This is a genomic window from Leifsonia sp. CL147 (assembly GCF_900114565.1).
Lineage (GTDB): Bacteria > Actinomycetota > Actinomycetes > Actinomycetales > Microbacteriaceae > Leifsonia.
The window spans coordinates 276,872-334,542 of sequence record NZ_FOTM01000001.1; the positions used below are offsets into that span (position 1 = coordinate 276,872).

Annotated in this window: 42 protein-coding genes and 3 tRNA genes (2 of these 45 running past the window's edge); 19 read left to right on the top strand and 26 right to left on the bottom strand. The window is 68.3% G+C overall.

Annotation, left to right across the window (positions count from 1 at the left end):
• Positions 1 to 55, top strand: partial view of an isochorismate synthase gene (locus tag BM287_RS01415; protein ID WP_244527810.1) — the 3' portion only. 1,208 nt of this gene lie to the left of the window's left edge; 55 of the gene's 1,263 nt are visible here — the last part of the coding sequence; its start codon lies beyond the left edge, outside the window; the stop codon is at positions 53 to 55.
• Positions 56 to 62: 7 nt separating this feature from the next.
• Here the strand turns inward: BM287_RS01415 and BM287_RS01420 are convergent, their stop codons facing one another.
• Positions 63 to 917, bottom strand: coding sequence for a PPK2 family polyphosphate kinase (locus BM287_RS01420; protein WP_244527811.1), 855 nt, complete (start codon positions 915 to 917; stop codon positions 63 to 65).
• 157 nt (positions 918 to 1,074) lie between these two features.
• Between BM287_RS01420 and BM287_RS01425 the strand changes: the two genes are divergently transcribed.
• Genes BM287_RS01425 through BM287_RS01440 form a run of 4 tightly spaced genes read left to right on the top strand, consistent with a single transcriptional unit; the run spans position 1,075 to position 5,450 of the window.
• A complete protein-coding gene (locus BM287_RS01425) occupies positions 1,075 to 1,911 on the top strand; it encodes a class I SAM-dependent methyltransferase (RefSeq protein WP_170857379.1) in 837 nt (278 codons plus the stop codon).
• Positions 1,912 to 1,931: 20 nt separating this feature from the next.
• Positions 1,932 to 2,987, top strand: a complete 1,056-nt coding sequence (locus BM287_RS01430) for a polyprenyl synthetase family protein (protein WP_090035038.1) — start codon at positions 1,932 to 1,934, stop codon at positions 2,985 to 2,987.
• A 30-nt stretch (positions 2,988 to 3,017) separates the two neighbouring features.
• Positions 3,018 to 4,436: an FAD-dependent oxidoreductase gene (locus BM287_RS01435; protein WP_244527812.1), complete on the top strand. Its 1,419-nt coding sequence runs from the start codon at positions 3,018 to 3,020 to the stop codon at positions 4,434 to 4,436.
• A gap of 18 nt (positions 4,437 to 4,454) precedes the next feature.
• The gene (locus BM287_RS01440) at positions 4,455 to 5,450 is read left to right on the top strand and encodes an alpha/beta hydrolase (RefSeq protein WP_090035035.1); all 996 of its coding nucleotides are present in this window, start codon (positions 4,455 to 4,457) and stop codon (positions 5,448 to 5,450) included.
• Here the strand turns inward: BM287_RS01440 and BM287_RS01445 are convergent.
• Entirely contained in the window at positions 5,437 to 5,925 is a 489-nt protein-coding gene (locus tag BM287_RS01445; protein ID WP_090035033.1) for a YajQ family cyclic di-GMP-binding protein, read from the bottom strand. The two genes, BM287_RS01440 and BM287_RS01445, sit on opposite strands and share 14 nt — an antisense overlap.
• Before the next feature lie 305 nt (positions 5,926 to 6,230).
• Here BM287_RS01445 and BM287_RS01450 point away from each other — a divergent pair, with 305 nt between their 5' ends.
• Positions 6,231 to 7,262: a virulence RhuM family protein/type II toxin-antitoxin system death-on-curing family toxin gene (locus BM287_RS01450; protein WP_170857380.1), complete on the top strand. Its 1,032-nt coding sequence runs from the start codon at positions 6,231 to 6,233 to the stop codon at positions 7,260 to 7,262.
• A gap of 114 nt (positions 7,263 to 7,376) precedes the next feature.
• Here BM287_RS01450 and BM287_RS01455 read toward each other — a convergent pair whose 3' ends face one another.
• On the bottom strand, positions 7,377 to 7,820 hold the full coding sequence (locus BM287_RS01455; protein ID WP_090035026.1) for a nucleotidyltransferase domain-containing protein: 444 nt from the start codon (positions 7,818 to 7,820) through the stop codon (positions 7,377 to 7,379).
• Between the two features lie 18 nt (positions 7,821 to 7,838).
• A complete protein-coding gene (locus BM287_RS01460) occupies positions 7,839 to 7,982 on the bottom strand; it encodes a hypothetical protein (protein ID WP_170857364.1) in 144 nt (47 codons plus the stop codon).
• A gap of 164 nt (positions 7,983 to 8,146) precedes the next feature.
• Between BM287_RS01460 and BM287_RS01465 the strand changes: the two genes are divergently transcribed.
• Complete coding sequence (locus BM287_RS01465) at positions 8,147 to 8,497, top strand: helix-turn-helix domain-containing protein (protein WP_090035021.1); 351 nt, start codon at positions 8,147 to 8,149, stop codon at positions 8,495 to 8,497.
• A 124-nt stretch (positions 8,498 to 8,621) separates the two neighbouring features.
• Positions 8,622 to 8,703: transfer RNA gene (locus tag BM287_RS01470), tRNA-Tyr, on the top strand.
• Positions 8,704 to 8,811: 108 nt separating this feature from the next.
• Here BM287_RS01470 and BM287_RS01475 read toward each other — a convergent pair.
• Both BM287_RS01475 and BM287_RS01480 read right to left on the bottom strand, forming a co-directional pair.
• The gene (locus BM287_RS01475; RefSeq protein ID WP_139230583.1) at positions 8,812 to 9,045 is read right to left on the bottom strand and encodes a hypothetical protein; all 234 of its coding nucleotides are present in this window, start codon (positions 9,043 to 9,045) and stop codon (positions 8,812 to 8,814) included.
• A gap of 21 nt (positions 9,046 to 9,066) precedes the next feature.
• A complete protein-coding gene (locus BM287_RS01480; protein WP_090035015.1) occupies positions 9,067 to 9,360 on the bottom strand; it encodes a hypothetical protein in 294 nt (97 codons plus the stop codon).
• A gap of 249 nt (positions 9,361 to 9,609) precedes the next feature.
• Between BM287_RS01480 and BM287_RS01485 the strand changes: the two genes are divergently transcribed.
• On the top strand, positions 9,610 to 10,044 hold the full coding sequence (locus BM287_RS01485) for a hypothetical protein (RefSeq protein ID WP_139230584.1): 435 nt from the start codon (positions 9,610 to 9,612) through the stop codon (positions 10,042 to 10,044).
• A gap of 351 nt (positions 10,045 to 10,395) precedes the next feature.
• Positions 10,396 to 11,208 carry an inositol monophosphatase family protein gene (locus BM287_RS01490; protein WP_090035010.1) on the top strand — a complete coding sequence of 271 codons (813 nt, stop codon included), beginning with the start codon at positions 10,396 to 10,398 and terminating at the stop codon, positions 11,206 to 11,208.
• Between the two features lie 22 nt (positions 11,209 to 11,230).
• Here the strand turns inward: BM287_RS01490 and BM287_RS01495 are convergent, their stop codons facing one another.
• The 3 genes from BM287_RS01495 to BM287_RS01505 all read right to left on the bottom strand — a co-directional run bounded on the left by BM287_RS01495 (position 11,231) and on the right by BM287_RS01505 (position 15,026).
• Positions 11,231 to 12,997, bottom strand: a complete 1,767-nt coding sequence (locus BM287_RS01495; protein ID WP_090035007.1) for a glycoside hydrolase family 13 protein — start codon at positions 12,995 to 12,997, stop codon at positions 11,231 to 11,233.
• Between the two features lie 29 nt (positions 12,998 to 13,026).
• Positions 13,027 to 14,049, bottom strand: coding sequence for a LacI family DNA-binding transcriptional regulator (locus BM287_RS01500; RefSeq protein ID WP_090035003.1), 1,023 nt, complete (start codon positions 14,047 to 14,049; stop codon positions 13,027 to 13,029).
• A 134-nt stretch (positions 14,050 to 14,183) separates the two neighbouring features.
• Positions 14,184 to 15,026 (bottom strand): pentapeptide repeat-containing protein, encoded by an 843-nt coding sequence (locus tag BM287_RS01505; RefSeq protein WP_090035000.1) that lies wholly within the window; start codon positions 15,024 to 15,026, stop codon positions 14,184 to 14,186.
• 111 nt (positions 15,027 to 15,137) lie between these two features.
• Here BM287_RS01505 and BM287_RS01510 point away from each other — a divergent pair, with 111 nt between their 5' ends.
• From BM287_RS01510 to BM287_RS01530, 5 genes are all read left to right on the top strand, one after another.
• Positions 15,138 to 16,094, top strand: a complete 957-nt coding sequence (locus tag BM287_RS01510) for an aldo/keto reductase (protein WP_090034997.1) — start codon at positions 15,138 to 15,140, stop codon at positions 16,092 to 16,094.
• A gap of 175 nt (positions 16,095 to 16,269) precedes the next feature.
• Positions 16,270 to 16,341: transfer RNA gene (locus BM287_RS01515), tRNA-Thr, on the top strand.
• A 34-nt stretch (positions 16,342 to 16,375) separates the two neighbouring features.
• A tRNA-Met gene (locus tag BM287_RS01520) sits at positions 16,376 to 16,449 on the top strand.
• A gap of 1,110 nt (positions 16,450 to 17,559) precedes the next feature.
• Positions 17,560 to 19,905: an arylsulfatase gene (locus BM287_RS01525; RefSeq protein ID WP_090034995.1), complete on the top strand. Its 2,346-nt coding sequence runs from the start codon at positions 17,560 to 17,562 to the stop codon at positions 19,903 to 19,905.
• 223 nt (positions 19,906 to 20,128) lie between these two features.
• Entirely contained in the window at positions 20,129 to 26,692 is a 6,564-nt protein-coding gene (locus BM287_RS01530; RefSeq protein WP_090034992.1) for a DUF7507 domain-containing protein, read from the top strand.
• A 365-nt stretch (positions 26,693 to 27,057) separates the two neighbouring features.
• Here the strand turns inward: BM287_RS01530 and BM287_RS01540 are convergent, their stop codons facing one another.
• The gene (locus BM287_RS01540) at positions 27,058 to 27,702 is read right to left on the bottom strand and encodes a methyltransferase family protein (RefSeq protein ID WP_170857381.1); all 645 of its coding nucleotides are present in this window, start codon (positions 27,700 to 27,702) and stop codon (positions 27,058 to 27,060) included.
• A 56-nt stretch (positions 27,703 to 27,758) separates the two neighbouring features.
• Positions 27,759 to 28,229 (bottom strand): MarR family winged helix-turn-helix transcriptional regulator, encoded by a 471-nt coding sequence (locus BM287_RS01545; protein ID WP_090034984.1) that lies wholly within the window; start codon positions 28,227 to 28,229, stop codon positions 27,759 to 27,761.
• 183 nt (positions 28,230 to 28,412) lie between these two features.
• Between BM287_RS01545 and BM287_RS01550 the strand changes: the two genes are divergently transcribed.
• From BM287_RS01550 to BM287_RS01560, 3 genes are read left to right on the top strand one after another with little or no spacing between them, the layout of a single operon-like run.
• Positions 28,413 to 28,676: a hypothetical protein gene (locus BM287_RS01550; protein WP_090034981.1), complete on the top strand. Its 264-nt coding sequence runs from the start codon at positions 28,413 to 28,415 to the stop codon at positions 28,674 to 28,676.
• Entirely contained in the window at positions 28,676 to 29,035 is a 360-nt protein-coding gene (locus BM287_RS01555; protein WP_090034978.1) for a hypothetical protein, read from the top strand. Before BM287_RS01550 ends, BM287_RS01555 begins: the two co-directional genes overlap by 1 nt.
• Before the next feature lie 4 nt (positions 29,036 to 29,039).
• Positions 29,040 to 29,417: a hypothetical protein gene (locus tag BM287_RS01560; RefSeq protein WP_090034975.1), complete on the top strand. Its 378-nt coding sequence runs from the start codon at positions 29,040 to 29,042 to the stop codon at positions 29,415 to 29,417.
• A gap of 69 nt (positions 29,418 to 29,486) precedes the next feature.
• Here BM287_RS01560 and BM287_RS01565 read toward each other — a convergent pair whose 3' ends face one another.
• From BM287_RS01565 to BM287_RS01610, 10 genes are all read right to left on the bottom strand, one after another.
• The gene (locus BM287_RS01565; protein WP_090034974.1) at positions 29,487 to 29,930 is read right to left on the bottom strand and encodes a hypothetical protein; all 444 of its coding nucleotides are present in this window, start codon (positions 29,928 to 29,930) and stop codon (positions 29,487 to 29,489) included.
• Between the two features lie 42 nt (positions 29,931 to 29,972).
• Entirely contained in the window at positions 29,973 to 40,553 is a 10,581-nt protein-coding gene (locus BM287_RS01570; RefSeq protein ID WP_139230585.1) for a DUF7507 domain-containing protein, read from the bottom strand.
• Between the two features lie 113 nt (positions 40,554 to 40,666).
• Entirely contained in the window at positions 40,667 to 41,599 is a 933-nt protein-coding gene (locus BM287_RS01575; RefSeq protein WP_244527813.1) for a carbohydrate kinase family protein, read from the bottom strand.
• Between the two features lie 182 nt (positions 41,600 to 41,781).
• Positions 41,782 to 46,008 carry a discoidin domain-containing protein gene (locus BM287_RS01580; protein WP_090034968.1) on the bottom strand — a complete coding sequence of 1,409 codons (4,227 nt, stop codon included), beginning with the start codon at positions 46,006 to 46,008 and terminating at the stop codon, positions 41,782 to 41,784.
• 189 nt (positions 46,009 to 46,197) lie between these two features.
• The gene (locus BM287_RS01585) at positions 46,198 to 47,187 is read right to left on the bottom strand and encodes a LacI family DNA-binding transcriptional regulator (protein WP_170857382.1); all 990 of its coding nucleotides are present in this window, start codon (positions 47,185 to 47,187) and stop codon (positions 46,198 to 46,200) included.
• Between the two features lie 100 nt (positions 47,188 to 47,287).
• On the bottom strand, positions 47,288 to 48,349 hold the full coding sequence (locus tag BM287_RS01590; protein WP_090034964.1) for a LacI family DNA-binding transcriptional regulator: 1,062 nt from the start codon (positions 48,347 to 48,349) through the stop codon (positions 47,288 to 47,290).
• 84 nt (positions 48,350 to 48,433) lie between these two features.
• The gene (locus BM287_RS01595; RefSeq protein WP_090034961.1) at positions 48,434 to 49,420 is read right to left on the bottom strand and encodes a glycoside hydrolase family protein; all 987 of its coding nucleotides are present in this window, start codon (positions 49,418 to 49,420) and stop codon (positions 48,434 to 48,436) included.
• A gap of 3 nt (positions 49,421 to 49,423) precedes the next feature.
• On the bottom strand, positions 49,424 to 50,347 hold the full coding sequence (locus BM287_RS01600; protein WP_090034959.1) for a carbohydrate ABC transporter permease: 924 nt from the start codon (positions 50,345 to 50,347) through the stop codon (positions 49,424 to 49,426).
• Positions 50,344 to 51,303 (bottom strand): carbohydrate ABC transporter permease, encoded by a 960-nt coding sequence (locus BM287_RS01605; RefSeq protein WP_090034956.1) that lies wholly within the window; start codon positions 51,301 to 51,303, stop codon positions 50,344 to 50,346. Before BM287_RS01605 ends, BM287_RS01600 begins: the two co-directional genes overlap by 4 nt.
• A gap of 69 nt (positions 51,304 to 51,372) precedes the next feature.
• Positions 51,373 to 52,665 carry an ABC transporter substrate-binding protein gene (locus tag BM287_RS01610; RefSeq protein ID WP_244527814.1) on the bottom strand — a complete coding sequence of 431 codons (1,293 nt, stop codon included), beginning with the start codon at positions 52,663 to 52,665 and terminating at the stop codon, positions 51,373 to 51,375.
• A 182-nt stretch (positions 52,666 to 52,847) separates the two neighbouring features.
• Between BM287_RS01610 and BM287_RS01615 the strand changes: the two genes are divergently transcribed.
• The gene (locus BM287_RS01615) at positions 52,848 to 53,864 is read left to right on the top strand and encodes a LacI family DNA-binding transcriptional regulator (RefSeq protein WP_090034951.1); all 1,017 of its coding nucleotides are present in this window, start codon (positions 52,848 to 52,850) and stop codon (positions 53,862 to 53,864) included.
• A gap of 11 nt (positions 53,865 to 53,875) precedes the next feature.
• Here BM287_RS01615 and BM287_RS01620 read toward each other — a convergent pair whose 3' ends face one another.
• The 5 genes from BM287_RS01620 to BM287_RS01640 all read right to left on the bottom strand — a co-directional run.
• Positions 53,876 to 54,946 (bottom strand): phenylacetaldoxime dehydratase family protein, encoded by a 1,071-nt coding sequence (locus tag BM287_RS01620; RefSeq protein ID WP_090034948.1) that lies wholly within the window; start codon positions 54,944 to 54,946, stop codon positions 53,876 to 53,878.
• 184 nt (positions 54,947 to 55,130) lie between these two features.
• On the bottom strand, positions 55,131 to 55,685 hold the full coding sequence (locus BM287_RS01625; protein WP_090107261.1) for an RNA polymerase sigma factor: 555 nt from the start codon (positions 55,683 to 55,685) through the stop codon (positions 55,131 to 55,133).
• Positions 55,686 to 55,797: 112 nt separating this feature from the next.
• The gene (locus BM287_RS01630; RefSeq protein WP_090034943.1) at positions 55,798 to 56,004 is read right to left on the bottom strand and encodes a hypothetical protein; all 207 of its coding nucleotides are present in this window, start codon (positions 56,002 to 56,004) and stop codon (positions 55,798 to 55,800) included.
• Positions 56,001 to 56,462, bottom strand: a complete 462-nt coding sequence (locus BM287_RS01635) for a hypothetical protein (RefSeq protein ID WP_090034941.1) — start codon at positions 56,460 to 56,462, stop codon at positions 56,001 to 56,003. The genes BM287_RS01630 and BM287_RS01635 overlap by 4 nt, the downstream gene beginning before the upstream one ends.
• 89 nt (positions 56,463 to 56,551) lie before the next feature.
• On the bottom strand, positions 56,552 to 57,671 hold the 3' portion of the coding sequence (locus BM287_RS01640) for an FAD/NAD(P)-binding protein (RefSeq protein WP_244527830.1). The gene runs 197 nt beyond the window's last position; 1,120 of the gene's 1,317 nt are visible here — the last part of the coding sequence; its start codon lies beyond the right edge, outside the window; it ends in the stop codon at positions 56,552 to 56,554.

The following is a 57,671-nucleotide window of genomic DNA, read 5'->3' on the forward strand; positions in this document are numbered from 1 at the left end:
CGAGCTGGCCGAGACCACGATGAAGTTCCGCCCGATCGTCGAGGCCTTCGGCTGACGAACGGTCAGGATCGCGCCAGGCGGCGCTTCTGCTCCTCCACGTCGTATTCGGGGACCGGCCAGTCCAGGTCGAGTCGCTGCAGGGCGTCGATCAGGATCTGCTGGACGGCGACGCGCGCGTACCACTTGTGGTCCGCCGGCACGACGAACCAGGGTGCGTCCTTGGTGCTCGTGCGGTCGAGGATGATCTGATACGCCTCCGCGTAGTCGTCCCAGAGGAGCCGGTCGTCGACGTCGCCGGGGTTGAATTTCCACAGCTTGTCGCGGTTCTCCAGCCGGGACGCCAGCCGCTTCCGCTGCTCGTCCCGGCCCAGATGCAGCATGACCTTCACCACGGTGGTCCCCGACCGGGAGAGCTCCCCCTCGAACGAGTCGATGGCCCCGTACCTCCGCTCGATTTCGTCGGGCGGCGCGAGGTGACGGACGCGGCCGACCAGCACATCCTCGTAGTGGGATCGGTCGAACACGCCCACCTGGCCGGCCGCGGGCAGCTGCCGCCAGATCCGCCAGAGGAAGTCGTGCGCGAGCTCCTTGGGTGTGGGCTTCTCGAATGCGGCGTAGTGCACGCCACCCGGGCCCATGGACCCGATCACGTGGCTGACGATGCCCCCTTTGCCCGCCGTGTCCATCGCCTGGAGTACGAGCAGCACGGATCTCGGGTCTCCCTGCCGGCCGCCGGCGTACAGCTGTTCCTGCAGGTCGGCGAGGAGCTTGGCGCCGTCGGAGAGCGCCGAGCGCCCTTCGCGCTTGCCCCCACGGAACCCCGGCGTGCCGTCGGTCGGCTGCTCGGCGAGGCTGAAGCCCGGACCGACGCGCAGCAGATCGCCGGGATCCGCTTCCCAGTACGTGTCGTGGGCCACAGCCGCCTCCTCGTCCCGTCGGCCGCCGCCGCTGGCGAGTCCCGGGGCGCCCATCGTAGTCCTGCCCGGGCGACGGCACCCTGCCTGGGCGGAGGACACAGGAACAGCGGTTCCGGCTCTGAATGCACCGGGGGACGCCGCAGCCTAAGCTGGTGGGGTGAGTAAGGCCGACCTCAGCAAGCAGCCCGACCAGGTCGCCGCCATGTTCGATCAGGTGTCGACACGCTACGACCGGACCAATGCCGTCCTGTCCGTCGGCAACGCGGCCCTCTGGCGCATTGCGACGACGCGGGCCGTGAGGCCCCGGGCGGGCGAGACGATCCTCGACGTCGCCGCCGGGACGGGCACCTCGAGCGCATCGCTGGCACGCAATGGCGCGTCCGTCGTCGCTGCCGACTTCTCGGAGGGGATGATCGACGTCGGCCGCCGCCGCCAAGCCGGTAATCCCTTCATCCGGTTCGTGCAGGCGGATGCGATGGCCCTGCCGTTCGAGGACGACCGGTTCGACGCGGTGACCATCTCCTTCGGGCTGCGGAACATCATCGACCCGAAGAAGGCCCTCGCCGAGTTCTTCCGGGTGGTCAAGCCGGGCGGCCGGGTGGTCGTGTGCGAGTTCTCGCAACCTCCTCTCGCTGCGATCCGCGCCGGTTACGCCGCTTACCTCAGGTTCGGGATGCCCGTGCTCGCGCGGCTCGCGAGCTCGAACCCCGCCGCCTACGAGTACCTCATGGAGTCCATCCAGGCGTGGCCGAACCAGCCTGCTCTGGCCCAGTGGATGCGCGAGGGAGGGTTCGAGCAGGTCGCCTTCCGGAACCTGACCGCCGGGATCGTGGCCCTGCATCGTGGCTTCAAACCCGAGCGTCCCGCGGTGACTCCCGCGCCGGCCGCGAAGCGCAGATCCACGGCACCGAAGCGCAAGCCGGCGGCCGCGGACACCGAACCCGCGGACACCGAACCCGCGGACACCGAACCCGCCCGACCCGAGGGGGAGTAGTGCCACGAAGCGTCCCTGCTGTGCGCCGTCCCTCGCTGACCGGCCAACTGGGCTTCACGGAGCGGATCCTCCTTCGGGGGGACGATCGCGAGCTCGCCAACGCAGTGGATGCGGGGCTCGCCAAGGTCGAGGAGGGCCTGCACCGCGAGATGCGGTTCGCGGACAACTTGGCCGACGTCACCGCTCGCTACCTGTTGGAGGCCGGTGGCAAGCGTGTCCGCCCGATGCTCACCCTGCTGACGGCGCAGCTGGGCGGCGGCACCAACTCCGATGTGCTCCAGGCCGCCGAGGCGGTCGAGATCACCCACCTGGCATCGCTGTACCACGATGACGTCATGGACGACTCGCAGATGCGCCGGGGGGTCCCGAGTGCGCAGTTCGTCTGGGGCAATTCGGTGGCCGTCCTCACCGGCGACCTGCTGTTCGCCCGGGCGAGCAAGCTGGTCTCCGCGCTCGGCGAGCGCGCCATCCAGATGCAGGCCGACACCTTCGAGCGGCTCTGCCTCGGCCAGCTGCACGAGACCATCGGCCCGCAGGAGGGCGACGATCCGGTCGAGCACTACATCCGGGTGCTCGAGGACAAGACCGGATCCCTGATCGCCGTCGCGGCTCAGATGGGCGTCGTCTTCTCGGGTGCGCCGAAGGAGTACGAGGAGCCGGTCGTCGTGTTCGGCGAGAAGATCGGGGTCGCCTTCCAGCTCATCGACGACGTCATCGACCTGTCGTCGGAGGGCGTGGCCGAGACCGGCAAGACACCCGGCAACGATTTGCGGGCGGGCGTCGCGACGCTGCCTGTCCTGCGCCTGCGCGAGCGCGCGGCGACCGACCCGGAGGCCGCCGCCTTGCTCGAGCGCCTCGAAGCGGATGTCATGGGCTCGGCCGAGGATGGAGAGGTGACGCCGGCCGCCATGGAGGCGATCGCCGCGCTCCGGGACCACGATGTGACCCGTCAGACGCTGGAAGAGGCGCACCGCTGGGCGCGCGAGGCGGTGGAGGCGCTCGCGCCATTGCCCGACGGTCCGGTGAAGAAGGCTCTGATCCGCTTCGCGGACACGATCGTCGACCGCTCCAGCTGAGCGGAACGGAATCCCAGAAGGAATCAACGAATGACCAAACTGCGACTGGCCATCGTCGGCGCCGGGCCGGCGGGGATCTACGCCGCCGACATCCTGCTGAAGGCGGAGCGCGGCTTCGACGTCTCGATCGACCTGTTCGAGCAGCTGCCGGCTCCGTACGGGCTCGTGCGCTACGGAGTCGCCCCCGACCATCCGCGGATCAAGGGTATCGTGACGGCCCTCCGTGAGGTTCTCGACCGCGGTGACATCCGCATCTTCGGGAATGTCGAGTACGGCCGCGACATCACCCTCGACGATCTCAAGCGCCACTACAACGCCGTCATCTTCGCAACGGGAGCCGTCCGCGACGCCGACCTCGAGATCCCCGGTGTCGAGCTCAGGGGCTCGCACGGCGCCGCCGAGTTCGTGAGCTGGTTCGACGGGCATCCGGATGTCCCGCGGACGTGGCCGCTCGAAGCGAAGTCGGTCGCCGTGATCGGCAACGGCAACGTCGCGCTCGACATCTCGCGCATGCTCGCCAAGCACGCCGACGACCTCCTTCCGACCGAGATCCCCGACAACGTCTACGACGGCCTGAAGAGCTCGCCGGTCACCGACGTGCACGTCTTCGGCCGGCGCGGACCTGCGCAGGTGAAGTTCACACCGCTGGAGCTGCGCGAGCTGGGCGAACTGCGTGACGTCGACATGATCCTCCACGACGAGGACTTCGACTACGACGAGCAGTCGAAGGCCGCCGTCGCCAGCAACAAGCAGGTGATGGTGATCGACAGGGTGCTGCAGCAGTGGCGTCAGCGCGAGGTCGGGAAGGCCTCCCGCCGGCTGCACTTCCACTTCTTCGCCAAGCCGCTGGAGGTGGTCGGCGACGAGAACGGGAACGTCCGCGCCTTCCGCTACGAACGGACGGCGTCCGATGGCGCCGGCGGCGTCCGCGGAACCGGCGAGATCCGCGAGCTGGAGATCGACGCGATCTATCGCGCGGTCGGCTATTTCGGCTCCCCGCTGCCGGGCATACCGTTCGACCGCAAGCACGGCGTGATTCCGAATCACGAGGGCCAGGTGCTGCGCAAGGGCGACAACGAGCGCATGTACGGCGTGTACGCGACCGGGTGGATCAAGCGGGGCCCGGTCGGACTCATCGGTCACACCAAGTCGGATGCCATGGAAACGATCAAACATGTCATCAACGATCAAGGAAACTGGTGGGCTCCTGCAGACCCCGACGAGGAATCTGTGGAGAACCTGCTCCGCGAGCGCGGTGTGGAGTACACGACGTTGGACGGCTGGCACAACCTCGACACCCACGAGCAGGCGCTCGGAGCCGAACGCGGCCGGGCCCGCGTCAAGGTCGTCCCCCGGGACGAGATGGTGCGGGTGTCGAACGCGTCCGTCACGGGAGCATCCGCGGGCGCATCCGCAGGAGCGCCCGCAGCAGGCAACGCGGCCGAGTAGCCGGCCGGGCAGGGGGACATGGCGACGACGCAGGCATGGCGACCGGACATCCTGGGTGAGCCGTTCGAACAGCTGACCCTGCCTCTGCGCCCGGACGCCGAGGGCGAGGCCGTCGCCACGCTGGTGCGCTACTCGCCGCATCCCCGGCTGCGGCTCCACCACGGGCCGGCTGCCGATGCCGACGTCCTCTACGTGCACGGCTGGTCGGACTACTTCTTCCAGACGGAGCTGGCGGCCTTCTGGCATGACCAGGGCGCGCGCTTCCACGCGCTCGACCTCCGCAAGTACGGACGCAGCCTCCGTGACGGGCAGACGCCGGGCTTCGTGAACGATCTCACGACCTACGACGAGGACATCCAAGCGGCACTGGAGGCGATGGGCCACGGTGGGCAGGACGCGCCCAAGCGCCGGCTGATCCTGCTCGGCCATTCGACGGGCGGGCTGACGTTGAGCCTGTGGGCCGACCGGAATCCCGGCCGGGCCGACGCGCTCATCCTGAACAGCCCGTGGCTGGAATTCCAGGCGCACTCCGCCGTCCGCGCGGCTCTCACCCCGCTCATCGACCTGCGCGCTCGGCTGGGCCCGAAGGCGACCATGCCGAGTGTCGACCTCGGCTTCTACTCGCGCACCGTCTCCCGCACGATGGACGGCGAGTGGGACTACGACCTGGCCTGGCGTCCGGTGCGCGGGTTCCCCATCCACCCGGCCTGGCTCACGGCCGTCCTCGCCGGCCACGCCCGTGTCGCCGCCGGCCTGCACATCGACGCACCGGTGCTCACGCTGCTTTCGGCACGATCCACTCTGCTGCCGTACTGGACGCCGGAGATGCTGTCGTCCGACGTCGTGCTCGTCGTCCGGGACGTCGCGCAGCGCGCGCTCGCTCTGGCGCCGACCGTCACCGTCTCGTCGGTGAAGGGCGCCGTCCACGACGTGTTCCTCTCGCGCCGGCCCGTGCGAGAGTCCGCATACGGCGCGGTCACGCAGTGGATGCGCGGTTACCTCACCGCAGGTTGACGAACTGCAGCGCGACGTCCAGGTCGGCACCCTTGAGTAGTGCCATGGTCGCCTGAAGGTCGTCGCGGCTCTTCGAGCTCACGCGCAGCTCGTCGCCCTGGATCTGCGCCTTGACGCTCTTGGGCGCCTCGTCGCGGATCAGCTTCGAGATCTTCTTGGCCGCATCCTGCTCGATGCCGTTCTTCAGACCGACCTCGATGCGGAACTCTTTGCCGGATGCGTACGGCTTGCCCTCGTCGAGCGACTTCAGGGTGATGCCGCGCTTGACGAACTTCGACTCGAGCACCTCGAGCACGGCCTTCACGCGCTCCTCGGTGCTGGCCTTGAGCAGGATCTTCTCGCCGCTCCACTTGATGGACGCGCCCACGTTCTTGAAGTCGTAGCGCTGGTCCACCTCTTTGCGGGCCTGATTGACGGCGTTGTCCGCCTCCATCTTGTCGACTTTGCTGACGACGTCGAACGAGGAGTCTGCCATGGAAAATACCCCAATCTACCAGTAAACGCTGATCAGCTGTCAATTCCGCAGGGCTCGTGCTGAACCCGCACTCTGGCAAATCGAGTCTACGGCGATGGGGGTCACGTTTGCTGCGCTTCCGACTGCCCCGGATCCGCTGCCGGGAGTGGCTGGGGCGGGGCCGCCACATTCGCGATGAACCGCGTTGGCATAGCCGGAAGCCCGGGCGTCCGGCGGCCTTCGGGTTCGCCTGGAGTCGTCGTAGGAACGCCGTTTACCACCAGAGAGAATAGATCTGAGCCATTCACAGATCAGAGGCAATGCGCATGAGTAGTCGGCAGCCACGTCGAAAGACGACCGCCAAGTCGAACGGTCAGTCCTTCGGGCCAATGGAGCGTTCTGACCCGCAGATAGAGCCAGCACCGGGCGCCTCTGAGACCGGCATGGAGATCTACTCATCGCCTGATGGTGTGGTGAGTCTTCCGGTGCGTTTCGATGGCGAGACCGTGTGGGCGACACAGTCGCAGATGGCCGAGTTGTTCGGGACAACCCAGCAGAATGTCAGCCTGCATCTGCAGAACGCGATCGACGAGGGTGAGCTCGACCACGAGGCAACTCACAAGGATTTCTTGTCAGTTCGGCGCGAAGGTACCCGGAACGTCCGACGGACCCTAACCCATTACGATCTCGATGCCATCGTCTCCGTTGGCTACAGGGTCCATTCGCCCAGAGGCGTTCACTTTCGCAGATGGGCTACCGGGATCCTCCGAAAACAGATCCTGGACCAGAATGCCGCTCAGCTTTACCGCGCACATCAGGTAGCAGAGTTGCTCGCCACCTCTCACGATGAGCAACTGGCAAGCATAGGCCGGATCATGCAGCGGTACACCGGAGACCTCGACCGCCTTGCCGACTATGACCGAGGGAACCTGGCTATCCCCGCCGAGGAGGTCGTTGCCACCGCACGCATCGACATCCACGACGTCGAACGCATAGTCGGAGAGCTCCGCAGTCGTTACCCGGAAGACGAACGACTCGGCGTAGCGAAAGACGATTCGATTCGCGGAGTCATCGGGCAGATCGACCAGACCTTCATGGGTCAGGACCTTTATGCGAGCGCGCAAGAAAAAGCCGCGAACCTTCTGTACATCCTTGTTAAGGATCACCCTTTCGGCGATGGCAATAAACGCACCGGCGCGGCGTTGTTTGCCTACTTCCTCGACCGAAACGGGATTGAGATCGACAAGGCGATCCCCCGCAACATGCTGACTGCGCTTACTCTCATCGCCGCCGCAAGCGACCCCAGCAAGAAGGACGAGACGGTGGCCCTGATTCGAAGCCTCATCTCGGACGAGTAAGGAAATACGCGCGAGAAGCTGACCCGCATACGGTCAATGGAGTTCATAAGCTCGGCTTCTCAGAGGCTGAGCGTCCATCACAGCAAGCGGACGCATCCTCAGCGCGTGAAGTCCTCATCCACGCGGCCGCCCAGCTGGTCGTAACTCCAGGTCGTGTGCGGACGGCTGTGGACCCCGCAGGAGTCGCGCCTCCGACCACTCCCGGAGCCGCTCGAACTCGGTGCCCGCGCGGAGCACCGTGCCTTCGGTCAGGAGGTAGGGGAGCACGGGATGCACCGATGCGAAGTCCCGTTCCGCCCAACCGCGGTAGCCCTCTTCGGTGTACGCGAAGACGTCGATGCGCTCTCCGTCGCGGTGAGCCACGCGCGCCTCTGCCTGCGTGGAGCCGCTGTCTGCGCGCCGGAGGGTCGGGGCGATCAGAAGGATGTCGATGTCGCTCGTGCTCGTCCGCCGGCCGGTGGACGCGCTACCGCCCAGGACGATCGTCGTGGCGCCCGGGTACTCCCGGTCGCAGAAGCGGGCCGCGAGGAGCGCGGCGTGGGGGTCAGGCGCCGCCATTCGATCCGGGCCCGGAGGTCAGGCCGTCTGCGCCAGCTCGGCGTAGTAGGTGACGTGGCAGCCGTCACCATTGCACTCGACGCAGAGGGTGATGTCCTCACTGTGCTGAGCGGGGTCGGCACCCGTCCCGTCGCACCGTTCGCAAATCTCCAAGGTTCTCATGCCCACGATTGTGCGCCACACCACCGACATCGGCGGAAGGCCGACCGGGGTGTCGCGATCGTGCCGCATCCATTCGGGGCCGCATCCATTCGGGGATTCTGCTCACAGCAGAACCGCCGCAATCGGTAGGCGCGGACGCGCGGCTTCCGACATAGGCTGGCCGCATGCTTCTCAGGCATGCGATCGGCTCGGTGCTCCGCCGGATCAGGACGGAGCGCGGTACGACGCTGCGCCAGCTCTCCGAGTCCTCGCGCGTCTCCGTGCCGTACCTCTCCGAGATCGAGCGCGGTCGCAAGGAGGCCTCTTCCGAGATCCTCGCGGCACTCTGCCGGGTGCTCGGGATGACGGAAGGCGAACTCCTGACACGGGTCGCCGCCGAGTTCGGCAGCGGCCAAGTGCTCAGTCTCGTGCCCGGGCCGGCGGAGGCGCCGGAGGTCCGCACAGCGGTCGAACTGCAGTCCGTCGGCGTGAGCGCGGGCCGCAAGACCTCGGATGTGGTGGCGCTCGCCGCCTGAGCCGACTCGGTTCTGCGAGCAGGGTGGCGCCTGGGCGCCCGCTGATTTCGTCTGCGGACGTGCGCCGAGTATTCTTGTGTGGCGCCTTCGGTCACGAGAACAACCCGTGGTCGGGAGCGCCAATGGCGAGTTACCCAAGCGGCCAAAGGGATCTGACTGTAAATCAGCTGTCATCGACTTCGGGGGTTCGAATCCCTCACTCGCCACCCAGTAAAGCAAAGGGAACTCGAGCCATCGCCGAGTTCCCTTCGCTGTTCCCCTGCCGATTGTGTAAGCGGCGCGCGAATGAGTACCTGTCATGTCGCGCGGTGGTCCTACCTGGACGCCTTGCGCTCGATCAAGTCGGCGGCTCTGTACAGGTCACTCAGTCGCTTCTCGATAATCTCGATCTGCTCCCGCACGTCGAGAGCCATCGTCATACCCCACGCTCTGTAATCGGCGGGGTTCGCTTTGGCTGCGAAGTCTGCGATCTTCCTAAACTTCCGCGCAGCGTGCTCCATCGTTGCCACTGCGTCTAGGAGCCGACGGGTATCCGCGCGAATTGCCATGCACCGCACTCTAACGGTGCGTTAGTGCAAGGCGAGCAAGATGTCACCCGCAAAGCTGAGAACGATCCCGACAGCAATGCGGCGTAGGTCAAGCTTCACCGCTGTAGGTGCATCTCGCATGTCGTTGATAAGGGTTGGAACGAGAACGTCCATATATCCCATGCGCAATGATGCTGGATCATCCATTGGTAGTTCGATCCGCCTGAGCACGTCGCTACGTGCCTTCGCCCGGCGGTAGAGCCCTTGCAGTCCCCACAGCGGGAGCAACGTGCCTGCGACGCGGAGTAGCCACCCAAAGATCATGAATGCGATCATGGTCCGCACTCTATCGGCGGTGGGCGGGGCCATCCCCTTACTTGACTGAGGCGTTGACTACGTCGACGCATGTGTCGCTCGCGTGTAGCCGCCTGCTGCGAAAGCGGCCATATCTTGCGGCAATTCGGCGTTATGCGCCGCAGATTGACCGTCCGTTCGTTGCGGCGGTGCCTGGTAGGCCTCGAATACCTCAATACCGCCCGTCCTGGGGTGTTCCACGGGAGGAGGCAGCACGCTACCATCCGGGGCATGGCACAGGATCCGGGAATGATCTTCGATGATGAAGCGCACACGGTCAGGAGCGGCGTGCCAGACCGTGCCCCTATGAGCAATCCCGCTGGTCTCGCGCTCATTGTGCTTGGCGCGGTCGCTGTCGTCCTCGGCGGCATCCTGTGGGGTGTCGGCGGGAACCAGCTCAAGCATGACCAAGACGTCACCGACCTTACGCATGCCATTGGCCTCGACAACGGAATCAACCTACCCGCGACCAGCTCGGCCGTCGACGCTGACAACGCCATGATCTGGTGGGGAATTGCCCTCGTAATCCTCGGCGTCCTCTTGCTCGTGGCGCGCCTGGTGATCGCAGCGGCGCAACCGAGGACCCAGACTGGACCTGCACATAGGCCTTCCTTGCCCGAACGGAACAGAGAGCGCGGGCACGGCGGCCAGGCTGGGGAAAGGTAGTCATCGGCCGACGCTGCGTCGACGCAGGCGCAAGGAAGACAGGTGTCAGAACTCACTAGCCGCCATAATCCCCTCGCGCTAGCACGACTGCGCACCGAGCGAGAGCCCCGGGCCACCGATTTGGAAGCCCCGCACTCCTCGTATCCCACGGAGTCGGGGCTTTCGTTTTTCCGGAAATTCGCTATCGCTTTGACGGTCGATTTGCCGAGCGGATCGAGCAGGTTTCGAGGCGACGGTTGAGTGCTGTTCCATAAAACGGGGTGTTCCACGACCTGTGGAACACCCGCCAACATGGAACGCTGCTCGACTCCCGCCGCTCTGGTCCCTGGCCGCATCTGCGAGGCTGGGGGCATGACCTCTCACGCTGAACTGCTCGAGATCGCCGCCACTGTCGCCCGCCGCGCCGCAGCCTTCGCCCTGCAGCGCCGGCGCGACGGGGTCGAGATCGCGGCATCGAAGTCGTCGCTCAGCGACATCGTCACCCGAGCCGACCGTGAGACCGAGCAGCTGATCCGGGATGCGCTTTCCGCCGCGCGGCCGCGCGACGGATTCCTGGGCGAGGAGTCCGGCGGCGGGAGCAGCCAGAGCGGACTCACCTGGGTGGTCGATCCCATCGACGGGACGGTCAACTACTTCTACGGCATCCCGACGTGGGCGGTCAGCATCGCCGTGGTCGAGGGCGATGCCGACCCGATGACCTGGCGGACCCTCGCGGGGGCCGTGGTGAACCCCGTCGCCGGGGAGGCGTACACGGCGTACCTCGGGGGAGGGGCGCGCCTCAACGGAGCGCCGCTCCACGTGAACGAAGGAGTGGAGCTGCCACTCGCGCTCGTCGGGACGGGTTTCGGCTACGACGCCGAGGTGCGCCGTCGGCAGGCGTCCTTCCTCGGCGACCTCATCGCGGATGTGCGCGACGTCCGCCGCATCGGCGCGGCGTCGCTCGACCTGTGCAGCGTCGCCGCCGGGCGGCTCGACGCGTACTTCGAGCGCGGCCTCAATCCGTGGGATCACGCGGCCGGCGCGCTCATCGCTTCCGAAGCCGGCGCCCGGGTCGCCGGGATCGGAGGAGGCCCGGCCGGCCGCCGCCTTCTGGTGGCGGCCGCGCCGGACCTCTTCGAACAGCTGCATCCCCGGGTGGAGCGCTTCTACAGCGCCTGGGAGTGACTTCCGCCACCCGGGCCCGGCGTCAGACCAGCCAGACCGTCGTGTCCGTGGGCAGCGTGCGCCCGTCGACCACACCGCTCGCGAGCACGATCTCGCCCTCGGGAAGCGCCACCGGAGCCGTGCCGAAGTTGACCACGACGGTCACCGCTCCGGAGCGGAAGGCGAGGGTGCCGGCGCCCAGATCGATCCACTGCGGGTTCTCGAAGGCCAGGTCGTAGCGGCGGCGCAGCTCGAGCGCATCCTGATACATCGTCAGCGTCGAGCCGGCCACACCCTCCTGCGAGGAGCGGGTGTAGGTGGCCCAGGTCGCGGGCTGGGGCAGCCAGCTCGCCGAGCCGGGGCCGAAGCCGTACGAGGGCTGGGCGCCGTCCCACGGGATCGGGACGCGACAGCCGTCACGCCCGTACCGCTCGCCGTTGGTGCGGAACCACGTCGGGTCCTGCCGGGCGTCGTCCGGGAGGTCGATCGCCTCCGGAAGTCCCAGCTCCTCACCCTGATACAGGTAGGCGGAACCGGGGAGTGCCAGCATGAGGGCGGTCGCCGCGCGGGCGCGGTGGAGGGCGAAGACGGGATCGGGCAGTCCCTTCGTCTTCGGGCCGATGCCGTGGCCCTGGAGGTTCTCGCCGTGCAGGGCCAGACGGGTCGCGTGGCGGACGACGTCGTGGTTGGACAGCACCCAGGTGCTGGGTGCGCCGACGCTGCTGAACGCGGCGATGGAGTCGTCGATCACGCTGCGCAGGGCCGCCGCGTTCCAGGGCGTCTCCAGGTAGGCGAAGTTGAAGGTCTGCTGCATCTCGTCCGGGCGGACCCAGCGGGCCAGCTTGTCCAGCGGCTCCACCCAGGCCTCGCCGCAGAGCACGCGGTCACCCGGGTACTCCTCCAGCACCCGGTGCCAATCGCGGTAGATCTCGTGGACGCCGTCCTGCGCGAAATACGGCGGCGTCGGCGGCTCGGAGGAGGCGTGCGCTGCGATCTCCGGCTCGAGCGGGATGCCGCCGGTCTCGAGAGTCGGCGTGGCGGTCCCGCCCATGCTGCCCGCATGGGCCGGAGGCGTGTAGTCGGGAAGCCCGGCCTCCTTGATCATGCCGTGCGCCACATCCACCCGGAAGCCGTCGACCCCGCGGTCGAGCCAGAAGCGAAGGATGCCGCGGAACTGCTCGCGCACCCACGGGTTCTCCCAGTCGAAGTCCGGCTGCGACTTGTCGAAGAGGTGCAGATACCACTGGCCGGGGCGGCCGTCGGCCTCGGTGACACGCTCCCAGGCGGGGCCTCCGAAGATCGACTCCCAGTTGTTCGGCGGAAGCTCGCCGTTCGCGCCCGTACCATCACGGAAGAGGTAGCGCGCGCGCTCGGCACTGCCGGGACCGGCGGCCAGCGCCTCCTGGAACCAGACGTGGTCGCTGGAGGAGTGGTTGGGGACGATGTCGATGATCACGCGGAGCCCGAGGCCGTGCGCGGTCTCCAGCATCGCGTCGAAGTCGTCCAGCGTCCCGAAGAGCGGGTCGATGTCGCAGTAATCCGAGACGTCGTAGCCCGCATCGCGCTGGGGCGACCGCTGGAACGGTGACAGCCACACCGCATCCACGCCGAGTGCGCGGAGGGCGGGGAGGCGGTGGGTGATGCCGGGCAGGTCGCCGATGCCGTCGCCGTCCGCGTCGGCGAAGGAGCGGGGATAGACCTGGTAGATGACGGCCGAGCGCCACCATTCGCGGCCGGGGCCGGAGGGAGCGACGTCGGACCGGATGGGCGAGGAGCTGGGGACGGGGGATGTTGCGGCGATGGGGGTCACCTCGTATTCGTAACGGTTTCGGACGGGGGTCAGGGGGAGGGAGCAGTGCTAAAGCGCACGATCAGGTCGGCGCGGGCCGTGTGACCGACCGGCTCGGGAGGGGCGACGACGCCGTTCCGGCGCGGCTCCAGCGCGGCGAGCAAGAGGGTGGCCGCCTGCTCACCCTGCCGGCCGGGATGCTGCGCCACGGTGCTGAGGCCGAAGAACTCGGCGAGCGGGTGGTCGTCGATGCCGATCACGGAGAGGTCCTCCGGCACGCGCAGACCGAGGTCCCGGGCGGCCAGGATGGCGCCGATCGCCATCTCGTCGGAGGCGGCGAAGACGGCCGTCGGGCGATCGGGCGCGTCCAGCAGCTGCTTCGCCGCATCGTAGCCACCCGGGATGGTGAAGTCGGACGCCCGGTGCAGAGCCTCGTCGACCGGCAGGCCGGCGTCGCGGACAGCCTGTTCGTAGCCGAGCCGGCGATTCGTCGGGATGTGGAATTCCAGGTCGAACTCGTGCGAGCCGCCGATGTGGGCGATCCGCCGGTGGCCGAGGGAGATGAGGTGCTCCGTGGCCAGGCGGGCGACCGCGACATCGTCGAGCCTGAGCGTGCTGACGCCGGGCAACGGCCCGCCCACGCCGACGAGGGGCTTGCCGATCCCGAGGAGGCTGCCCACCTCGGCTTCGGAGAGCTTCAGGCAGATGGCGAACACCGCATCCACTCGGTTGCGGAGCAGGTGGTGCTCGAACACCCGCCGCCGTTCCTCGCCGTCACCGTTGAGGTTGTAGAGGGTGAGGTCGTATCCCCGGCGGAGCAGGACCCGCTGGGCGCCCTCGATCACCGAGGTGAAGAACCAGCGGTCGAGCCGCGGGACGACCGCTCCGATGTTGCGCGTGCGACCGGACGCGAGGCCGGAGGCGTTGGAGGACACGACGTACCCGAGCTCGGAGGCCGACTGGATGACGCGGGCCCTGGTCGTCTCGGACACCGGCCCGTTGCCGCTGAGCGCACGGGAGACGGTCGCGGTGGAGACGCCGGCATGGCGCGCGACATCGTCGATGCCCGGCATCCCACCTCCTGAGCTGCAGTGCGCTGGCGGCGCACGTTCCGCCGATGCCCGGGATGTTACCGTGCACAGTTGGGGAGTATAGCGAGTCCGGTGGAAGCGTTTGCAGAGTGTGACTCCCCGCGACGGCCGGGCGATCAGCCCCAGTGCGACGGACGGCTGAGCGTCAGCGGGAGCCGGGTGGCAGCATCCCCGGTCGCGGAATTCACCTGGACCTGGGTGAGGTAGATCGCGTCGCGGAGGTCTGCGCCGTCGAGGCGGGCGCCGCGGAGATCGGCGCCGATCAGCTCGGCGCGGGAGAGGTCGGCGTCGCGCAGGTCGGCTCCGAGGAGGAGCGCGCCGCGCAGCTCAGCGCCGCGCAGGTCCGCACCCCGGAGGTCTGCGCCGACGAGGTCCGCGCCCGGGCGCAGCCGCGAACGGGCGGCGTGCCGGGGGCCCGCGCCGATCGGACCGGACTCACGCGCCAGTCGTGCGGCGTCGCGCAGGAGCAGGGCGGCCGCCCCCCGGAGCTCCTCGAGGCCGGTCTCGCCGATCGTGACAGCGGCCGCTTCCGTGACGGACCGGACCTCCGAGCGCGCCCGGCGGAGGGCGGGATGGAGGGACGCGGCCGCGGGCAGCGCCAGCGCATCCTCGAGGTACCAGAGCAGTTCGTGCAGCTGACGCATCACCGGGAAGACGGCGAACATCGAGGCGCGGATCTCCGCCCCATCCCGCCAGCTCGCTCCCGCGAACGTGTGCTGGGTCACCTGCTGACCGGCGCCGAAGCAGTCGAAGACCGTGCAGCCGGCGAACCCGCTGTCGCGGAGCCGGGGGTGGATGCTGCAGCGGTCGTCGCCGTCGAGGTTCACGCACGGATCGCCGGCCGGCTTGTCGAACGCGAAGTCGGCGGAGCGGGCGAATGCCAAGGCCACGCAGCACAGGCCGACGCACTGGGAGCAGTCCGCCCGCAGGTCGTGACGGGAGTCGTCGACGGAGATCACCCGTCCACAGTACGTGCTCGACGTCGTCTCTCCACAGCTTCGAGGACCGCAGGAATAGGGCTCGGTCGACCGCGTTAGCGTGAAGCAGGAACAACAACGAAGGAGACCAGAATGACCGCACCGCGTCGCACCATCGGCTCGTCCGAGCTCGAGGTCTATCCGCTCTCGCTCGGGGGCAACGTGTTCGGCTGGACGGCCGACCGCGAGACCTCGTTCGACGTCCTCGACGGGTACACCGCTGCCGGAGGAGACTTCGTCGACACGGCCGACGGCTATTCGGCCTGGGTGCCCGGAAACACGGGTGGCGACTCGGAGCGGATCCTGGGCGAGTGGTTCGAGGCGCGCGGCAACCGCGACCAGGTCGTCCTCGCCACGAAGGTGAGCCAGCACCCCGAGTTCCGGGGGCTCGCGGCCGACAACATCCGCCGCGCCGCCGACGCCTCGCTCGAGCGTCTGCGGTCGGACTACATCGACCTGTACTACGCGCACTTCGACGACGAGACGGTTCCCTTGGAAGAGACCGTCGGTGCCTTGTCGGCCTTGGTGGATGCGGGCAAGGTCCGGTACATCGCCATCTCGAACTATTCTCCGGAGCGGATCGACGAGTGGTTCCGCATCACCGAGCGCGAGGGCTTTCACCGCGCGGTCGCGCTGCAGCCCCACTACAACCTCGTCGAGCGCGCCTACGAGACGACGTATCGACCCATCGCCGAGCGCGAAGGCCTCGGAGTCATGCCCTACTTCGCACTGGCTGCGGGCTTCCTGACCGGCAAGTACCGCGACGGCGTGACCGTGGACAGCCCCCGTGCCGGCGGCGCCGCGAAGTACCTGGACGAGACCGGCCGCACGGTCTTGGCGACGCTCGACGACGTCGCCGCGGCGCACAGCGCATCCGTCGCCTCCGTCGCGCTCGCCTGGCTGGCCGCTCAGCCGACGATCACCGCTCCGATCGCCAGTGCTCGCACGCGCGAGCAGCTCTCCGACCTCCTCGCGTCGGTCGAGCTGGAGCTGTCGGATGCCGATCTCGACACCCTTGCGGACGCTTCGGAGGCCGCCGCGGCGGCCTGAGGCCGGGCGGGGCCGGGCCAGGCCGGGCCGGCGGGGCCGGGCGGGGCCGGGCCGGGTATCGTCGATCGTCGGCTCCCGTCCGCGGCCGCTCCGAGATGGTTCGGGGCGGCCCGTCGTGGATGGTATCCTCATACGGTTGCCGAAATCGTCCTGCCCTCGTGCAGGCGTCGGCTGCGCCCCCTTAGCTCATTGGTAGAGCACTTCCTTGGTAAGGAAGAGGTAGTGGGTCCGATTCCCACAGGGGGCTCCGTCTCCCCGCCGCTACGGCGACGGGAGGCCGCGGCGGGGTAGCTCAGGTGGTTAGAGCACACGGCTCATAATCGTGGTGTCGCGGGTTCGAGTCCCGCCCTCGCTACATTGGTTGAAAGCACGGGAACGGCGGCTGATGATCAGCCGCCGTTTCGTCGTCTCGGGTTAGGCGCCGCTTCGGCTTATAGGCCAAAAAGAGTGGATGGTGTGGGCGTGTCGGCTGTGGCCGGCCCAGCCTGATCGTGTCCAGAAGCCTTCTTCGGGGTTGAGGCCGGTGTCGTAGAGGGCTGGGCCGATGGGTTCGTCGTTGGCGCTGGTTGGTGGTGCTGGTTGTGGGATGTGGGCGTGCTTGTGGGCGTGGTCGGTAGTGATCTCGTGGAGGAGCGGGAACCATGTAGACGGCGTTCTCGGCGACCATGAGCCGCGTTCGGAACGTGTCGAGCTGACCGCGCCGGCAGGAGTGTGTGCGGCGGTTGGGAACGTATGCGGTTGCGCGCGCGACCGCAAACGTTCCGAAAGGGTGCATACGCCGTTCGCCCCCGGGCATGGTTGCGCGCGCGACCGCATACGTTCCGAAAGGGCGCATTCGCCGTTCGCGCCGGGCGCCGCCGTCCGCCCAGGGGCGCCGGTCGGTGCGTCGGTCGGCTGACGCGAGAGCCGCGATGATCGCGTTCGTCGCGGATCAGCTCGAGTAAGCCTCCTCCTATGACGGGGCCAAGGTGCCGCCGATGCCCAGGATGGCGCCCCAGATATGAAGAGCCGGCGGGAATCCTCTTCTCGGCGAGAGCACGCCGATCATAGCGATCCGCGACGATCGCCACGCAGAGGTTCGACGGGCGGCGCAGACGTTCATCCACGGCGCCGTCGACGAATGACGTCGACGGAACCTCGCATTTGCAATGCCACGGGCTTCCGCCTGGTCACGGTCGACCAGGCGGCCGGCTTCAACATGACCCCAAAAACTGCGCACTTCCGGCAAATCGCGCGTGGTTCCCCGGCGTTCCCAAGGCACGACTAGAGCATACGGCTCACAATCGTGGTGTCGCGGGCTCGAGTCCCGCCCTCGCTACATGGCTTGAAATCGCGAACCGTGGCTTCCTCGCGGACGAGGTCATTCACGCTACGTGAAGGGTGCGCAGTCCTGATACTTGCTAGCCAAGCGACTACGTCGTGGGGGATCATGCGGACGTTCCGTCGCATCTGAAGGGGGTTGCACATGACCGAGCGCACGCAGGGGTCCGTGATCGGGGAGCCGCTTCCGCCGGCCCGGACGCTGCCGTTCCCGCCGAAACGGTCCGGCAGCGTTGCCGGGCGCACCATGCAGGAGTCGACGTACTCGCCGCTCCCGCCGGAGAAGCACCTGAGACCGGACGCCCCGAACATCCTGCTGGTGCTCATCGATGATGCCGGTCCGGCGCTGCCCGCGCCCCTCGGGGGGAAGGTGGCGACGCCGACGCTCGAGCGCATCTGGCAGAACGGCATCGGCTACAACCGGTTCCACACGACCGCGATGTGCTCGCCGACGCGCGCCTCCCTGCTCACCGGCCGCAACCACCACCGCGTCGGCGCAGGCCAGATCGCGGAGTTGGCGAACGACTGGGACGGGTACTCCGGCCACATCCCCAAGAGCAGCGCGACCATCGCCGCGGTGCTCGCGCAGTACGGCTATGCCACCGCGGCCTGGGGGAAGTGGCACAACACCCCCGCAGAGGAGACGACCAAGGCCGGGCCGTACGACAACTGGCCGACCGGTGTCGGCTTCGACTACTTCTACGGCTTCCTCGCGGGCGAGGCGTCTCACTACGAGCCCAATCTCGTGCGCAACACCACCAGCGTGCTGCCGCCGAAGACCCCCGAGGAGGGCTACCACCTCAGCGAGGACATCGCGGACGACGCGATCGCGTGGCTGCGGGACCACAAGGCGCTCGCGCCCGACCAGCCGTTCTTCCTGTACTGGGCGACCGGCGCCATCCACGGGCCGCACCACATCATGAAGGAGTGGGCGGACAAGTACACCGGTGTGTTCGACGACGGCTGGGACGTCTACCGGGAGGAGGCGCTCGCCGGGGCGAAGGCCGCGGGCTGGGTCCCCGAGGACGCCGAGCTGACACCACGCCCCGAGTCGCTGCAGGGGTGGGACGAGATCCCCGAGCACCAGCGGCCGTTCCAGCGCCGGCTGATGGAGGTGTGCGCGGGGTTCGGCGAGCACGCCGACGTGCAGGCCGGACGGGTGGTCGACGAGGTCGAGCGACTCGGCTACCTCGACAACACGATCGTGATCTACATCTGGGGCGACAACGGTTCGTCGGGTGAGGGGCAGAATGGCACGATCAGCGAGCTGCTCGCGCAGAACCAGATCCCGACGACGATCGACCAGCACATCGCCGTGCTCGAGGAGCTCGGCGGCCTGGATGTGCTCGGCACTGCTCAGGTCGACAACCAGTACCACGCGGCCTGGGCGTGGGCGGGGTCCGCGCCGTACCAGGGGATGAAGCTGCTCGCGTCGCATCTCGGCGGCACCCGCAACCCGATGTTCATCCAGTGGCCGGAGCGCATCGAGCACGACCCCGTGCCCCGCACGCAGTTCCACCACGTCATCGACATCGTGCCGACGCTGTACGAGATCCTCGGCATCTCCCATCCGGAGATGGTGGCCGGCATCCCGCAGGACCCCATCGACGGCATCAGCCTCGCCTACTCCATTGACGACAAGGAGGCCTCCGGTCGCCGGCGCACCCAGTACTTCGAGATCATGGGCAGCCGCTCCATCTATTCCGACGGCTGGATCGCCTCGGCGCCCGGCCCGCGGATGCCGTGGGTTCCCGGGTCGCCTCCCGGCATCCGGACCTGGACGCCGGACCAGGACACCTGGGAGCTCTACGACTTGGAGCACGACTGGAGCCAAGCGCACGACCTGGCCGCCGAGCACCCCGAGAAGCTCGCCGGGCTGCAGGAGCTGTTCGCGATCGAGGCGGCGCGCAACGAGGCCCTCCCGATCGGCGGCGCCCTGTGGGTGCTGTCGATGCACCCCGAGGACAGGATCGCGCCGCCGTACACCGCGTGGGAGTTCTCGGGCGACACCGTGCGCGTCCCCGAGTTCTGCGCGCCCGCGCTCGGAACCCGGGCGAACCTCGTCGCGATCGAGGCGACGCTGGGAGAGCGGGCGAACGGTGTGCTGTACAAGCTCGGCGGCGCCGGAGGCGGCCTGACCGCGTTCCTCCTGGACGGGGTGCTCACCTACGAGTACAACCTCTTCCTCATCCAGCGGACGATCATCCGGTCGGCGGAACCCGTGAGCGCAGGAGACCACACGATCGAGATCGAGACGACCGTGCTCGAGCAGCGGCCGGCGTCGCCGCTGCGCGTCGAACTGCGCGTCGACGGCACCATCGTCGGCTCTGATACGGCCCCGGTGAGCATCCCGCTGCTGTTCTCGGCGAACGACTGCCTCGACATCGGCCGGGCCTACGGCGGACCGCCGTCGCGCGCCTACGCCGACCGGATGCCGTTCGCCTTCGACGGCGACATCAGCCGTGTGCACATCGCATACACAGGATCGTGATACGCCCGTACCCTCTCGCTCAGACCCTCACGAGGCACCGTCGGAACGCGCCCGCGGAATTCAGCACGTACTGGCCGGCGGGCCGGGTGGAGGCCGCCCGGAACCTGGTCCGGCCGGCGGCCAGGGTGAACTCGGGGTGAAAACCGGCCGGCGACCCTTTCCGTTCCAGTAGCTTGAGCCCGGGTCCGATCATTCTCGGCCCGCATTCGGCAGAGGGACTGGGATGAGTCGTCACAGCGAGAGGTCGCGCCCGCTCGGCCGCCACCGGGCACCCATCGGAGCATTGGCCGCACTTCGGGCGCCGTTCTGGCATTCCGGGGAGCCGACGGTCCTGTTCCGCGCGATGGCCGCCACGGCCGCCGTCCTCATCGCTGCGGCGTCGCTGTCCGCGCTTCCGCAGCCCGTCGCCGGAGCGGCGCAGCCGCCTGCGGCCAGCCAGTCGTCCAACGCCCTGTCGACCGTGTCGAAGTCCGGCACGGACACCTCCACGAACTCCACCGCCGTCTCGGGAGGTGCCGCAGGCACCGCCAACCCGGGCGACACCATCAACTGGGTCACCGACTACACGAACACGACGACGTCGTCGGCGCAAGTTCAGTGGAAAGACCCGATCACGGCCGGGCAGTCGTACGTTCCCGGGTCCCTTCAGCTGCCGCCGGGCATGGCACCGCAGTCCTCCACGAACGGCGGAGCGACGTACACCGCCGGCGCACCGGCAGCGGGTGCGACGGGCGTCGGCGCGACCGGGACCACCGATCCCGCCGCCTCGAAGACCTCGACGACGTTCTCGAACTCCGTCGCGAGCTTCAACACTCCGGGCGGCGACGGATACAGCGTCGAAGGCTTCGGCGGGAACATCTACACCGTCTACCACCACGACCCGACCACCTCGACGGTCTTCTGCTCCACCTTGGGCAATGCGATCTGCCCGGGCTGGACCGCACACGCCTCGTACGTCTCCCCGGCGGCGGGGACGCCGCTCGGCACGGGCCCCATCCAGTACACGACGGCAGGCGTCAACGGCTCCTTCATCAGCAACGGCTCGCTCTACTGGCCCGTGGAGGCCCTCGCTCCGACCAACGGCGTCTACCCCGTCGGACTGCAGTGCCTGAATCTGACCAGCCTCCTCAGCTGCGGGTTCACCCAGCTGGATACGGTGGCGATCGCGCCGGTCTCCGGGATGTACGGGCAGATCGCCGGCGACGGCATCCAGGCGGCCAACGGTCGCTACTACTACGCCGACACCAATGGCAACCTGCTGTGCTTCAACCCGGCGACCTCCACCAGCTGCGGTGTGACGAACGGCGGAATCGGCGCCGTGTCGGTTCCGGTCGGCTACTTCGCCGAGGTGGGCACCTACGGGAACTATCTGTACTTCACCTACACGACCGGCAACAACGACAACTACCTCTTCGGCTACAACATCGCCTCGGCCACCCCGACCGTGGTGACCGGCGCCTTCGTCGGGCCCACTCAGTCGGGTTCCCCGAGCGAGGTGCTTCCCGTGCTGTCCAGCACCGGCGCCGTGCTGGGGGCGTGCTCGGTCTTCCACGCCGCCACGAACACGGGATGCTTCAGCATCACGAACCAGCAGATCGCCAACCCGTACGCGCTGAGCCAGTACTCGTTCGGCCCCGGCTCGCTCGGATTCGGCACCGGCGTGACGATCGGGACCAAGTACTACATCACCTACGGCAGCACCTCGACACTGTGCTTCGACTTCGCGCTGCGCGTCGGCACCGGGCAGGTTCCCGCGTGCACCGGGTTCACCGGCCCCGCCGACTCGCAGAGCTACACGGTGCGTCCACTGGCGAACCTCCCGGGCTGCATGGCCGACAACGGCAACGGCGCCCAGATCGTCGTCTTCAACGGTGCCACCGGCGGCCCCTGCGTGACGGCGACCACGTCCGTGTCCGTGCAGGCTCCGAGCTGGTGCGACGGACAGGCGCACTCCCTGACCTGGGGAGTCGTGAAGTTCAACGGACTGTCCGGTTCGGAGTACTCGGGAGGCGCGTCCGTCACCGTCTCGGGAACGGCCGGTCCGGTCGCCGGCTTCAACGGCCTGACGCTGGCGCCCAACCAGACGACCCTCGACATCTCGTCGATCCCGGCGACGGGGCCGACGGCCAGCCTGACCGTGAGCGTGAACCTCTCGGGCGTCACCAACCAGGCAGCGGTCGCCGCCTCCACCATCTCTCTCACGCGCACCGGGGACACCTACTCGCAGATGTGCTACTCGACGACCGTGAACCCGGTCGTCTGCACGACATCCTCGTCGATCTCGAACGTGTTCACGGCGATCACGACCACCGGCGCCTCCGCCGACGCCCCGGCCGGCAATCCGACCGCGCCGACCCGGTTCACGGTCACGCCGACGGCGGCCCAGTGCACGCTCACGCTGACCAAGACCCCATCGGAACAATCGGGCCTGCCCGGCGACAAGGTGACCTACACGATAGCGGTCACCAACTCGGGCACTCTCGCCTACACCGCCGGCTCGCCCGCGACGTTCAGCGACAGCCTCGCGAACGTCCTCACCGACGCGGCGTACGGCAATGACGCGACCGCCTCGGCGGGTACTGTGAGCTACACCGCGCCGACGCTGTCCTGGTCCGGCCCGCTCGCGGCTGGTGCGACGGCCACGATCACGTATTCGGTCACGGTGAACAAGCCCGACACGGGTCCGCACAGCCCGGCGAACACGGTCGTCAGCACGCTGCCGTCGAACTGTGCGGCCGGCTCGACCGACCCCCGCTGCACTGCGATCGTTCCGATCTCCGACCTCACGATCGTCAAGTCGGCGAGCCCGAGCGACGCCGCCCACTTCACGGTCGGCCAGGTCGTGACCTACACGTTCCTCATCACGAACACGGGCGGCTCGACCCTGACGGACGTGCACCCGGTGGAGGGCGCGTTCAGCGGCTCCGGCACGATGTCCGCGCCGGCCTGCCCGGCGGAAGCAGCCTCCCTGGCGCCGGGTGCTCAGGTGGCCTGCACCGCGACCTACACGGTGACGCAGGCCGACGTGGATGCAGGAAGCATCACGAACGCCGTCACCGCCACCGGCACGCCGCCCTCCGGCCCGGACCCGGTCTCGCCGCCGTCCACGGTCACGATTCCGGCCCCGCAGACTCCGGCCGTGACGCTGGTCAAGTCCGCGACCCCGGCGACCATCACGGCGGCCGGACAGACGGTGACGTACTCGTTCGTGGTCACCAACTCGGGCAACCTGACCCTGACGAACCCCACCGTGGCCGAGAGCGCGTTCACCGGGAGCGGCACCGCACCGGTCCCGGCGTGCCCGCCGGCGACGCTGGTGCCGGGCGCGAGCGTGACCTGCACCGCGACGTATGTGGCGACGCAGGCGGATGTGGACGCCGGGTCGATCACCAACACGGCGGCCGCGACGGCAACGCCTCCATCCGGATCGCCCGTGACTTCGGGTCCCTCGACCGCGATCGTCACGGCCACACCGGCGCCGGCCCTGAAACTGGACAAGTCGGCCTCCCCGGCGACGGCGGGCGCGGCGGGTGACCCCATCGCCTACTCGTTCGTGCTCACGAACACCGGCAACACGACGCTGACGAACGTGACGGTGGACGAGGGCGCCTTCAGCGGGACCGGGACGCTGTCCGCAGTGTCGTGCCCGGCGGGCGCGGCGTCGCTGGCGCCGAATGCCAGCGTGACCTGCACGGCGTCATACACGCTCACCCAGGCGGATGTGGATGCCGGGAAGGTGACCAACACGGCCACCGCGACCGGCACACCGCCCACCGGGCAGGACGTGACCACGCCGCCGTCGACGGCGACCGTGACCATCCCGCCCGCCTCGAGCGTCTCGCTGGTGAAGTCGGCGACTCCGACGACCGCCGGCGAGGCCGGCGACCCGATCGCCTACTCGTTCGTGGTCACCAACACCGGCAACACGACGCTCGCAGACGTGACCGTGGACGAGGGCGCCTTCAGCGGGACCGGGACGCTCTCCGCGGTGACCTGCCCGGCCGGCGCCGCGTCCCTGGCGCCGAACGCCAGCGTGACCTGCACGGCGTCCTACACCCTGACGCAGGCGGATGTGGACGCCGGCCAGGTGACCAACACGGCTACCGCGACCGGCACGCCGCCGTCCGGTCCGGCTCCCGTCTCGCCGCCCTCGACGGCGACCGTGACCATCCCGCCTGCTCCCGGCATCACCCTGACGAAGTCGGCGACCCCGACCACGGCCGGAAAAGCCGGCGACCAGATCGCCTACTCGTTCCTGGTGACCAACACAGGCAACACCACGCTCACGAAGGTCACCGTTGACGAGAGCAGCTTCACCGGAACCGGAACGCTGTCGGCGCTGTCCTGCCCGCCGGCCGCAGCGTCGCTCGCACCGGGCGCCAGCGTGACCTGCACCGCGTCGTACACGCTGACGCAGGCGGATGTGGATGCTGGGAAGGTGACCAACACGGCCACCGCGACCGGCACGCCGCCGTCGGGGCCGCCTCCCGTGTCGCCGCCGTCGACGGTCGTGGTGACCATCCCGCCGGCCTCGGCTCTGACGCTGGTGAAGTCCGCCTCCCCGTCGGACCAGGCGCACTTCACGGTCGGGCAGTTGATCACCTACTCGTTCGTGGTGACCAACACCGGCAACACGACCCTGAAGGATGTGACCGTCACCGAGGGTGCGTTCAGCGGCTCCGGCACGTTGTCCCCGGCGACGTGTCCGGCCGGCGCTGCGTCGCTGGCACCGGGTGCGCAGGTGACCTGCACGGCGACCTACACGGTCACCCAGGCCGATGTGGATGCGGGAAGCATCACGAACGACGCCACCGCCACCGGCACACCGCCGACCGGTCCCACGCCGGTCTCCCCGCCGTCGACGGTCACCATCCCGGCTCCGCAGGATCCTGCACTGACCGTGGTGAAGTCCGCGACCCCGACCACGATCACTGCCGCCGGGCAGACCGTGAGCTACTCCTTCCTGGTCACGAACACCGGTAACGTCACCCTGACCGACGCCGGTGTCGCCGAGACCGCGTTCAGCGGAACCGGCGCCGCACCCGTGGCGACCTGCCCGGCCGGCGCGGCCTCCCTGCTGCCCGGGGCCTTCGTGACCTGCACCGCGACGTACACGGCGACGCAGGCGGACGTGGATGCGGGCTCGATCACCAACACCGCGATCGCCTCGGGCATCTCGCCGTCGGGATCGACCGTGGAGTCGGCGACGTCGAGCGCGACGGTCACAGCCACTCCGGCCCCGGCGATCTCCGTGGTCAAGTCGGCGTCCCCGTCGGACCCCGACCACTACACGGTCGGTCAGGTCATCACCTACTCGTTCCTGATCACCAACACCGGCAACACCACGCTGGCGGACGTGACGGCGACCGAGGGCGCCTTCACCGGCTCCGGCACCATGTCGGCGGTGAGCTGCCCGGCCGGGGCGGCCTCGCTGGCGCCGGCCGCGCAGGTCACGTGCACCGCCACCTACACCCTCACCCAGGCTGACGTGGATGCGGGCAGCATCACCAACGACGCGACCGCCACCGGCACACCGCCGACCGGGCAGAAGCCGGTGTCGCCGCCGTCGGAGGTGACGATCCCCGCTCCGAGCACCCCGTCACTGGCCCTGGTGAAGTCCGCCACCCCGTCCACGATCGCCACGAGCGGACAGACCGTCACCTACTCGTTCGTTCTCACGAACACCGGGAATGTGACCCTCAAGGACGTCATCGTGACCGAGACCGCGTTCAGCGGTACCGGCACCGCACCGGCGCCCACGTGCCCGGCCGGCGCCGCCTCCCTGGCGCCGGGCGCCAGCGTCACCTGCACCGCCACCTATGTCGCGACGCAGGCCGATGTGGATGCCGGCACGATCAGCAACACGGCGACCGCGACCGGAACGCCGCCCTCCGGCCCGACGGTGGACTCGCCGCCGTCGACCGCGGTCGTCACCATCCCGCCGACCTCTGCGGTGACTCTCGTGAAGTCGGCGTCGCCCTCCGATGAGGCGCATTACACGGTGGGCCAGCAGATCACGTACTCGTTCCTGGTGACCAACACCGGCAACACCACCTTGGCGGACGTGAACGTGGAGGAGGAGTCGTTCAGCGGCTCCGGGCCGCTGTCGGCCGTGACGTGCCCGGCGGGCGCCGCCAGCCTGGCGCCGGGGGACAGCATCACCTGCACCGCCACGTACACGCTCACCCAGGCCGATGTGGATGCGGGCAGCATCACCAACACGGCGACGGCGAACGGGACGCCCCCGACCGGGGCGGAAGCGGAGTCGACGCCGTCCACGGTCAGCATTCCGGAGATCCCCTCGCCGGCGCTCACCATCCTGAAGACCGCCGACACACAGACCGCCAGCCACGCCGGACAGGTGATCACGTACACGTTCCTGGTGACCAACACCGGAAATGTGACCCTGACCGCCGTCAAGCCGGTCGAGGGGACCTTCACCGGCTCGGGTGCGCTCTCCGCGGTGAGCTGCCCGGCGGCAGCGGGGTCCCTGATCCCGGGCGCCCAGGTCACGTGCACCGCCGAGTACACGGTCACCGCGGCCGACGTGGCTGCCGGGAAGAAGCTGTCGAACACCGCGACGGCCACCGGCGTGCCGCCCGAGGGACCGGCGATCGTGTCCGACCCGTCGGTGGTGGCCATCAGCACACCGGCCGCGCCGCCGGCTCCTGGGCTCGCCTCCACCGGCCAGCTGGTCAGTGGCTGGCTGGTCTTCGGCGCACCGACCCTGCTGCTGCTCGGCCTGGGCACCCTGCTCGTCGAACGTCGTCGGCGGCGCCGGGCCTGAACAGGAGAGACACCGTGATCCGCTTCACCGCCCGGCTGACCATCGCCGCCGCGCTGACCGGAGTCGCCGGAGTCGGCTGAGCCTCCCCTTCCTTTCGAAGGAGATCCGGTGCCGATTCTCCTTCGAATGGCAGTGCTGAAGGAGATTCGAACGCGATTCGTTCGACTCTCCGCGCCCGCGAGCTCGCGGCCACGGATCGCTTCCTTGGTCGTCGACCTCGCGCACCTCCCGCATCCGGTAACCGGGCGCCTGGACCCGCTCGCCGATGCCCATCCGGTCGGCGACCTCGAACCCGGCTCCGACGATCAGCACCTTCATGACGACCTCCTCGCCGTCCGTGATGCCCGTGGGTGCTTACACGCCCATCACCACACCAGGGGGATATAACGCGACGTCTTCGCGGCCCAACGATCGAACTCGTCGCCGTAGTGCGCCTCCAGCCGCCGGTCCAGGGCGGGGATCGCTGCGAACACGAAGCCGGCGGCCATGATCGCCGGGATCACCAGTGCGACCCAGGAACCGGTGACCGCCGCGAACCCGGTGAACAGGAGGGTGTCGCCCAGATAGTTGGGATGCCGGCACCAGCGGAACAACCCGAGCGTGTACAGGTGTCCCGCATTCTCGGTGCGGGCCTTCCATGCCCGGCGCTGCAGTTCGGAGAACGTGTTCATCCACGAGCCGAAGACGTAGAGCACGACGCCCAGCACGGTCCAGCCGTCGAGGGCGGCGCTCACCTGGGCGGCGACGAAGCCCATGGTGACGTGGATGACGAGCATCCAGCCGCCCACCAGTGCGGCCTCCGCATACGTCACCCGGCGTTGCACGGTCACATAGGTGGTGACGACCACCCGGAGCACGTAGACGACAGAGAAGGCGACCACGAGCCACGCGCGCGCGGGCGTCGCGACCGAGACCGGGCCGAGGACCAGGAAGGCGGCGCCCGCGGCACCGAGCATGTTCGCGCCCGTCAGCACCGCACGCGGGCCTGCGCTCGTTTCAGGACTGCTCACCGTCATCCCATCTCTTTTCCAGTGAAGTGGAGGCCGCGTCCCCGCGCGGCCCGGAGTCAGAGGCCGAGCGTCAGCAGGTCCTCCGGTGTCGGCTCGCCCGCAGCCGTCGAGAACAGCTCCAGGGCGGCGATGATCTGCTGCTGCTCGCCCGTGGTGAGCGAGGTGAGCACGGAGGCCACCTGGCGGCGCCGGCGCTCGGTGACCTGGTCGACGAGCCGGCGTCCGTTCTCCGTGAGATCCACGAGGATCTCCCGGCGGCTCTGCGGACTCTCCTGCCGCGCCACCCAGCCGCCGTCGACCATGCGGTCGATGGTCCGGCTGAAGGTCGACGGCACCGCGCCGACCCGCGCGGCCAGCGCCCCCATCCGCATCGCCCCGGACCCCGCAAGCACGACCAGTACCCGGAACTGGGGCAGGGTCACCTGCTCCAGCGCGTCCGAGACCGAGCGCGCGACGATCCCGAGCAGCGCGCGCGACGCTCGCAGCGTCGCCTCGGTCGCCTCGTGCGGGAAGCCGTGATTCTGCATGGTTCCTCCAGTGTTACCCTATTGATGCAATTCTGCAACAGTTGCATTTCTACATGATTGGAGCTTCGTGTCGGCCATTCCGGCGAGGACGGCGGCCGCGGCTGCGAGAGCGATGATTGCACCGAATAACCCGGTCGAGGATTTTGTATTGCAAAAAAGAGGCTTTTGTCATACAATTTAGGTATGGGAATCGAGTTCGCCCGAAGCGCCGGGAAGCATGGCATCTCGGAGCAGGATGCGCTGTACGCGGTGCAACATGCGGTGTACTCGAGCGACCGAGTGAAGGTCAATAACGCGGGCCGGCCGGGTGGTTCTCGTCGGGTGTTTGTTGGTCCGCAGCATGCCCAGACGGAACGGTTGATCGAGGTGGTTCCGGGCGGGTTCGTGGTCTATCACGTGATGCCGCTCGGTTCGTACTACCGGGCGCAGATGGAAGGAGAACGGTGATGGGGATCTCGGAGAAGGATCAGGACCGCTACGCCCACATGGCCGCGGTCGAGGAGGTTGTGGGCGGTCAGAGTGAGTCGGGCACGAGCGTGCATGGCACCGCAGCTGCAGCGCTCGGTCAGCAGTTCCTGCTGGACGCCCTCGGAAGCGTTGAGGAGGTCGAGCGCGCTGTCGGTAGGCCCCGAGTGGACAAGGCAGGTGCCAAGGGCGAAGGCTCACCGCTGGTGCAGGTGCGCATCACGGCCGCGCGCAAGCGTGAACTGGAGGCTCTGCGGGTGCAGATGCACCGGAAATCCACCTCGGATGTCGTACGGGCGGCGATCGACGAGTACGTCGAGCGACACCGCCTCAGCGCCTAGCGGGGTGCCGAGGAGTTTCGGCGCCGGCAGAGCAAGGGCTGATCCGGCTTCGCCGTCTCCCCGCGGGCAGCAGTCCTGGGGGTGGACCTTCTGGTTCCACATCGTCGAGGAAGACCCGGCCCGGCTGGCCGCCGAATGGCAGAACGCGTGGGAGCAGGCGCTGGTCTACACCACCGGCGCCGGCGGCCGCTGCGACACCGTGGCCGAGATCATGACCGACGGCGATTCCCTCGAGAATCCTGCGGTGCTGGCCACCGTCATCCCCGCCCGAGTGGTCGGCGATGAGCCTCTTGAACCGCACCGAGATCTAGCGGTCGTCGCCGACGACGTGCTCGTCGGATGGCTGGCATCCGCCGACGTCCTCCGTGCCGTCACCTCCTGACGACACCGCGACGGCGGCGCGCGCACTGCGACAAGCCACCGAAGAGGTCTCGCCCCACCGGGTCGAGGGTCAGCCCACTCCGCGGATCACGCAGAGGGTCTTCGGTGCCGCGGCGAAGGCGGGAGCGATGCTCCAGTCCTGCTTCTTGCCGGCGTCGACCGTGACCTTGGTCTGGCCGGACTTGATCACCGTGGCATGCTCCGTGGTGAAGAAGACGGTGATCGTGCGGGTGACGGGCTTCTTGCCAGGGTTGGCGATGGTCCCGCCGGCTTTCCACCCGGTGTCGGTCTTGGCACACGTGCTCAGCTGCAGGGTTGCACGGGCCGCCGGGTCGTTCGGGATGTCGGTCGGCAGGCTGGCCTCCTGCTGAACCCCGGCCGGCAGTCCTGGGATGTTCGTGGCCGCTGCCGTGCGGGTGGCCGTCGGCGCCGGAGCCGTGGATGTGCATCCGGCCAGCAAGGCACCAGCAGTCAGGACGATGGCCGCGACGGCGGCGGTTCGGAGGTTTCGCATGGATTTCTTTCTCAGATCACTTCTCGACAGCGGTGGTGCACGTCAGGCGTTCCTGCGCCGGCGGTACCAGAGCAGCAGGACCAACAGGATACCGGCGCCCAGCAGTCCGGTCCCGACGACGATCCGGGAGGTGCCGATCACCGATCCCGTGGCTGCCAGCGGCGGCCCAGCGGCCGGCGGTGTGACGACGGCCGGGTCTTCGAGCACCTTCGCCACGGACGGCGGCGAGGTCACCGTCCCTCCGTTCAACGCGGTACCGACCGCGGTCGCCGTGTTGGACAGGTTGCCACCGGCCACGAGGTCGCCCTGGACGACCGTATAGGTGGCCGTGCAGACCACCGTCGCCCCGGGGAGCAGGGAGGCCGCGGCCGCCGGGCAGGTCGGCGTCGAGACCACGCCCTTGCCGGTGAACGCCCCTTCGATCGGCTTCACATCGGTGAGGCTCACGTTGCCCGTGTTGGTGATGGCGAACGAGTACGTCACCACCTGGCCCACTGCGGTCACGTGCGCTGTGCTGGCGGTCTTCACCACGCTCACCGCGGGCGCAGGCGGGTCGGGGATGCTGACCGTCGACGGCGGCGATACCGGCTTCTCACCCGACGGCGAGGTACCGGTGGCGGTGGCCGTGTTGGTCACCTTTCCAGCATCCACATCCGCCTGTGTCAGCGCGTAGGTGGCCGTGCAGGTCACCTGCGCGCCCGGAGCGAGCGACGCTGCGCCGGCCGGACAGGTCGGTGCACTCATCGTCCCGCTGCCGGAGAAGGCGCCCTCGGTCGGGACGACATCCTTCAGAGTGGTGTTGCCGGTGTTCGTGATCACGAACGAGTAGGTGATCACGTGACCCGCGGTGAACGACACCGGACCCGACGGGGACGCCGACTTCACGACGGTGATCGCCGGGGTCTGTGCGACGTCGACCCTCGCGCTCGAGGCCGGCGAGGTCACCGCCACGCCATCGGAGGTGTCTGCGCTCGCGGTGGCCGTGTTGGTGATCGTGCCGGCATCGACATCCGCCTGGGTGGCCTTATAGGTGGCCGTGCAGGTGATGCTCTGGCCCGGGACCAGTGAGCCGGCAGGGCATACGGCGACGGGCGTGGCGCCGGTGCCGCTGAACGCGGTCTCGTCGATCCGTGGGTCCGTCAGCGTGACGTTGCCGGTGTTGGTGACGAGGAACGAGTACGTCACAGTCTGCCCGGCCGCCGTGATCGTCGCCGGGGTCGCCGTCTTCCGGAGCGTGAGCGCCGGATTCGAGGGAGCCGGGATGGCCACCTGCGACTGCGGCGAGCTCACCTTCGCACCCGAGGGCGACGTGCCGTGCGAGGATGCCGTGTTCTGCAGCGATCCGTGGTCCACGTCCGCCTGGGTGAGCGTGTAGCCGGCGGTGCAGATCACCTGCGCGTTCGGGGCCAGAGCTGCCGCGCCGGCCGGGCAGACAGCCGGAGACATCGTCCCGGAGCCGGTGAAGGCGCCCTCATCGATGCCGACGTTCGTCAGTGTGGTGTTGCCCGTGTTCGTGATCACGAACGAGTAGGCGATCGTCTGGCCCACCGTGTAGTGGGCGGCATCGTTCGGCGTCGCCGACTTGACGATGCTGAGCGCCGGAGCCTCCGGGATGGTGACCGACACCGTCGATTTCGGCGACGTGACCGGTGCACCGGTGGTGGAGGTGCCGGTGGCGGTGGCGGTGTTCGTCACCGTTCCGGCATCCACGTCCGCTTGCGTCAGCGTGTAGGTCGCCGTGCACGTCACCGCCGCGCTGGGAGCGAGGGATGCGGCACCGGCCGGGCAGGTCGCTGCCGACAGCGTGCCGGTGCCGCTGAACGCGCCTTCGTTCACGGTCACGTCGGTGAGCGTGGTGTTGCCGGTGTTGGTGATCAGGAACGAGTACGTTACCTGGTCGCCGGCCGTGCCCGCGGTGGCCGGGGTCGCCGACTTCACCAGGCTGATGCCCGGCGCCGGTGTCGCGGTGACGGTGGCGGTCGACGGCTTCGAGGTCACGGTGGACCCGGTCGGCGTCGTGCCCGACGCGGTTGCGGTGTTGCTGACCGAGCCCGCATCCACATCGGCCTGCGTCGCCGCATAGGTGGCCGTGCAGGTCACCTGCGCACCCGGCGTCAGAGTGGCGGGCGGGCAGGTGACGATCGGCGCGGTGCCTGTGCCGGTGAACGCGGTCTCGGTCACGGCCGGGTTCGTCAGGGTGACGTTGCCGGTGTTGGTGACCACGAACGAGTACGTCACGGTCTGCCCGGCGGCGGTGATCGTGGCGGGGGTCGCCGACTTCACCACCGTGATGGCCGGGGCCGAGGGTGCCGGGAGGGTCACCTTCGACGGCGGGGACACCGGCGGCGGACCCGATGGCGGGGTGCCGGTCGCGGTCACGTCGTTGGTGATGGAGCCGCGGTCCACATCGGCCTGGGTGATCGTGTACGTGGCCGTGCACGAGACCTGGGCTCCGGGCGCGAGCGACGCCGCGCCCGCCGGGCAGCTCGGCGCCGAAAGAGCGCCGGAGCCGGTGAAGGTCCCCTCGGTCGGGTGGACGTTCGCGAGCGTCACGTTGCCGGTGTTGGTGATCACAAACGTGTAGGTGATCAACCGGCCGACCGTGAAGTGGGCGGCGTCGCTGGGCGTCGCCGACTTGAACACCGTCAACGCTGGTGCCGGAGTCGCGGTCACGATCGCTGTGGAGGGCGGCGAAACGGGAGCGGGCCCGGTCGGCGGTGTGCCCGTCGCGGTCGCGGTGTTCGTGAGCTGGCCGGCGTCCACATCCGCCTGGGTGGGGCTGTAGGTGGCGGTGCAGGTCAGGCTGGCCCCGGGGGCGAGGGACGCTGCCCCCGCCGGGCAGGCGATCGCCGGCAGCGGGCCGGTGCCGCTGAACGCGGTGTCCGTCACCGATGCGTTCGCCAGAGTGACGTTGCCGGTGTTGGTCACCACGAAGGAGTAGGTGACCGTCTGACCGGGCGCGGTGATGGTGGCCGGCGTCGCCGACTTCACCAGCGTGATGCCCGGCGCGGGGGTCGCGGTGACCTTCGCGCTCGACGGCGGGGACACGGGGGCGGGTCCGGACGGGGGCGTACCGGTCGCGGTCGCGGTGTTCGTGATGGTGCCGGCGTCCACATCCGCCTGGGTCGCGACGTACGTCGCAGTGCAGGTCACACTCGCGCCGGGGACCAGCGCTGTCGGCGCGCACACCGGGACCGGTGCGGCACCGGTCCCGCTGAACGCGGTCTCGGTCACGGCCGGGTCGGTCAGGGTGACGTTGCCGGTGTTGGTCACCTGGAACGAATAGGTCACGGTGTCGCCGGCGTGCGCGATCACAGCCGGGGTGACCGACTTGACCAGGCTGATCGCAGGGTTCGACGGCGCCGGGAGGGTCACGTTCGACGGCGGGGAGACGGGAGGCGGGCCCGACGGCGGGTTACCGGTCGCCGTCGCGTCGTTCGTGATCGAGCCGTGGTCGACGTCGGCCTGCGTGAGCGTGTACGTGGCCGTGCACGCGACCTGGGCGCCGGGGGAGAGGGATGCTGCGCCCGCCGGGCAGGTGGGTGTGGACAGCGCGCCGGAGCCGTCGAAGCCGCCTTCGGTCGGATGCACGCCGGTCAGGGTCGTGTTGCCCGTGTTGGTGATGAGGAAGGTGTAGGTGATCACCTGGCCGACCGTGAAGTGCGCCGCATCGGACGGGGTCGCCGACTTCACCATCGTGAGCGCGGGGGCCGGGGTGGCGGTGACGACCGCCGTCGACGGCGGCGATGAGACGGCAGCGCCGGTCGGCGGGGTTCCGGCCGCGGTGGCGGTGTTCGTGACCTGGCCCGCATCCACGTCGGCCTGGGTCGCCACGTAGGCGGCGGTGCAGGTGACGCTGCGTCCGGGGGCGAGGGATGCCGCACCGGCCGGGCAGGTGATCGCCGGCGGAGTACCGGTCCCGGTGAACGCGGTGTCCGTCACCGACACGTTCGACAGGGTCACATTTCCGGTGTTGGTCACCTCGAACGAGTAGGTGACCGTCTGACCGGCCGCAGTGATGGTGGCCGGGCTCGCCGACTTCACCAGCGCGATCGACGGGTCCGCCGGCGCGGGGATCGTCACGGTGTCCGGAGGCGAGGTCACCGTGGTCCCGGAGGGATCGGTCCCGCGCGCGGTCGCCGTGTTCTGCACCGAGCCGCGGTCGACGTCCGCCTGGGTGATCGTGTACGTGGCCGTGCAGGTCACCTGTGCGCCGGGCGCCAGCGAGGACGCGCCGGCCGGACAGGTCGCCGGGCTCATCGAGCCGGATCCGGTGAAGGCGCCCTCATCGATCCCGACATTCGTCAGAGTGGTGTTTCCGGTGTTGGTCACCAGGAACGAGTACGTGACGACCTGGCCCACCGTGTAGTGGGCGGCGTCCGACGGGGAGGCGGACTTCACGACGCTGATCGAGGGGTCCGGCGTCACGCCGACGATCGCCGTCGACGGCTGCGAGACCTCCGTGGAGCCGGACGGGTCCGTGCCGGTCGCCGTGGCCGTGTTGGCCACCTGGCCCGCATCCACATCCGCCTGGGTCAGCGTGTAGGAGGCCGTGCAGATCACCGACACGCCAGGCGCCAGCGACGCAGCACCTGCCGGGCACGTCACCGCGGACAGGGTCCCTGTGCCGGTGAACGCACCTTCGTTCACGGTCACACCCGTCAACGTGGTGTTGCCCGTGTTGGTGACGCGGAACGAGTAGGCGACCGTGTCGCCGGCCTTCCCGACGGTGGCAGGGTTCGCGGTCTTCACGATCGCGATACCCGAAGCCGGCGGAATCGGCACGATGAACGTGGACGGCGGCGACACGGGCGGCGGCCCGGACGGCGGGGTGCCCGTCGCGGTGGCCGTGTTGCTCACCTGGCCGGCATCCACATCCGCCTGGGTCAGCGTGTACGTGGCGGTGCAGGTCACGCTCGCACCGGGCGCGAGCGATGCCGCAACTGCCGGGCAGGTCACAGCGGACAGGGTGCCCGTGCCGGAGAACGCGCCCTCGTCCACGGTCACGTTCGTCAGCGTCGTGTTCCCGGTGTTCCTGACCAGGAAGGAGTAGGTGAGCTTGTCACCCACCTTGCCTGCCGTGTTCGGTGTGGCCGTCTTGGTGACGGTGATGCCCGACGCCGGTGGGATGGGGACGATGAACGTGGACGGCGGCGACACCGGCGGCGGCCCGGACGGCGGGGTGCCCGTCGCGGTGGCCGTGTTGCTGACCGTGCCGGCATCGACGTCCGCCTGCGTCAGCGTGTACGAGGCGGTGCACGTCACCGATGCCCCGGGCGCCAGGGATGCGGCCCCGGCGGGACAGGCGGCCGGCGAGAGCGTCCCCGTTCCGGTGAAGGCGCCTTCGCTGACCTTCACGTCGGTCAGGGTGGTGTTCCCGGTGTTGGTGACCAGGAACGAATAGGTGAGCTGATCGCCGACCTTCCCGGCCGTGGCCGGGGTGGCGGTCTTCACCAGGCTGATGCCGGGCGCAGGCGCCGCGGTCACCGTCGCGGTCGACGGAGTCGACGTCACGGGGGACCCGGTCGGCGGGGTGCCTGCGGCGGTGGCGGTGTTCGTGATCGAACCCGCATCCACGTCGGCCTGCGTCGCCACGTAGGTGGTCGTGCAGGTCAGCCGGCCGCCGGGCAGGAGGGTCGCCGGCGGGCAGGTGACGGACGGTGCCGTGCCCGTTCCGGAGAACGCGGTCTCGGTCACGGCCGGGTTCGTCAGGGTGACGTTGCCGGTGTTGGTGACCAGGAACGAATAGGTGACCGTCTGCCCTGCGGCGGTGATCGTGGTCGGCGTGGCCGACTTGACCAGGCTGATCGCCGGAGTCGACGGCGCAGGGATCTTCACCGTCGAGGGCGGCGAGGTGACCGTGCCGCCCGACGGGGAGGTGCCGTCCGCGGTCGCCGTGTTCTGCAGCGAACCGCGATCCACGTCCGCCTGGGTGATCGTGTACGTCGCCGTGCAGACGACCTGCGCTCCCGGAGCGAGGGATGCGGCGCCCGCCGGGCAGACCGCCGGAGACATCGCCCCCGAACCGGTGAATGCGCCTTCGGCGATGCCGACCTCGGTCAGCGTGACATTGCCGGTGTTCGTCACCACGAAGGAGTAGGAGATGACCTGGCCGAGCGTGTAGTGGGCGGCGTCGTTCGGCGTCGCCGACTTCACCACGCTGATCGCCGGCGCAGGGGCGGCCGTGACGACCGCGGTCGACGGCGGCGACACCGGGGCCGGGCCGTTCGGCGGAGTACCGGTGGCGGTGGCGGTGTTCGTGACCTGGCCCGCATCCACGTCCGCCTGCGTCGCCACGTACGTGGCCGTGCAGGTCACGGTCGCGCCCGGAGCGAGGGATGCCGCAGCAGCCGGGCAGGTGATCGCCGGCGCAGGGCCGGTGCCGCTGAACGCGGTGTCGGTCACCGTCACGCCGGACAGCGCCACGTTGCCGGTGTTCGTCACCGCGAACGTGTAGGTGACCGGCTGCCCGGCGGCCGTGATGGTCGTCGGCGTCGCCGACTTCACCAGAGCGATGGCCGGGATCTGCACCGGGGTGCTGGTGGAGCAACCGGTGGCGGCGCACGAGCCGCCCGAGCCGGTGGGCACAGCGGTGTTGTTCAGGGTGAGATCCCCGGTGTCGGGGGAGTCGACCTTGACTTGATAGGTGATCGTGACCGTGGAGCCGGCGGCGGGGGCCACCGCCAGAGGTCCGGCCCACGAGATCGTCGTCCCGGACACCGACACGACGCCGGCGCTGGCCGTCGCCGATCCGGGGACGTAGGCCGCATCATCCGTGACGCCGCTCAAAGCATCGCGGAACGATGCCGCTCCGGCTCCGGTGGCCGCGTAGGCGGCCTGGCCGGTGTTGGCGACGGTGACCGTGTAGGTCACTACGCCGCCCTGGATCGTCGCCGCCGGCGACGCCGACTTCGCGACCGTGTAGGTCTCCACCGGTGTGGTCACCGAGCAGGTGGGGTCGACGCTGCCGGGCGCGCAGTTGCTCACGCCGGCCGGTGTGACCACGGTGTTCTTCAGCAGCTTGTCGCCGGTGTCCGGGCTGTTCACGGTCACCGAGTAGGTGATCGTGATGGTCTGTCCCGGCATCAGGCTCGCTGCCGTCCAGGCGAGGGTGTTGCCGGTCACCGTCGGGATGCTGCCGGCCGAGGATGCCGCATCCCCGTTGTAGGTGGCGTCATCGAGCACAGCGGAGAGGTCGTCGCTGATCGACGGGTTCACGGCGGGTGCCGCACTCGTCGCCGGCTCGGTCACCGTGACGGTGTAGTGGACGATGGAGCCAGGTGCGGCTGCCGCACCGGCATCGGAGGTCTTCTTCACCACGTACGGGGACGGGACCACGAACCCGGCCGGGTCGCTCACGTTCAGCGCGGGCCCGGACGGCGGGGTCACCGACGCCGATGCGGTGTTCACGGTCGTGCCGACGCTCGCGGTCAGCTGGCAGGCGAACACCTGGGTCGCGCCGGGTGCCAGAGAGGCGATCGTACCTCCGCATCCCGGTGCCTGGGGGTCGGAGACGACCACGTTGGTGAGTGTTCCCGTGCCCTTGTTGGTGGCGATGACTTCGAACGGGACGCTGTCACCGACCGCGTACTGCGCGAAGCCGGCGACCGTGTTCGCGTCCATCCACGACGAGTTGGCGGACGGGTCGGCCGGAGTCGGAGTGCCGCCCTTGGCCAGTACGTACTTCTTCAGATCGAGGGCGTAGCAGTCCCCGATGGTCGTCGTCGCCGACGACAGCATCGGCAGACCAGTGTGTCCCGCGATCGAGTTCGCCGAGTTGACCATGACCTGGCCGGGCTTGTTGTCACTGGATGCCGGGGCCGCGCAGCTCGTGCCGGCCGGCGTCGTGAACGCGATGCGGATGTTCTGCGTGGCGCCGGGCGCGAGCGCCGGGCCGATCACGCGAACGGCTGTCGGCTTCGCCGGCTTCACCGTGGTCCAGCCGACCGTGTTCCCGGTGATGCTGCCCGGTGTCCCACCGTTGGAGGCCGCACGCGGGTCATTGCTCAGCGACGCGGGGGAGGCGGTCGAGTAGTACACCGTCGCTCCGGCGACGGCCGTCACTCCCGTCACCGTGTAGGTGCCGTCGATCGTGGTGCCGCGGCCGTCGGCCGTGCTCGGCAGGATGTCGATCGTGTCCGTATACGGGTTGTTCACCGGATCCTGGGAGCTCACCAGCAGGTCCCACGCGGACGAGTCGCCGTAGAAGGAGAGGGTGTTCGCCTCGACCGACTTGCCGAGAGTGGTCGCGCCGTTGTTCGGGACGGTCACGCTCGCCGTCGCCTGCCGTACGGCCGCCGGGCGATTGTCGCCAGGAACGTCGACCTCCGCAGTGTTGGTGAGCACGGTCCCCGGAGCGATGGCGCTGTTCGAGGCCGTCTGCGCCTGGTAGGTGATCGGCTGCGCGGTGTTCGCCGGAACGTTCGTGAACGTGTAGCTGAGCACCTGCTGTCCCGAACCGTTCGTCGTCACCGTGGGCGCCGGGGAGCCGGAACCCGCGACGTAGGTCATCCCCGCCGGGAGAGTGTCCGTGACGGTGAAGGACTGGTTCGGCGGGCTCTGCACCGCAAGATCGGCCTCGGCGCTGAGGTTGTAGGTGATCGGAACCCCGGGCTGCGCCGTCGTGCTGGCTGTCGTCTTGGTGATCGCACCGGTCGGGCCCTGGATCCGCATCGCGTCGCGGATCCCATTGGTGTTCGGGCCGTAGGTGCTGCCCGGGATGGTCGCGATGACGTTGGGATTGGTGCTGATGTTGATGTAGTTGTTCAGGTTCGGGTAGCCCGGGAACGTCGTTGCGGTGTTATAGGGCGCGTTGAACGCGCCGACCACCCACGACTCGGCACCGATCGGAGCCGTCGGCGGGACGTAGCCCCACACCCGCAGGAAGTGGTGGAACTGCTTGTCCACGGCCGGGTTCCAGGTCATCTTCACGGCAGTGACGCCCGCCGGAACGCTCACGATGCACTTGTCGTCGGAGTACGCGGGCGAGATCGACGCTGTCTGAGTGGAGCAACCGGCCGGCAGCGGTGCCGAGATCCACGGGCTCCCCGCCACACCGACCGGCTCCCCGCACGTCTCGGTCTTCGTGTTCAAAGCATCGGTCCGGTACCAGAGATGCGCTGTCGTCATGTTGGAATACGACGCACCGTCGGCCGCCAGGAAGTCCACATATCGCGGAGTGAACGCGGCAGGGTTCTGGATCATCACACAGGACCCGGCCAGGTCCGCACCGCCAGCACCGCTGTAGGTGGACCAGGTCACGCTGTCGGCCTGGCCGCCGAGCGGCTGATCGGCGAGGGTATACGGCCCGGGGTTGGTCGAGGACCCTGCGGCCGGCCAGGGGAAGGTCTTGGTCTGCGCGGTCCCGGGTGCGGCCCACAGATTCGCGTCCCACGGGGAGCGACCGGCAGTGGGGCTGCCCATCCAGATCATCGAGAAGACACCGGGAGTCACAAGGGTCGTGCCGGAGACATCGTTGGAGGTGTTGGTCTCAGCCTGCGTGACACCGTCGGTGAAGGTGAACGGCGTGGGAGTCGCCCCGAAAGTCACTCCGGTGGTTGAGGTGATCGGGCTCGTGTAGCTGAAGTGAAGCTGACCGGAGGCGACGAAAGTGCTCGTCGACGGGATCGCATTGCCGAGACTGTCCGTCGTCGGAACCTGCTGGAGGCTGTAATCGAGCCCGCTCAACGTGACGGTGTAATGGGTGCCGCTCCCGCTGATCGTGCATGTCGGCGCGTTGGTCCGGTTGGGGAAGGTGGACGCCGAGTAGGGGATCCCTGTCGCTTGTGCCGAGTTGTCGACCGGCGCGCATCCCTCCCACTGCAGTCCGGGCAGCTGGCCGGCGACGGACACGGCGATGTCCACCGTGAACGAGTACGTCGACGGCCCCGGAATGCTCCCGGTCGTCATCGCGACGCCGTAGTCGACGACGATGGACGGGCGGTTTCCGCCGCTTCGACTCGAGATCGTCGACTGCTGGTAGTTCTGGTTCGGCGCACTCAGCACCAGGTCCATGCCGTGCGTCCCGGTGATCGGCAGCCCCGGCGTCGCCGCGGGACCCGCCGTCGCGACGGCCGAGTCGGAGGTGACGGTGCCGGACACTGAGAGCTTTGATCCGATGCCTCCCGTCGCCCTCACGGGCGCCTGAATGACGGAGGCGGTGCCCTCGGTGATGGTGCCGAGGTTGCAGACCAACGTCGTCCCGTTCGCCGAGATCGACGAGACCGGCGTCACGCCTTTCGTCTTGCAGACCGCCGGGATGCTGCTGAAGACACCGTTGGTCGCAGTCAATGTGACCCGCACATTGTCGACAGGATTGTTCGCCTGCGGATTCGTGGCGTCGTTGGTGCTGATGTGCCATTCGGAGGTGACCGCCGCCCCGTAGGGCGCTGCCGCCGGGTTCCCCACCCAGTTCGTGGTGATCTCGTGCACCGCAGTCGTCGCCGCGGTGGCAGCTCCCGCCAGGCTGAACACGGAGATGGTCCCGACGCCGATCGCGACCAGCGCCGAGAGCACGCGGAACCCGCGCGTCGGCGAGTCCCCGTACCAGAACAGCGACCGGATTCCCCGCCCGGAGCGAGCGTGCGTGCCGCCCCCCGTGAGCACAGCGTTACGACGCGCCACAGCTATTCCCTTTCCCGCAGGACGACCGCCGGACGCCAGACAGGCACACGGTCAGATCACAGCTAAGTGGATAACGGCACCCCAGCGCCAACGGAATGCGAAGAGTTCACCCTCTAATCACCCTGGCCGGTCCTGCAGCCAGGGTCTGATACGCGGTAGAGCCCGCGGGTGGGCGCGGTCAGTTCCGAGGCGGTCGGTGGCTGTGCTCCCGATCGTGAGACCGTTATGGCGGCGGCGCGCGCCGCGAATTCGCCGACCTCGCGTAGCTGGCTGGGGGTGATGGCGTGGGGGTGGTGTCCGGCGGTGAGGAGCTGGTGGAGCATGGCTGCCATGTAGCTGTCGCCGGCTCCGATGGTGTCCGCCACGATGGTGGGAATCGGTTCGATGTGCACGAGGTGGTTTCCGGCGGCTAGAAGCGATCCTGCGGCGCCCATGGTCAGCGCACCGATCCCTCCCTGCTCGGCCAGGGCGACGGCTACCGCGTCGGGGGCGGTGCCGGGGTAGAGATAGGCCGCGTCTTCATCGCTGAGCTTGACGATGTCGGCTCGGGCGGCGAGGCGGTGGAATCGCGTGCGGGCAGCCTCCGGGTCCCCGATGAGGTCCGGGCGCACGTTCGGGTCGAAGCTCACCGTGGCCTGCGCGGGCATGTCCTGCACCAGGTGTTCGATCTGGTCGGCTCCGGGGTCCAGGAAGGCTGAGATCGAACCGATGTGCAGGTGGTGCACCGCTGGAACGCGGACCGGAGAGGGGAGACGCCAATCGATATCGAAGGCGTATTCCGCTGCTCCATCGCGGCCGATGGTGGCCTGGGCGATGGAGGTCTGGGTGAGGCTCCAGGACTCGGGGAGGATCTCCACCCCGGCCGCCCCGAGCCATGACGCGATCCGCGCGCCTCGCTGATCGCGGCCCAGCGCGGTGAGGAACCGGGTCGCGGTATCCAGTCGAGCAAGGCCGAGGGCGACATTGGCCGGCGACCCTCCCGGGTGCTCGGTCTCGTTCTGGCCTGCACGAATGACATCGGTGAGCGCTTCGCCGGCGACGAGCACTTTCGATCCAGGGCCTGCGGCTCCGGCTCGTGCCTGGATCGGTTCTGACGAACACATCGGGATCATCCATTCCTCTCTGTCGATGCACACTTCCCCCGGCTGATCACCGCTTCGAGGGAGTGCGCGTGCGCATAGGGCGGCCCCGGTCGACCGAGTCGACCGGGGCCGCTGTCGGGTGACGCTTAGACGTAGACGTTCAGTTCCGCGATCGACCACCAGCTGCCCGAGCTCCCCGTGTTCACGATCCTGAGGTAGCGAGCGGTGTGCGAGGGGAAGGAGACGGATTCGACCGGCTGACCGGTGGCGATGGTCCCCACCGTGGTCCAGTTCGTGCCGTCGGTCGACACCTGGACGTCGGCACTGGGCGCGTAGTCGCTGGTGCTGCTGCCGGAGTCGACGACCACCTTGTCGAAGGTCTGCTCCTGGCCCATATCCACCTGCACCCACATCCCGTCGGTCAGGGATGCGCCGGAGCTGTACCGGGTGCTGATGTCCCCATCCAGGATGTGGGTGAGGGCATCGTTGGGCCATGGGCTGGTGTTCGACGCGGTCGGCGTCCAGCCCGTCCGGGACAGCGGCGTGCTGCCGATCGGAGCGGTGCCGTCATGCGTGTACACGTTCAGTTCGGCGATCGACCACCAGCTCCCGGATTCTCCGGTGTCCACGACCCGGATGTAGCGGGCCGTCACCGCCGCGAAGGTCGCGACCTCGACCGCCTTCCCGGAGGTGATGGATGCCACCGTCGTCCAGCCGGTGCCGTCGGTGGACACCTGCACGTCCGCGCTGGGGGCATAGTCGCTGGTGCTGCTGCCGGAGTCGACGACCACCGTGTCGAAGGTCTGCTGCTGTCCCGTGTCGACCTGCACCCACATCCCGTTCGTGAGGGATGCGCCGGAGCTGTACCGGGTGGTGAGGTCGTTGTCGAGGATGTGGTCGAGCGCGTCGTTCGGCCACGGGCTGGTGTTCGACGCCGAGGCGACCCAGCCCGTCTTGGGAAGGGCGGCCCCGTAGTCGACGGGGGCCGATCCGTCGGTGTAGACGTTGATCTCGGCGATAGACCACCAGTTGCCCGCACTCCCCGTGCTGACGATCTTGAGGTATCGCGCCGTCTGGGATTCGAAGGTCGCCACCTCGACGGGTTGCCCGTTCGTGATGGAGGTCACCTTCGTCCAGGTGGTGGCGTCCTGCGACACGTAGACGTCTGCGCTGGGTGCGTAGTCGCTCGTGCTGGTCCCGGAGTCGATGACCACGCGGTTGAAGGTGCGCACCTGCGCCATGTCCAGCTGGATGGCCATCCCGTTGGTGAGGGACGCGCCGGAGCTGTAGCGGGTGGTGAGGTCGCCATCCAGGACATGCGGGAGGGCGTCGGCAGGCCACGGGCTGTAGCTCGTCGCTGTAGCGGCCCAACCGGCACGCGACAGCGGTGTTCCGTAGACCGGAGTCGCGGTGCCGCCGGTGTACACGTTGAACTCGCCGATGGACCACCAGTTCCCGGAGGTGCCGGTGGTCACCACCTTGATGTAGCGGGCCGTCTGCGGCGCAAACGTGACCGCCTGGATCTGCTGCCCGTCCGCCGTGATCGCCGCGACCTTCGTCCAGGTCTCACCGTCGGAGGAGACGAAGACGTCCGCGCCACGGGCGTAGTCGCCGGTGCTGGCGGTGGAGTCCAGCGCGATCGTGTCGAACGTCTGCGCCTGGCCCATGTCCACTTGCAGCCACTGCCCGGGGGTCTGCCCCGTGCCGGAGCTGTACCGGGTACTGGGATCGCCGTCCAGGAGATTCGGCAGCACGTCCGTGGGGTATGGGCTCTGGTCCGACGCCTTCGCGCTCCATCCGCTGCGTGAGAGCGGGGTCCCCAGCCCGTTGACGGTGTAGGTGGCGCTTCCGGCGGTCTGGCCGCTGGCTGCGTTCACCGACACCGTGTACTTCCCCGACGGCAGACCGGCAGGCACGTACGCGGTGATGCTGGTGTCGGTCCACGCGGTGATGTCGGCCTGGTTGCCGCCGAAGTACACGGTTCCGAGTCCCTGGGTCGCACCGAAGTGGGTTCCGGTGATGGTGTACTGGGCTCCTGGAATCCCGGTGCTCGGGCTGAGACCGCTGAATGTCGGAGAAGGGGCGCTGGAGAGATCCCGCGTGGTGAACATCGCGGAGGTTCCAGCCGGCAGCGTGTACGTGTACGAGTCGTCGGTGGAGGCGGAGAACGTCTGCGGCTTCTCGCTGCCGTTGTACACGACAGTGACTTTCGCGCCGTCCGGGCTGGTCCAGTTCTGCAGTTGGAGTCCCTTGCCGACCGAGGCCGGGCTCTGGAGCGCACCCGTCTGCTTCTGACCTCCGACCACGGTGATGTCACCGATGGACCAATGGAAGAAGAACGACGGCGCGGTGCTCACGACGCGGAGGTAGCGGGCGGTCTGCGGCTGGAAGGTGATGGTGGTCTTGCCGAGGGCGCCGTTGCCGTCCGCGACCGCGGTGCCCCAGTTCTTGCCGTCGTCGGAGACGTAGACCTGGTATTGGAATACCGAGTCGAATGCATTGTCCGCCGTGTTGTCGAGCACGATCTGGCTCACGCTGGTTCGAGATCCCAGATCGACCTGGTACCAGTCGCCGCTGGCCATTTTGTTCGCCGTCCGCCAGCGGGTGCTGAGATCGCCGTCGGTCGCGGCCGCCGCCGGGTCACCGGCCTCACTCGAGGATGCGCTCACCTTCCAGCCGCTGCGGTCGAGCGGCTTTCCGGGGGAGTGGATGCTCGCTCCCACCGGCAGCGAGTACGTGGTGAGAGTGCTGCCCGCGACCGCGGAGTTCTGCAACGGCAGCAACTCGGGGTCGTACGTGACGGTCTGTCGGCCCGTGACGCCGGACGGCGCCTTGAACTCGAACGTGTGCTGCGGGTCCTTCACACTGGCTGCGGGAGTCGTGCCGTGCTGCTTCGGGCCGGTGTAGGTGAAGGTCGCTGCCGCGCCGGCGTTCAGCGTGTAGTCGAAGGACTCGGTGCCGTCGGCCACGCTGAAGGTCTTGGTCTGGGTCGAGTCGTTGTAGGCCACGACGACCTTCGAGCCGTCGGGGTTCTGGAACGCGACGTCGTTGATGCTTCCGGCCCCGAAAGTGTTCGACGAGATCCGGTGGGCGCCGGGCTTCACGAACTTGCTGACCTGCGCGAGCGCGTAGTAGTCGGGGTTGTAGGTGACCGACTGGGTCTTCGGGTCGATGGTCACCACTCCGCGGTTCTCGCCGATGCCGTTCGTGTCCGCGTTCAGCGGACCCATGTCGGGAGTGAGGGCGAGGTTCCACAGCATGGTTCCGTTGCCGTAGTTGCGGGTGGAGTCGATGATCCAGGTGTCCAGGGCGTCGTGGAAGAACGCCTGGGCGTTCGGCTGGTTGATCCCGCCGGTGGCCTCGGTCAGGTAGACCTGCTTGCCGGGGTAGTCGTTGTGGGCCTGGGTCTGGTAGATCGGAGCTCCGCTGTAGATGTGGAACCCGGCCCCGATCGCGTACGTGCTCGCGGTCGGGTCGTTGTAGATGGACTCGGGGTAGGACGGGACGTCCCAGTTGTGGTCCCAGCCGATGATCTGGGTCGCGAGATGGTTCTTCTCGAATGCCGCGCCCATCAGGTTGATCAGCGTCGTCTCCTGGGCGGGAGTCATCGCGGATCCGGGCCAGCTCGGCGCATTGAGAGGCTCGTTCTGCGGCGTTACGTAGGTGACGGGCACACCCGCCTTCGCGTATGCCTGGACGTACTTCACGAAGTAGTCGGCCAGCACGGGGTAGTCCTCGGGAAGGAGGGTGCCGCCGATCATGGACCCGGAGGTCTTCATCCAGCCCGGCGGGCTCCAGGGCGTCGAGGTGACCTTGAGGTCCGGGTTCAGTGCGCGGGCCTGCTTGAGTTCCGGGATGATGTAGGCCTGGTCGTGCTGGATCGAGAACTTCGACAGGGTGGGGTCGGTCTCACCGGCCGGCAGGTCATCGTAGGAGTAGTTGCCGGTGGCGGTGAAGTCGGTCGCGCCCATCGGGGAGCGGACCATGCTCAACCCGGCGCCGCCAGAGGGACTGAACAGGTTCTGCATCAGGGTGTCTCTGGTGCCGGCCGGCAGCCCGTTGATCAGGTACGCCGCCGAATCGGTCAGCGCCGCCCCGTACCCGGTGATCTTCTGGTACTTGATGCTGTCGTCGACCCCGATGGTCAGCGGGTTCCCGGTCTGCCGGGTCTGGAAGGCGACCGGTGCCTGTTTGGCGAGCCACTGGTTGCCTCCGACGTCGGTCAGCCAGACCTGCACGGGGCTTCCGGTCGATGTGGGTTTGGCTGCGCCGAGAGCGGCGGCGTGCGCCGGAACCGATTGGGCGAGGGGTGCCGCTACGGCAAGGGCCGCGCTCAGCGTGATCCCGACCAGCAAGCGTCCGTGTTTCCTCATGCGAGTCCTCCGGGGGGTGGGGGTGTTGGGGTGTGCTGCGGAGGTCGCTGAGCTGCCGGCGGTGGCCGGAGAAGTGATCGCCGCAGCACTGCGACGATTCCGATCCGAGGAGCGGATTTGCCAAACTCGAACTAACCCGAGTTAGTGACTGAACTATAGAGTCCGTCGATCCCTCCCGTCAAGCGCTCTTCAGCCCCGGGTCGGGGGAGCAGTGGAGCCGCGGAGGAGGACCGGGCAGTGGACCAGGGTGCGGGCGCTGCCGGCCATGGCGGGCTCGACCAAGCGCTCAGCGGCGAGCTGACCCATCAGGTCGTAGGGCAGGCGTACGGTGCTGAGGGCGGGTCTGACCTCGGCCGCGAGCTGGAACTGGTCGTCGTATCCCATCACCGAAACGTCCTCCGGAACCCGGATCCCGGCCTCGAAGAGCGCGAGCAGCGTACCGACGGCCATCCGGTCGTTTCCGCACAGGATGGCCGTCGGCAGCGGGCCTCGGCGCAGTAGCTCCCGGGTCAGGTCGTATCCGGAATCGGCGTGGTAGTTGCCGGAGAGCACCACTTGATCGTCCGGGTCGAGGGCCGCCTCGCGAAGCGCGCCGCGGAATCCCCGGAGCCGGGCCTTGGTGGACCATTGGGCCGGCTTGCCGGTGAGGTACGCGAATCGCCGGTGCCCGAGTCCCAGCATGGCGCGGGTCGCCTCCCGGCCGCCGCGCTCCTCATCGGGAAGGATCGCCGGGGCGCGGTCGTCGGCTGTGTAGCAGTTCAGGAGGACGGTCGGTGCCTGCAGGGCCGCCTCGGGCACAGTCACCGCACGCGTGCCGACCGCGGCGAAGATGAACGCGTCGGTGCGCCTGTCGAGAAGATCGGCGATCAAGTGCTCCGCCTGCCGGTTCGAACCTCCGGTATTCACCAGGAGCAGCAGATTGCCGTGACGGAGGGATGCTTCATGTGCTCCCTTGATCGCCGCCGCCGCGAACTCGCCGAAGTCGACGTCGTGGTTGACGAAGCCGATCGTCGCGCTCGTTCCGCGGTGGAAGCCCTGGGCGGCGCGGTTCGGCCGGTAGCCCAATTCGGCGACGGCCTGCATGACCCGTTCCCGGGTCTCGGCGCTGATGGTCTGCCCCGCCGTCTGATTGAGCACGAACGAGACGGTGGCGGGCGAGACCCCGGCCAGCTGCGCCACATCGATTCGACGTGGGCGATTCCCGGGCGGCCGCCCCCATCCGTTATCCGGCACGCGGCAACCGTATCAGCCGCTCAGCCGGTGCTCCGGCGGGACGGGTTCACCTCGTCTCGCGTCGCGCGGCCGGGTCGAGCTGGGCGACGGAGTCGCGCAGCCTGATCGGCATCGTGACCAGCTCGACCCCCGGCTCGCGCAGCCCGAGCACCTGCTCCACCCCGATGGCGGCCATCTCGTCGTAGGGAAGACGAACCGTGGTGAGCCCGGGGCGGAGGTACCCGGCCAGTTCCTCGTCGTCGAACGAGATCACGGAGATATCGTCAGGGATGCGCAGGCCCGCCTGCCAGAGCGCCTGGTAGGCGCCGAACGCGACGTTGTCGTTCGCGGCGAGGATGGCCGTGAGCCCGGGATGCTCGCGCAGCAGCCGGGTCGTGACGTCGTAGCCGACGTACGGGCGCCACTCCGGGACGACCGTTCGGACCGGTTCGATGCCTGCGGCGTCGAACACCTCGTAGAGACCCTGGAACCGGCGCGCGATCGTGACGCTCCGACGGGGATCGCCGGCGACGTGGGGTACCTCGCCGATGACGCCGATCCGGCGGTGACCCGCGCGCACGAGCACGTCCGCCACCATGCGGCCCGCCTCGTACTCGTCGGGCAGCACCGAGGGGAGGCCGTCCGGGGTCGCACCGTTCACCACGACCACCGGAAGCGACGACGGCATCCGGATGTCGATCATCCGAGCGTAGGTCAGGCCGAAGACGATGCTGTCGACGTGCCGGTCCAGCATGCTGTCGATGGCGCGCTCGAGCCGTGACGGGTCGCCCTCGGTCTCGGCGATGAGAAGCGTGTGGTCGTTCGCCTCGGCGGCGCGGATGGCGCCGCCGATCATTCCCGAGGCATACCGTTCGATGGTGACCCGGTCGGAGATGAAGCCGATGGTGCGAGTGCGCTTGAGGCGCAGGCTCTGCGCCATCGGGTTGGCGACGTATCCGAGCTCAGCGGCCGCGGCGCGTACCCGTGCCGCCGCGTCGGCGGAGAGCCGCGATCCCGGGCGATCGTTCAGGATCTTGCTCGCGGCGCCTTTCGAGATCCCGGCGCGTTCGGCCACGTCCGCCAGAGTCGGCCGTCGGCCCTCCAGCGGGGTCGGATCTCCGTTGCGCATTCCCCCAGTATCCTCAGATTCGAGGAAGACGGCGCTCTCGCGACGGAGCCGGTCGACGTATCCGAGCTGTCGGAGGGCAGCCCGTCACGACAGCAGGGCGTGTGGCTGGACGCCCTCCGCGATCGGTTCCCCGAGACGGATGCATCCGTCGTGGATGGCGATCGGTCGAGGATCGCTGACCCCGCTGACGAACTCCCCGTCCATGTTGGTGTTGTGGAAGGCGAGGAACAGGGGTCGCCCGCTGTCGCGTTGCTCGACGACCCGGCCGACGTAGAGGTCGCTGCCGGTCACCTGTTGGGCTGTGCTCGGATCCCAGACACCAGCCGCGTCGGCCAGGACCGCCCACACGCCTCCTGTCGTGCCGGTGCTGCGGCGCTCTTCGGCGAGGTCGGCGGCCAGGCACGAGAAGAAGAGAACGTGTTCGCCGTCGATGTGGGCGGTGTTGAGCACCTCCAGCTGGCCGAAGCCGCTGCCGGGCTGGCTGAGCGGTGGCTGGAGTTCCCAGTGGTCCAGGTCACGCGACACCGCGGTTGCTATCACGCCGCGATCGTCCGGCCGGCCGTGGTTCGAGCGCGCCGTGATGAGCATCCGCCAGGCGTCGATGCGCTCGTCCCGGTACACCCACGGGTCCCGGAAGGCCTCGTCGTGCCAGTGACCATCGGACAGCCGCTCGTACCAGCGGGTGTCCGCGGTGAGGATCGGGTTGCGGTCGCTCTTGGTCCACTCGTAGAGATCGGGCGAGGTCGCCATGCCGATGCTCTGCACGTTGCCCGCGTCGGTGAGGACGGTGCCGGTGTAGAACATCCGCCACAATCCGTTCTCGTCTCGGACCACGCTGCCCGTCCAGGTGGCGAGCTCGTCGAACGCCGGGGCGTCGCTTCGCACGAGAGCGTCCACGACGCGTGTCCAGGTCACCAAGTCGTCGGAGACGGCGTGGCCCACGGACGCCCGGTAGTGCCGCGTGTCCGGGTCTTTGAGCGCCTTCGAGGCGTACAGGAAGAACAGGTGGTACTGCTCTCCGTCGTCGGCGATCCAGAAGTCCCAGACCCAGCTTTCGGGGAGTGCGAACATGCGTCAGCCTTTCAGCCCTTGTGAGGCGATGGAGTTCACGAACGACCGCTGGAAGGCGATGAACAGCGCCAGGACCGGGATCGTGATGATGCTTGCGTAGGCCATGATCTGGCCCCATGAGGTATTCAGCTGCTTGAAGTAGTCGATTCCGACCATCGCCGGGCGCACCGCTTCGCTCTGGGTGACCATGAGCGGCCAGAGGTACTGGTTCCAGGCGGGCAGGAAGGTGAGGATGGCCACGGTCGCGATCGCCGGACCGGCCAGCGGCATGATGATCGACCGGTAGATGCGGAACCAGCCGGCGCCGTCGACGCGGGCGGCCTCGTCGAGCTCCTTCGGGATGGAGTCGAAGTACTGGTAGAAGAGGAAGATGGAGAACGCGTTGGCGATGAAGGGCACGATCTGCACGGTGTAGGTGTCCAGCCAGCCCTGCACGAGCTGGGACCCGTCGAAGTACGGGAGCTGATTCACCTCCCACAGCAGCGGCAACGCCATCACCTCGAAGGGCACGATCAACGTGGCGAGGATGACGCCGAGCGCGATCCTGCCGCCCGGGATCCGCATCCGCGAGAGCGTGAACGCAGCCAGGGAGTTCACGATGATGCCGAGCACCACGGTGCTCACGGAGATGATGATCGAGTTCAGCAGGAACTGGGCGAACGGCACCCGGTCGAACACCCCGAGGTAGTTGTCGAAGCTGAGCTTGCCGACCGGGAGGAAGGCCTGGATGCCGCCGAGGTCTCCGAAGATCTGGGTGTCCGGTTTGAAGCTGGAGACGATCATGAACACCAGCGGCAGCCCGAACACGAGGGCCAGCAGGATCTTGAGTGCGAGGGTCAGGCCGGCGCGCCAGCCGGCACGGCGACGAGTCCTCTGTGCCGTGTGGGCGGTCTCGATGTCGGCGATATCGCGGATGGTGGCGGTCATCGTCGTGCCTCCTTGTCGCGGGTGAGGAAACGCTGGATGAGTGTCACGATCAGCACCAGGACGAAGAACACCAGCGAGATCGCTGACGCGTATCCGGTCTGCTGCTGCTGGAAGCCACTGCGCACGGCCTGGAACACCAGCGTCGAGGTGGACTTGATCGGGCCGCCCTGAGTCATGATGTTCACCTGCGAGAACAGTCCGAATGCGGCGATCGTGATGGTGATGAGGATGAAGGTGCGCGTTGCGCGCAGGCCGGGCCAGGTGACGTTGACGAACTGCTGCCACGGCGTCGCGCCGTCCAATGAGGCGGCTTCGTAGAGCTCAGCGGGGATTGTCTGCAGTCCAGCCAGCCAGATGATCATGTGGAAGCCCATCGCCTGCCACGCCGACATCAGGATGATGGCCAGGAGCGCCCAGTGCGGGTCGCCGAGCCAGTCCGGGCCTTGGATGCCCACCCGGGAGAGCAGCACATTGATCAGACCGTTCTTCTGGTAGAGGAACAGCCACAGCATGGACACCACGACGATCGAGGTGACCACCGGAAGGAAGTACACGGTGCGGAAGAAGGTCGTCCCGCGCGTTCTGGTGTTGACCAGTAGGGCGAGGACGAGGGCGAGGCCGGACTGCAGAGGCACGATCACCGCGGTGAAGATGATCGTGTTGCGCAAGGACGCCCAGAAGGTGTCGTCGCTGAAGAGGGCAGTGAAGTTGTCCACGCCGACGAAGTGAGCGGGCTCGGGTGACACCAGCCGGGCGTTCGTGAATGCCAGACCGAAGGTCAGCCCGATGGGAATCAGCAGGAAGGTGATGATCAGCACTGCTGCAGGAGCGAGCATGACCCACCCCACGATCCCTTCCCTGCCGTGGCCCCGGGTGTGCCGTGCCTTGGCGCGAGGCGGGTGGTCGGCGTTGCGCTCGGCCTGAAGGCTCGATTCGGCCCTTGTGATGGTTGTCATGGTGACGTCCTTGTCCGTCCGCCGGGAGGCCGGCCGCCCGCGCAGCGGACGACCGGCCTCCCATCGGGGCTACTTGAAGTAGTTGTTCGACTTCTGGTTGGCGTCGATGTCCTTGACGGCCTGGTCCAGAGTCGCCTTCGGGTCTGCGCCGTTGACGATATCCTGCGCCGCCGTGCCGAAGGCGGTTGCGATGAACGGGTAACCCGGGGTGACGGGGCGGACTACCGCCGACTTCTTGGAGATCTCACGGAAGATCTCGTCGTCCCCACCCGGCTGGTAGGCCGGGATCTGTGCGGCGGCGGCATCCGTCGCCGGAATGTTGCCGGTGGCCTTGGACACCAAGGCGACGTACTTGTCCGCGGAGGCGAACTTCAGGTACGCCTCGGCGCCGGCCTGGTCGTTGCAGGTCTTGGACATGCCCCACTGCCAGGAAGCACCGCCGACCTTCGCACCGTGGCCGAGGTCGACCGAGGGCAGGAAGACGGCGTCGTCCTTCAGCGAGGCCCGGATCCCGTCAGCCACCCAGTTGCCGTCGTAGAGGATGCCGGTCTTGCCGTTGATGAAGTCCGCTGTCGGGTCGGCTGCCGACTTCGCCGCGATGTCGCCGCTGCTGACCAGGCCGCGCATCCACTTGGCCCAATCGATGGCCGCGGAACCGTTCAGCACGCCGTCGGCGGTCTTGTAACCGTCTCGGTTGATGAGGTCCCCACCGAAGCTCTGCAGGAACGGCGAGTAGGCGTACGGCCACCATTCACCTGTCTGACCGGTTGAAAGGTCGGCCGGGTACTGGAACTTTCCGGTCGCCTTCAGCTTGTCCAGCGCGTCCTGGAACTCTGCCTTCGTCCACGGCTGGTCGACCGTGGGGATGCGGATCCCGGCGGCGGTCAGGGTGGACTTGCGCGAGATCATGGCGAGCGCCGCGTCGTAGAAGCCATACGAGTACGTCTGCCCGTTGTACTTCCCGACGGTTGAGGGAAGGAACGTCGACAGTGTCGCGTCCAGCCCGGTCAGCGGCGCGAGATAACCCGCCCACGCCCAGTTCGGCACGTTCGGCCCGTCGATGTCCAGGATGCACGGGAGCTTCTTCGAGGCCGCGGCCGCCGTCACCGACTGGTTGTAGGAGTCCTGCGGGAACGCCTGGACCTTGACCTTGTACTTCGACTGGGACTTGTTGAAGTCCGAGACGATCGTCTCGATCGCACCCAGTTCGCCCTTGTTTCCGGCGTTGTGGGTCCAGAGCACCAGCTGTCCGCCGCTCGAAGAATTGCTACCGCCGCCTTGAGCGCAGCCGGTGAGTGAGAGGGCCGCGGTGGCCGCGACGACGGCCGTGGCGACCAGTGCCCGGCGTTTGGTAATCCTCACGATGTGATCCTCCATTGGATATGTGATTGCCGGACTCGACGGGATGCGGGTCCGTGGTAAACGCGTTTAGACGCTCCCTAAACCCGTTTAGCTTGGGAGAAAGTAGCACTAGTATGGAAGCGAGCGCAAGTGGATCGTGACTTCGGTCCGCCCGATGCGATCGGGACCACAGAGGGAGGGTAATGGTCGAGCGGGTGACGATCGCCGATGTGGCAGCCAGAGCGGGGGTGTCGAAGGCCGCAGTGAGCCTTGTCCTCAACGACCGTCCCGGTACGTGGCTCTCCGCCGAAGCGGCCGATCGAGTCCGCCGCATCGCTGAGGAGCTCAACTACCGGCCCAATCCCGCAGCTCGGACCCTCCGGTTCGGGAAGGCGCCGCTGATCGGCTTCGTCTCCGACGATGTGACGCTCACTCGTTACGCCTCCGCGATGATCCGGGGCTTGCTGGATATCGCAGAGAGCCAGCAGCATACCGTTCTGATCGCCGAGACCGGGCATCATCCGGAACGGCTCGAGGGCGTACTCGGCGCCATGTTGGACAGCCGCGCAGCGGGTCTCATCTTCGGATCGATGGCCGCGCGGCAGATGAGCCTGCCACCACTGCCCAAGGATGTCCGCGTCGTGATGCTCAACGCCACCACGACGACCGCTCATCCGGTGGTCCTCCCGGATGAGCGCGCAGCGGGCGCGGCGATGGCCCGGCTGCTCGTGGAGGCAGGGCATACCCGGATCGCTCTCATCGGCCGCGTCGCGCCCGAGCTGCTCCCACCGGAGGAGTCGGTGACGATCCTCGACCGTTTCGCCGGCATCGACAGTGTGCTGGCCGCCAGCGGAATCCGGCTCGTCGCCGACCTGCACTCGAGAGTGTGGGAACCGCACCTCGGCTATCGACTGGCCACCGAGTTGATCAGGAGTGGCGCGGAGGTGACGGGACTCATCTGCCTGAACGACAATCTCGCCTTCGGTGTCTACCAGGCGTTCCAGGAGCAGGGTATTCGAATACCCGACGACATCTCGATCGTGTCCTTCGACGACGACGTCTTCGCTTCCATCCTGAGGCCGACGCTTTCGACGGCGAGGATCCCGTACGAACAGATGGGGAGACAGGCCATGGAGCTCGCGCTGGCAGGCGAAACCACTCCCGCCAGGCATCTCATCCCCATGCCCGTCATCCAGCGCGAATCGATCCGCCGGTTGTGAGCAGCGATCGACTATCGGCCGTTGTCTGACCTGGCTGCGCCGAGCATCCCGGTCGTGGGGTGGCAGTTGTGGTATTCGAAGTGCTGTTCTTCGCGCCTGAGGACGTAGACCTCGTGGCTGAGGCGGAGGCGGGCGCCGGCGTTCGCCTGGAGGAACCTCATGGCGGAACCGAAGATGGCCAGGTGGGTGGGATGCGAGCTCGCCCAGCGCTCCAGGTCCTCCAGGCTGCGCCAGAAGCTGAGGCCGAAGGTCTGAGGGAGCAGTCCGCCGTCGGCGCCGGTGCTGGTCAGGTATCTGTTCGCGTAGCAGCCGATCGAGGAGCCGCCGGCGGTCAGGAAGTCCATGCCTGCACGCAAGTGGGGCTCGACATCGCCGAAGTAGGAGTCGCGTTCGGGCTGCTCGCAGCCGCTCCAGTCCTGACCTGAGCGGATGATCGCGAGATTCTCGTGGGGCTCGACGTGAATGATGCCGGAACCGCCCGGCACGGAGGGTGCGCCTTCCGGATCGAGCGTCTCGGTCTGCGAACGGGGGAGACGATCGCGCATGCTTCCCCAGTACCCGTGCTCGCGGATGTCCGCGCTGAAGCCATCGGCGGCCACCTGTGCGACCCCCTCCGGGAAGGTGTTCGACGAGTACAAAGTCTCCAAGCCTGTCGCGGCCGGGGTGACGGCTTCGATCCACCGGCCGTGGTCCGCAAGCTCCGCGTTCGAGCCGATCACGGAATCGCGGTTGCCGGTGAACCAGCGTCGATAGGCCTCGACGTCGTCCCAGTAGGCGATGATGACCAGGTTGTCGAACCCCTGCTCATCGGTATGGGTCGCCCGCTCGCGCGATGACGGCCCGTTCTCTCCGGAGCAGAGCTCCCAGATCTCGGCCGAGGCCGCCCTCGCCGCGGTCGACAACGGTCGAGCGCTTTGAACGCCGAGGAACGCGCACGCGACAGCACGGACGGTTTCGGGGAAGCGTGCGGAGTAGGACGGGTACGGCGGCGTCCGGCCATCGTCCCCGCGTGGTGACCGGCTTCCCTCGACCCTGAGGTGCGCCGGGATGGCTGATTCAAGCCCTGTCTCGTTCGAGTCCATGCTCTTCCCTCTCGCAATCGGCTGCCGGCCGGCAGCTCTTTATGGCAGACCGCTCCGTACACCGTCAAGGTCCCGGACTCGCTCTCCCAGTGATCTCAACGGACTCACCCCCGGATGGGGGTGATGCGGATGGTCACGCCTCGTGGGTGCTCATGCGGCGCCAGGCCGCGGCGGCCGGCCGGGATCAGGGTCGGGTGAACGGGAGCTGGTCGCCGTGCCAGAGGGTGCGGAACCGGTTGCGTGCCCGCATCGCGAGGATGGTGGTGGCGTTGTAGCTGATGCCGAGCTGTGACGCGGCGGCGCGCACGTCGTACCCATGGACGAGCATGAGAACGAGGATCTGCCGGTACTGCGGAGGCAGTTTTGCAAGAGTCTCGCGGACAGCGAGGCGGTCGAGCGAGGGCAGGGCATCGGGATCGTCGAGGCTGTGCTCGTCGAGCGTGACGGCAAGGCTGAGCGACGCGCGAGCGCGAGCGTGCCGGATCGCTGAGCGGTGGACGGCGGTGGCCAGGTAGGGCCGGAATGCGGTCGTGGGGCCGCCGCCGGCCCGCAGGACCACGTAGACACTGGTGAAGGCTTCGGAGACCGGGTCTTCTGGGTCCCCGTGCGGATCGGTGTGCCGGGCGACGCTCAATGCCAGAGGTCGATGGCGGATCCAGAGTTCGGCGTAAGCGCTGGTCTGCCCTTGCCGAACCCGGGAGATCAGCTCCGCGTCGGCGTCACGAAACGTGTCGTCCATCACGACCCGCACTCAATGGGCTGCGCATCTGAGATCTCCTTCGCCGGTGACCGCATGTGGTCGGCCCACGCTATCAGCTCAATCGGTTGAGCACCATGAGATCGTGCGGTGACTAGCCGGGAGCCACGGAAAGACGCTGCTTGAGGCTCTCGAACGTGTGGTCCTTACCGATGCCGCAGGTGCACGCCATGGCGATGGGGGCGCCATCTCTGCTGCTGAGGTAGATCTCGAGGTGAGCGCTCTCGTCACGGTCTCCGCCGGCGCCCGCGGCGAAGTGTTCGGGTTCTGCGCCTGGATCGGCGGGATCCGCGAAGGTCATCGCTGACGCTCCGGGTCTCGGTTGTCACGTCGAAGTGCGCCGGAGAGGATGCCGGCGGCGATGTCCTCACGGGGCATGCCGCTTTCGGCGCTGCGGATGGCAAGGTTGTCTGCGATCTCCCGGGGGACGTGGATGGTCAAGGTGACGGTGGCCCCTTCGAGGAACGGCCGGCCTCCCTGAGGCAGGGGGAGGCGGATGGAGGTCTCATTGGCGAGGAACCCTTTGCTGCGGAGCGTGTCCATGTAGCGGATCGCGCCCCGGCGGCGGACGGTGAGCGACCCGTCACGGATCGCCAAGGCCACCCGGAGGGTCGGCACGTGCAGGGTGCTCGTCAGGCTGACGAGGGGCACGAATCGGGGCAGCTTCTCGATCAGGTCCTCGGCGATCGCCGCGCGCAGCAGGACCCACGGCGGGTCATCGCCCGGGGGCGTATCTGCGGTCTTGGTCATCACGTCCATCTGGAACCTCGCTCTCGCCTTAACAGATGAGATTCCCGCTGTTCTATTTCACTCACGTGCACCGTCGTTTCCGGGAAGGGTTCCACCTGCTAGGCGGAGACCGCCGCGAACTCTTCTCCGAAGGCCTCCGCGTCGGACTCGGCCGGCCGGCTGGTGACCTGCTCGACCGCCTCGCGCGCCTGGGCTACGGCGACGCAGAGCGCGCTGGAGGTGAGCCGGGCGATGCCCGCCGTGGGTCCGATCGCCCAGATCCGTTCCGGCTGCTGTCGCCCGGGAAGGACCACCCGCAGGGTGTCGTCGAGCTGGGTGATGGGCCGCGTCCCCGCAGTCGGCGGGCCGAGCCGCAGCCCCGTCGAGCTCCCGTGGAGGGGGTAGGCGTCGGTGCCGATCGCCGACACGACGAGCGGGAACGCCTCCACGTCCACGTCGTCCAGCCGGGCAGGGGTGACCGCACCGGTTTCGATGTGGCGGTTCAGCATGGTGGCGGTGGTGGCCATCACCGAGGTCAGGTGGCGCCAGACGAACGCAGGCGGGTCGCTGAGTTGCAGCGATCTCGAGCCCAGCAGGTAGACCACATCTGCCAGTGCATCCTGCCACGGTGTGTCCTCGGGAGAGGCGGCGTCCAGGTCGCGCCGAAGCTGATCCGCGGGGTGACCGGCGGGTTCAGGGAAACCGGCGAACGAGCCCTGCCGGTCGATCGAGAACCGCTCGAGCACCGTGCGCAGGTGCAGTTGCTCGCGCCCTGGCTCGACCATCACCGTGCCCGTGCGCAGAGTGCGGGTCCGGACCGCCGGGAAGTATCCGGATCGCGAGACGATGGTCACCTCCACCCCGGCGTTGGCGAGCACGAGCGCCGCATCGATTCCGCCCGATCCCATCCCCACCACCACCGCGCGCTCGGGAGTCCGGTCGAGCAGCGGGGTGGTCGGGTACGGTGACACACTCGGCGGGCCGGGCACCAGGCGTGCCGGCCCCGGCCCCATCGCGAGGATCACGTCCGTCGCGGTGAGCGGGGCCCCCGCGGCGAGGCGCACGAGGTAGCCATCCGGAGCCCGGGTGATGCTCGTCACCGTCCCGCGGACAGTGACCGTCTCCACTCCCCGCGATGCCGCCACCCGCCGGTAGTGCTGGAAACGCGAGGCCGCGTACCGCCCGACCAGATACCGGGGCACCCCGTTCGGATCCACGCTCGGCGGCAGGTACGACAGG

Bases quoted from the DNA above. Each gene is read 5' to 3' on its own strand.
- BM287_RS01435 (WP_244527812.1), top strand. From the start codon at position 3,018: ATGACCAAACTGCGACTGGCCATCGTCGGCGCCGGGCCGGCGGGGATC.
- BM287_RS01440 (WP_090035035.1), top strand. From the start codon at position 4,455: ATGGCGACGACGCAGGCATGGCGACCGGACATCCTGGGTGAGCCGTTC.
- BM287_RS01445 (WP_090035033.1), bottom strand. From the start codon at position 5,925: ATGGCAGACTCCTCGTTCGACGTCGTCAGCAAAGTCGACAAGATGGAG.
- BM287_RS01450 (WP_170857380.1), top strand. From the start codon at position 6,231: ATGAGTAGTCGGCAGCCACGTCGAAAGACGACCGCCAAGTCGAACGGT.
- BM287_RS01455 (WP_090035026.1), bottom strand. From the start codon at position 7,820: ATGGCGGCGCCTGACCCCCACGCCGCGCTCCTCGCGGCCCGCTTCTGC.
- BM287_RS01460 (WP_170857364.1), bottom strand. From the start codon at position 7,982: ATGAGAACCTTGGAGATTTGCGAACGGTGCGACGGGACGGGTGCCGAC.
- BM287_RS01465 (WP_090035021.1), top strand. From the start codon at position 8,147: ATGCTTCTCAGGCATGCGATCGGCTCGGTGCTCCGCCGGATCAGGACG.
- BM287_RS01475 (WP_139230583.1), bottom strand. From the start codon at position 9,045: ATGGCAATTCGCGCGGATACCCGTCGGCTCCTAGACGCAGTGGCAACG.
- BM287_RS01480 (WP_090035015.1), bottom strand. From the start codon at position 9,360: ATGATCGCATTCATGATCTTTGGGTGGCTACTCCGCGTCGCAGGCACG.
- BM287_RS01485 (WP_139230584.1), top strand. From the start codon at position 9,610: ATGGCACAGGATCCGGGAATGATCTTCGATGATGAAGCGCACACGGTC.
- BM287_RS01490 (WP_090035010.1), top strand. From the start codon at position 10,396: ATGACCTCTCACGCTGAACTGCTCGAGATCGCCGCCACTGTCGCCCGC.
- BM287_RS01500 (WP_090035003.1), bottom strand. From the start codon at position 14,049: ATGCCGGGCATCGACGATGTCGCGCGCCATGCCGGCGTCTCCACCGCG.
- BM287_RS01510 (WP_090034997.1), top strand. From the start codon at position 15,138: ATGACCGCACCGCGTCGCACCATCGGCTCGTCCGAGCTCGAGGTCTAT.
- BM287_RS01525 (WP_090034995.1), top strand. From the start codon at position 17,560: ATGACCGAGCGCACGCAGGGGTCCGTGATCGGGGAGCCGCTTCCGCCG.
- BM287_RS01530 (WP_090034992.1), top strand. From the start codon at position 20,129: ATGAGTCGTCACAGCGAGAGGTCGCGCCCGCTCGGCCGCCACCGGGCA.
- BM287_RS01545 (WP_090034984.1), bottom strand. From the start codon at position 28,229: ATGCAGAATCACGGCTTCCCGCACGAGGCGACCGAGGCGACGCTGCGA.
- BM287_RS01550 (WP_090034981.1), top strand. From the start codon at position 28,413: ATGGGAATCGAGTTCGCCCGAAGCGCCGGGAAGCATGGCATCTCGGAG.
- BM287_RS01555 (WP_090034978.1), top strand. From the start codon at position 28,676: ATGGGGATCTCGGAGAAGGATCAGGACCGCTACGCCCACATGGCCGCG.
- BM287_RS01565 (WP_090034974.1), bottom strand. From the start codon at position 29,930: ATGCGAAACCTCCGAACCGCCGCCGTCGCGGCCATCGTCCTGACTGCT.
- BM287_RS01580 (WP_090034968.1), bottom strand. From the start codon at position 46,008: ATGAGGAAACACGGACGCTTGCTGGTCGGGATCACGCTGAGCGCGGCC.
- BM287_RS01590 (WP_090034964.1), bottom strand. From the start codon at position 48,349: ATGCGCAACGGAGATCCGACCCCGCTGGAGGGCCGACGGCCGACTCTG.
- BM287_RS01595 (WP_090034961.1), bottom strand. From the start codon at position 49,420: ATGTTCGCACTCCCCGAAAGCTGGGTCTGGGACTTCTGGATCGCCGAC.
- BM287_RS01600 (WP_090034959.1), bottom strand. From the start codon at position 50,347: ATGACCGCCACCATCCGCGATATCGCCGACATCGAGACCGCCCACACG.
- BM287_RS01605 (WP_090034956.1), bottom strand. From the start codon at position 51,303: ATGACAACCATCACAAGGGCCGAATCGAGCCTTCAGGCCGAGCGCAAC.
- BM287_RS01615 (WP_090034951.1), top strand. From the start codon at position 52,848: ATGGTCGAGCGGGTGACGATCGCCGATGTGGCAGCCAGAGCGGGGGTG.
- BM287_RS01620 (WP_090034948.1), bottom strand. From the start codon at position 54,946: ATGGACTCGAACGAGACAGGGCTTGAATCAGCCATCCCGGCGCACCTC.
- BM287_RS01625 (WP_090107261.1), bottom strand. From the start codon at position 55,685: ATGGACGACACGTTTCGTGACGCCGACGCGGAGCTGATCTCCCGGGTT.
- BM287_RS01630 (WP_090034943.1), bottom strand. From the start codon at position 56,004: ATGACCTTCGCGGATCCCGCCGATCCAGGCGCAGAACCCGAACACTTC.
- BM287_RS01635 (WP_090034941.1), bottom strand. From the start codon at position 56,462: ATGGACGTGATGACCAAGACCGCAGATACGCCCCCGGGCGATGACCCG.